The organism is Chryseobacterium sp. MYb7 (genome assembly GCF_002979455.1).
GTDB lineage: Bacteria > Bacteroidota > Bacteroidia > Flavobacteriales > Weeksellaceae > Chryseobacterium.
In genome coordinates this window covers 57672-114606 of the sequence record NZ_PCOU01000008.1, presented here as the reverse complement: position 1 = coordinate 114606, position 56935 = coordinate 57672, and the positions used below count along the sequence as shown (strand labels likewise).

At 36.1% G+C, this 56935-nt stretch carries 48 protein-coding genes and 1 pseudogene (1 of these 49 running past the window's edge); 19 read left to right on the top strand and 30 right to left on the bottom strand.

The features are described 5' to 3' along the window. From CQ046_RS08780 to folK, 3 genes and pseudogenes are all read right to left on the bottom strand, one after another. A pseudogene (locus CQ046_RS08780) lies at positions 1–350 on the bottom strand (OmpA family protein); the annotation flags it as partial. Positions 351–402: 52 nt separating this feature from the next. Beyond that, positions 403–1482 (bottom strand): flagellar motor protein MotB, encoded by a 1080-nt coding sequence (locus tag CQ046_RS08775; protein ID WP_105701897.1) that lies wholly within the window; start codon positions 1480–1482, stop codon positions 403–405. A 17-nt stretch (positions 1483–1499) separates the two neighbouring features. Beyond that, the gene (gene folK, locus CQ046_RS08770) at positions 1500–1916 is read right to left on the bottom strand and encodes a 2-amino-4-hydroxy-6-hydroxymethyldihydropteridine diphosphokinase (RefSeq protein ID WP_105701896.1); all 417 of its coding nucleotides are present in this window, start codon (positions 1914–1916) and stop codon (positions 1500–1502) included. A gap of 20 nt (positions 1917–1936) precedes the next feature. Here folK and sppA point away from each other — a divergent pair, with 20 nt between their 5' ends. Then, a complete protein-coding gene (gene sppA / locus CQ046_RS08765; RefSeq protein ID WP_105701895.1) occupies positions 1937–3694 on the top strand; it encodes a signal peptide peptidase SppA in 1758 nt (585 codons plus the stop codon). A 75-nt stretch (positions 3695–3769) separates the two neighbouring features. Here sppA and CQ046_RS08760 read toward each other — a convergent pair whose 3' ends face one another. The 6 genes from CQ046_RS08760 to rpmB all read right to left on the bottom strand — a co-directional run bounded on the left by CQ046_RS08760 (position 3770) and on the right by rpmB (position 6233). Next, complete coding sequence (locus CQ046_RS08760; protein WP_105701894.1) at positions 3770–4030, bottom strand: GlsB/YeaQ/YmgE family stress response membrane protein; 261 nt, start codon at positions 4028–4030, stop codon at positions 3770–3772. Positions 4031–4102: 72 nt separating this feature from the next. Beyond that, the gene (gene ftsY, locus CQ046_RS08755) at positions 4103–5056 is read right to left on the bottom strand and encodes a signal recognition particle-docking protein FtsY (protein ID WP_105701893.1); all 954 of its coding nucleotides are present in this window, start codon (positions 5054–5056) and stop codon (positions 4103–4105) included. Between the two features lie 15 nt (positions 5057–5071). Continuing rightward, positions 5072–5539, bottom strand: coding sequence for a RidA family protein (locus CQ046_RS08750; protein ID WP_105701892.1), 468 nt, complete (start codon positions 5537–5539; stop codon positions 5072–5074). A gap of 89 nt (positions 5540–5628) precedes the next feature. After that, positions 5629–5781, bottom strand: coding sequence for a DUF4295 domain-containing protein (locus CQ046_RS08745; protein ID WP_002976755.1), 153 nt, complete (start codon positions 5779–5781; stop codon positions 5629–5631). Positions 5782–5801: 20 nt separating this feature from the next. After that, positions 5802–5984 (bottom strand): 50S ribosomal protein L33, encoded by a 183-nt coding sequence (gene rpmG, locus CQ046_RS08740; RefSeq protein ID WP_027373683.1) that lies wholly within the window; start codon positions 5982–5984, stop codon positions 5802–5804. Between the two features lie 6 nt (positions 5985–5990). Next, positions 5991–6233, bottom strand: coding sequence for a 50S ribosomal protein L28 (rpmB, locus tag CQ046_RS08735; RefSeq protein ID WP_002976757.1), 243 nt, complete (start codon positions 6231–6233; stop codon positions 5991–5993). Between the two features lie 243 nt (positions 6234–6476). Here rpmB and CQ046_RS08730 point away from each other — a divergent pair, with 243 nt between their 5' ends. Beyond that, the gene (locus tag CQ046_RS08730) at positions 6477–8186 is read left to right on the top strand and encodes a T9SS type A sorting domain-containing protein (protein WP_228406915.1); all 1710 of its coding nucleotides are present in this window, start codon (positions 6477–6479) and stop codon (positions 8184–8186) included. A gap of 174 nt (positions 8187–8360) precedes the next feature. On the opposite strand, the gene lnt is transcribed toward CQ046_RS08730, so the two are convergent. Beyond that, a complete protein-coding gene (gene lnt / locus CQ046_RS08725; RefSeq protein ID WP_105701890.1) occupies positions 8361–9995 on the bottom strand; it encodes an apolipoprotein N-acyltransferase in 1635 nt (544 codons plus the stop codon). Between the two features lie 70 nt (positions 9996–10065). Continuing rightward, positions 10066–10407: a winged helix-turn-helix transcriptional regulator gene (locus tag CQ046_RS08720; protein ID WP_105701889.1), complete on the bottom strand. Its 342-nt coding sequence runs from the start codon at positions 10405–10407 to the stop codon at positions 10066–10068. 92 nt (positions 10408–10499) lie between these two features. Here CQ046_RS08720 and CQ046_RS08715 point away from each other — a divergent pair, with 92 nt between their 5' ends. The 3 genes from CQ046_RS08715 to CQ046_RS08705 all read left to right on the top strand — a co-directional run bounded on the left by CQ046_RS08715 (position 10500) and on the right by CQ046_RS08705 (position 11992). Continuing rightward, entirely contained in the window at positions 10500–10874 is a 375-nt protein-coding gene (locus CQ046_RS08715) for a nuclear transport factor 2 family protein (protein WP_105701888.1), read from the top strand. A gap of 16 nt (positions 10875–10890) precedes the next feature. Beyond that, positions 10891–11454, top strand: a complete 564-nt coding sequence (locus tag CQ046_RS08710; protein ID WP_228406914.1) for a hypothetical protein — start codon at positions 10891–10893, stop codon at positions 11452–11454. A 115-nt stretch (positions 11455–11569) separates the two neighbouring features. Then, positions 11570–11992, top strand: a complete 423-nt coding sequence (locus CQ046_RS08705) for a VanZ family protein (RefSeq protein ID WP_105701887.1) — start codon at positions 11570–11572, stop codon at positions 11990–11992. Here the strand turns inward: CQ046_RS08705 and proC are convergent. The 4 genes from proC to CQ046_RS08685 form a co-directional block, all read right to left on the bottom strand. Next, positions 11973–12776: a pyrroline-5-carboxylate reductase gene (proC, locus tag CQ046_RS08700; RefSeq protein WP_105701886.1), complete on the bottom strand. Its 804-nt coding sequence runs from the start codon at positions 12774–12776 to the stop codon at positions 11973–11975. The two genes, CQ046_RS08705 and proC, sit on opposite strands and share 20 nt — an antisense overlap. Before the next feature lie 323 nt (positions 12777–13099). Continuing rightward, positions 13100–14119: a UDP-N-acetylmuramate dehydrogenase gene (murB, locus tag CQ046_RS08695; RefSeq protein ID WP_105701885.1), complete on the bottom strand. Its 1020-nt coding sequence runs from the start codon at positions 14117–14119 to the stop codon at positions 13100–13102. Continuing rightward, positions 14116–14598, bottom strand: coding sequence for a hypothetical protein (locus CQ046_RS08690; RefSeq protein ID WP_105701884.1), 483 nt, complete (start codon positions 14596–14598; stop codon positions 14116–14118). The genes murB and CQ046_RS08690 overlap by 4 nt, the downstream gene beginning before the upstream one ends. Positions 14599–14608: 10 nt before the next feature. After that, positions 14609–15814 (bottom strand): pyridoxal phosphate-dependent aminotransferase, encoded by a 1206-nt coding sequence (locus tag CQ046_RS08685; RefSeq protein ID WP_105701883.1) that lies wholly within the window; start codon positions 15812–15814, stop codon positions 14609–14611. A gap of 215 nt (positions 15815–16029) precedes the next feature. Here CQ046_RS08685 and CQ046_RS08680 point away from each other — a divergent pair, with 215 nt between their 5' ends. The 4 genes from CQ046_RS08680 to CQ046_RS08665 all read left to right on the top strand — a co-directional run bounded on the left by CQ046_RS08680 (position 16030) and on the right by CQ046_RS08665 (position 21869). Continuing rightward, positions 16030–18630 carry a fibronectin type III domain-containing protein gene (locus tag CQ046_RS08680; protein WP_105701882.1) on the top strand — a complete coding sequence of 867 codons (2601 nt, stop codon included), beginning with the start codon at positions 16030–16032 and terminating at the stop codon, positions 18628–18630. Positions 18631–18772: 142 nt separating this feature from the next. Further along, a complete protein-coding gene (locus CQ046_RS08675; protein WP_105701881.1) occupies positions 18773–19957 on the top strand; it encodes a hypothetical protein in 1185 nt (394 codons plus the stop codon). A 10-nt stretch (positions 19958–19967) separates the two neighbouring features. After that, entirely contained in the window at positions 19968–21389 is a 1422-nt protein-coding gene (locus CQ046_RS08670) for a hypothetical protein (RefSeq protein ID WP_105701880.1), read from the top strand. Positions 21390–21413: 24 nt separating this feature from the next. Further along, on the top strand, positions 21414–21869 hold the full coding sequence (locus CQ046_RS08665) for a DUF1801 domain-containing protein (RefSeq protein ID WP_105701879.1): 456 nt from the start codon (positions 21414–21416) through the stop codon (positions 21867–21869). A gap of 180 nt (positions 21870–22049) precedes the next feature. Here CQ046_RS08665 and CQ046_RS08660 read toward each other — a convergent pair whose 3' ends face one another. Genes CQ046_RS08660 through CQ046_RS08640 form a run of 5 tightly spaced genes read right to left on the bottom strand, consistent with a single transcriptional unit; the run spans position 22050 to position 30973 of the window. Beyond that, positions 22050–23315 (bottom strand): TolC family protein, encoded by a 1266-nt coding sequence (locus tag CQ046_RS08660; RefSeq protein WP_105701878.1) that lies wholly within the window; start codon positions 23313–23315, stop codon positions 22050–22052. After that, positions 23305–26400 (bottom strand): efflux RND transporter permease subunit, encoded by a 3096-nt coding sequence (locus CQ046_RS08655; protein ID WP_105701877.1) that lies wholly within the window; start codon positions 26398–26400, stop codon positions 23305–23307. The genes CQ046_RS08660 and CQ046_RS08655 overlap by 11 nt, the downstream gene beginning before the upstream one ends. 15 nt (positions 26401–26415) lie before the next feature. Then, positions 26416–27519, bottom strand: coding sequence for an efflux RND transporter periplasmic adaptor subunit (locus CQ046_RS08650; RefSeq protein WP_105701876.1), 1104 nt, complete (start codon positions 27517–27519; stop codon positions 26416–26418). Between the two features lie 59 nt (positions 27520–27578). Beyond that, on the bottom strand, positions 27579–30251 hold the full coding sequence (gene mgtA / locus CQ046_RS08645) for a magnesium-translocating P-type ATPase (protein ID WP_105701875.1): 2673 nt from the start codon (positions 30249–30251) through the stop codon (positions 27579–27581). A gap of 23 nt (positions 30252–30274) precedes the next feature. After that, on the bottom strand, positions 30275–30973 hold the full coding sequence (locus CQ046_RS08640) for an MgtC/SapB family protein (RefSeq protein ID WP_105701874.1): 699 nt from the start codon (positions 30971–30973) through the stop codon (positions 30275–30277). A gap of 407 nt (positions 30974–31380) precedes the next feature. On the opposite strand from CQ046_RS08640, the gene CQ046_RS08635 reads away from it, so the two are divergent. Continuing rightward, positions 31381–32232: an EamA family transporter gene (locus CQ046_RS08635; RefSeq protein ID WP_105701946.1), complete on the top strand. Its 852-nt coding sequence runs from the start codon at positions 31381–31383 to the stop codon at positions 32230–32232. A 70-nt stretch (positions 32233–32302) separates the two neighbouring features. Here the strand turns inward: CQ046_RS08635 and CQ046_RS08630 are convergent, their stop codons facing one another. Together CQ046_RS08630 and CQ046_RS08625 are read right to left on the bottom strand one after the other, a co-directional pair. Further along, complete coding sequence (locus CQ046_RS08630) at positions 32303–33664, bottom strand: ATP-binding protein (RefSeq protein ID WP_105701873.1); 1362 nt, start codon at positions 33662–33664, stop codon at positions 32303–32305. 30 nt (positions 33665–33694) lie between these two features. After that, positions 33695–34396, bottom strand: coding sequence for a response regulator transcription factor (locus CQ046_RS08625; RefSeq protein WP_105701872.1), 702 nt, complete (start codon positions 34394–34396; stop codon positions 33695–33697). Positions 34397–34497: 101 nt separating this feature from the next. Between CQ046_RS08625 and CQ046_RS08620 the strand changes: the two genes are divergently transcribed. The 3 genes from CQ046_RS08620 (at position 34498) to tilS (ending at position 35807) form a co-directional block, all read left to right on the top strand. After that, on the top strand, positions 34498–35172 hold the full coding sequence (locus CQ046_RS08620; protein ID WP_105701871.1) for a YiiX/YebB-like N1pC/P60 family cysteine hydrolase: 675 nt from the start codon (positions 34498–34500) through the stop codon (positions 35170–35172). Positions 35173–35331: 159 nt separating this feature from the next. Continuing rightward, positions 35332–35643 (top strand): NIL domain-containing protein, encoded by a 312-nt coding sequence (locus tag CQ046_RS08615; RefSeq protein ID WP_105701870.1) that lies wholly within the window; start codon positions 35332–35334, stop codon positions 35641–35643. Next, positions 35619–35807 carry a tRNA lysidine(34) synthetase TilS gene (tilS, locus tag CQ046_RS24035; RefSeq protein ID WP_123906597.1) on the top strand — a complete coding sequence of 63 codons (189 nt, stop codon included), beginning with the start codon at positions 35619–35621 and terminating at the stop codon, positions 35805–35807. Before CQ046_RS08615 ends, tilS begins: the two co-directional genes overlap by 25 nt. An 86-nt stretch (positions 35808–35893) precedes the next feature. Here the strand turns inward: tilS and murA are convergent, their stop codons facing one another. Together murA and CQ046_RS08605 are read right to left on the bottom strand one after the other, a co-directional pair. Next, on the bottom strand, positions 35894–37201 hold the full coding sequence (gene murA / locus CQ046_RS08610; protein WP_105701869.1) for a UDP-N-acetylglucosamine 1-carboxyvinyltransferase: 1308 nt from the start codon (positions 37199–37201) through the stop codon (positions 35894–35896). After that, complete coding sequence (locus tag CQ046_RS08605) at positions 37201–37875, bottom strand: DUF4290 domain-containing protein (RefSeq protein WP_105701868.1); 675 nt, start codon at positions 37873–37875, stop codon at positions 37201–37203. The genes murA and CQ046_RS08605 overlap by 1 nt, the downstream gene beginning before the upstream one ends. Before the next feature lie 187 nt (positions 37876–38062). Between CQ046_RS08605 and CQ046_RS08600 the strand changes: the two genes are divergently transcribed. Further along, positions 38063–39502 (top strand): alpha-amylase, encoded by a 1440-nt coding sequence (locus CQ046_RS08600; protein ID WP_105701867.1) that lies wholly within the window; start codon positions 38063–38065, stop codon positions 39500–39502. 219 nt (positions 39503–39721) lie between these two features. Here CQ046_RS08600 and CQ046_RS08595 read toward each other — a convergent pair whose 3' ends face one another. Together CQ046_RS08595 and CQ046_RS08590 are read right to left on the bottom strand one after the other, a co-directional pair. Beyond that, complete coding sequence (locus CQ046_RS08595) at positions 39722–40132, bottom strand: thiol-disulfide oxidoreductase DCC family protein (RefSeq protein WP_105701866.1); 411 nt, start codon at positions 40130–40132, stop codon at positions 39722–39724. 4 nt (positions 40133–40136) lie between these two features. Beyond that, the gene (locus tag CQ046_RS08590; protein ID WP_105701865.1) at positions 40137–40604 is read right to left on the bottom strand and encodes a heme-binding domain-containing protein; all 468 of its coding nucleotides are present in this window, start codon (positions 40602–40604) and stop codon (positions 40137–40139) included. Between the two features lie 450 nt (positions 40605–41054). On the opposite strand from CQ046_RS08590, the gene katG reads away from it, so the two are divergent. Beyond that, on the top strand, positions 41055–43334 hold the full coding sequence (gene katG / locus CQ046_RS08585; protein WP_105701864.1) for a catalase/peroxidase HPI: 2280 nt from the start codon (positions 41055–41057) through the stop codon (positions 43332–43334). 132 nt (positions 43335–43466) lie between these two features. Here katG and CQ046_RS08580 read toward each other — a convergent pair whose 3' ends face one another. Genes CQ046_RS08580 through CQ046_RS08565 form a run of 4 tightly spaced genes read right to left on the bottom strand, consistent with a single transcriptional unit; the run spans position 43467 to position 52796 of the window. Next, the gene (locus CQ046_RS08580; protein WP_105701863.1) at positions 43467–43997 is read right to left on the bottom strand and encodes a hypothetical protein; all 531 of its coding nucleotides are present in this window, start codon (positions 43995–43997) and stop codon (positions 43467–43469) included. Further along, positions 43954–47493: a DUF6443 domain-containing protein gene (locus CQ046_RS08575; RefSeq protein WP_165790495.1), complete on the bottom strand. Its 3540-nt coding sequence runs from the start codon at positions 47491–47493 to the stop codon at positions 43954–43956. Before CQ046_RS08575 ends, CQ046_RS08580 begins: the two co-directional genes overlap by 44 nt. Before the next feature lie 5 nt (positions 47494–47498). Beyond that, on the bottom strand, positions 47499–51158 hold the full coding sequence (locus CQ046_RS08570; RefSeq protein ID WP_123906595.1) for a DUF5977 domain-containing protein: 3660 nt from the start codon (positions 51156–51158) through the stop codon (positions 47499–47501). Positions 51159–51161: 3 nt separating this feature from the next. Continuing rightward, positions 51162–52796, bottom strand: a complete 1635-nt coding sequence (locus CQ046_RS08565; protein ID WP_105701861.1) for a T9SS type A sorting domain-containing protein — start codon at positions 52794–52796, stop codon at positions 51162–51164. Positions 52797–53248: 452 nt separating this feature from the next. Between CQ046_RS08565 and CQ046_RS08560 the strand changes: the two genes are divergently transcribed. The 4 genes from CQ046_RS08560 to CQ046_RS08545 all read left to right on the top strand — a co-directional run. After that, on the top strand, positions 53249–54718 hold the full coding sequence (locus CQ046_RS08560; protein ID WP_105701860.1) for a tyrosine-type recombinase/integrase: 1470 nt from the start codon (positions 53249–53251) through the stop codon (positions 54716–54718). Positions 54719–54722: 4 nt separating this feature from the next. Continuing rightward, positions 54723–55694, top strand: coding sequence for a hypothetical protein (locus tag CQ046_RS08555; protein WP_105701859.1), 972 nt, complete (start codon positions 54723–54725; stop codon positions 55692–55694). Between the two features lie 86 nt (positions 55695–55780). Further along, on the top strand, positions 55781–56044 hold the full coding sequence (locus CQ046_RS08550) for a helix-turn-helix domain-containing protein (protein WP_165790494.1): 264 nt from the start codon (positions 55781–55783) through the stop codon (positions 56042–56044). 190 nt (positions 56045–56234) lie between these two features. After that, positions 56235–56935, top strand: the 5' portion of a protein-coding gene (locus CQ046_RS08545; RefSeq protein ID WP_105701857.1) for a DUF5131 family protein. 76 nt of this gene lie beyond the right edge of the window; the window shows 701 of its 777 coding nt (coding positions 1–701); it begins with the start codon at positions 56235–56237; its stop codon lies beyond the right edge, outside the window.

The following is a 56935-nucleotide window of genomic DNA, read 5'->3' as shown; positions in this document are numbered from 1 at the left end:
GTATTGAACCATCCTTGTCTGGTTTCACCTCTGTCATATTGTAAATTGATCCCAAAAGCATGGGTAATTGCTTTATCGATACTCACATAAGCTGAATATCCAAAAAGATTTTTACCATTACCATTTTTAATTGAAGTCAAATCTGCTGACTGAAGAAGCGGAACACCTGCTCCTACTGAAATAGACCAGTCATTAAATCTTTTAGACTTATTGGTAAATGGGGAAACATTAGCAGATCCTGAAGAAAATGTATTGGGATACTCTCCTTTTGAAACTGCTATTGAGTCTTGTGCATAAGTGGCAGAAGGAATTGCCAAAGCAAATGCAACAATTGCTAAACTTAATTTCATCGTGTATTATTATTTGAATTCTTTTGAAAAAGAAATTTTAATTTTTTTTAAATTATTTTACTGGGCATCCATTATTCTCAACAGGCCCTGGTACAGTTACACATTTATCGTAAAGATCGATAACTCCGTCAAGATCCATATCCAAAGCAACTCCAGCACCATCTACTCTTGCACCTGCAGGAGTATCAAGCTGTCTGTCCCAATCGTCACATACTCCATCATTATCAGCATCTCCCTTTTCGCAAACTACAAGATCAGTAGACGCATTTTCTAAAACGCTTGTTCTGTAATACGCTTCCTGAAGCGGATCATGCCATGCAAGATGAGATTCATGTTTTCCTAATTTGAAGCTTGCCCCTAAAGTGACGGACCATGCGTTATCCGATTTTCTTTTATTAAGCATGTTATAGTTGCTATATGCAAGACCTCCACCATCAAATTCATCATCCCCACTAATAAAATACATGGTTCTTGCTTCAAGGTCAATAAGTTTGGAAACATTATATTTAAGACCTAAACCTCCCTGATAGTATACAGAACTGATTCCCAGAGGAACATCAATAAATTCAGGGTGTGTTTTATTTCCCCATTTGTTCACATTATTGTCATGTAAAGATGTTCTGTACCCCTGAAGACCTATTCCCATGTATCCATGAAAAGCCCATCTGTAAGGAGAATGGTTATCTACTCTTCTTAATAAATTAGAAAAGTTAATGTCACCTAATAAAGCTAACTGGTCAAATTGTGTTGTAGCTGTTGCTACTCCAGCTGCCTGTCCAGCTGCTCCGTCAAGCTGCCCTGTCTGCTTTGTTTCTCCTCTTGTGTAGATAATACTTAAACCGAAAGCATGTGAGATTTGTTTGTCAATACTTACATAAGCATTATATCCCCAATTGATCTTATCCTTACGAATAGATTTTAAATCGGAGTGAACCATAAATGCAGGACCCCCTCCAACAGAAATAGACCAGTCTCTGAAACGTCTGGCTTTGTTGTCGAAAGGTTGTACATTAGCGGAACCTGAGGAGAATGTATTAGGGTACTCTGTGGAAGAGTTTACTGTAGTGCTGCTGTTCTGAGCGAAAGCTGCAATTGGCAATGTCGTAGCCAATAATAATAAACCTAATTTCATACAATATGTTTTATGTTTTAAATAAATTTTTCTAACAATACTCTTGAAAAATCCCTTTCAAAAAGATGCTTTTTATGAGGGATTTCTAATCTTTCTGATATAAAATTTAATTCATTATAGGTAATGATATCAATATCAATTATCCTGTCAGTATAGCCTCCGGATACTATTGAATCATTAATTCTTCCCATCTCAACTTCTATATTCTTAATACAATCAAGCAGTTGAATTGGTGAAAGATGTGTGAATATTATTGCTGCAATATTACAAAAAATATTGGAACTGACAAACTCTACGGGTTCAGACATTAAATATTCGCTGATTTGTGAAATGTTATTTCCGGCATCTTCTATCTTCTTTAATGCTAGTTCAATATTTTTTTTTTGTTCTCCTAAGTTACTTCCTAGTAACAAAACGACCTTATGCTGCGACATATTAGAAAATTGATTGATTTATGAGAAGTTTCTTTAAAAATGTTTTGGCAAATATAGTAGCAATTATCATACTTTGCGCTTTATTTTTCATGTTTTTCATTGCGATGCTTGTGTTCAGTTCTATGGGAAGTGATAAGTCTGTAGCAGTGAAAAAGAACTCGGTTCTTACGATTAATTTAAAGACAAATATAATAGACAGTCCTACTGAAGAGCAGATGGGATTGTTCGGTATTGGTGCCCAAAATAAAAGTGTTCTTTTATATGATGCATTGGAGGCTATTCATAAAGCCAAGACCGATGATAATATTAAAGGAATTAGTATTGAAGCAGATGATTTATATGCAGGCCTTACTCAGATTGATGATATTAGGAATGCTATAGAAGATTTTAAGAAAAGTGGGAAATTTGTGTATGCTTACGGAAACGGAGTTTCACAGTCTGCTTATTATTTAGGATCTGTAGCAGATCAATATTATCTGCATCCGGCAGGAGGAATTGAGTTGAAAGGTTTATCTACTGAGGTAACTTTCTTTAAGGATTTTGCTGATAAATATGGTATTGGAATTGAGGTTATCCGTCATGGTAAATTCAAATCTGCAGTAGAACCTTTTCTACGAAATGATATTTCTCCGGAGAATAAGGAACAGCTAAGTACTCTTCTGAATGATCTTTGGAAAAATACTTCCCATAAAATGGCGGCTTCAAGAAAAATTGATACTGCTCAGTTCAGAACAATTACAGACAGCTTATATGGAATGATTCCTGAACAAAGTTTAAAATATAAACTTGCAGATAAGCTTATCCAGAAATCAGAATATGAAGATCTTCTTAAAACAAAGCTGAATGTAAAGAATGAAGAAAAACTGAACAAGATCTCTCTGACAAGTTATATCAACTCTTACGCTGATGAAGATAAATCCGGTGAAAAAATCGCTGTGCTTTATGCTTCAGGATCTATCAACAACGGAGATGAGTATAATGATATTCATTCTGAGAAATATGTGAAGTATATCAAAAAACTTCAGGAAGATGATAAAGTAAAAGCTGTAGTCTTCAGAATTAACTCTCCGGGAGGGAGTGCAAATGCTTCTGATGAAATCCTGTTTGAATTGCAGCAGCTGAAGAAGAAAAAACCATTGGTGGTTTCTTTCGGTGATTATGCGGCTTCAGGAGGGTATTATGTAGCAATGGCAGCGGATAAAATTTATTCTGAGCCTAATACACTTACCGGTTCTATCGGAGTATTTGGGGTAATGCCATATTATAAAGATATTGCCAGCAAAAACGGAATCCGTGCGGACATTGTTGCTACCAATGCTAACTCAATGTATTATTCCGGATTAAACGGAGTAACACCTTACGGAGTCAATATGATGACAAGAAGCGTAGAAGGTACGTACAAGAGATTTGTACACTTTGTGACTCAAAACAGAAAGAAAACGTTTGAACAGATTGACAATGTAGGTGGTGGTAGAGTATGGAGTGGTGTTCGTGCTAAAGAAATTGGTTTGGTAGATGAACTTGGTACTTTAAATGATGCCGTGAAATTTGCAGCGCAGAAAGCCGGATTAAAATCTTATCAGGTAGATGCTTTCCCTAAGAGAATGTCACCATTTGAACAAATCTTTAAAGATCTGAATGAAGAAGATGTTTCTGCCAGAATTATCAAGAACAAAATTGGTAAATCCAACTATGAGATTCTGCAACAGATCACAGATAAAAAGCTACAATCTGAGGTGAAAATGGAAATGCCTTATCAGATTAGAATCAACAACTAACTAAATTTTATATTGTAAAAATCCCGGGTCTGAAATTTCAGATCCGGGATTTTAATTTTTTTATAAGCGTTACAATTAGCTTTTCTTGGTGGCCATTCCGTAAATCCAGAGAATGATTAAAGCTCCTCCAATTGATAGAATCCAGCTTCTTGGGTTCCAGAATGAACCGACATCTCCCCAATGTAGAATGTAAACTCCTATAGCTCCTCCTACAAATGCTCCTAAAATTCCAAGGATAATGGTGATTAGCCATCCTCCTCCCTGAGTTCCAGGCATGATCATTTTAGCGATTGCTCCTGCAATAAGACCGAATAGGATCCATGTTATAATTCCCATAGTTGCAAATTTTTTTATTGTTAATATTTAAAAATGAATTGTTTGCTAATATAAGGGAAAACATGATATAAATCATCTTTTCTTGAAGAATGAGTCTACAAATTCCGTACCATTAAAAAGTTGCAAATCCTGCATTTTTTCACCTACACCAATATATTTTACGGGAATTTGGAACTGATCAGAGATCCCGATTACAACACCTCCTTTTGCTGTTCCGTCCAGTTTTGTTACTGCTAAAGCATTTACTTCCGTAGCTGCCGTAAACTGTTTTGCCTGTTCAAAAGCATTCTGCCCGGTAGAGCCGTCAAGAACCAAAAGAATCTCATGAGGGGCATCAGGAATAACCTTCTGCATTACTCTTTTGATTTTTGAAAGTTCATTCATCAGGTTGATTTTATTGTGAAGTCTTCCTGCGGTATCAATGATGACAACATCTGCGTTTTGGGCAACAGCACTTTGTACAGTGTCAAATGCTACAGAAGCAGGATCTGATCCCATTTCCTGTTTTACAATAGGAACACCCACTCTTTCACTCCAGATGACAAGTTGGTCTACAGCAGCCGCTCTAAAGGTATCAGCTGCTCCAAGAACTACTTTTTTACCTTCGGATTTAAATTGGTGAGCCAGTTTTCCGATCGTGGTTGTTTTTCCCACTCCGTTTACCCCTACAACCATAATGACATAAGGTTTTTTGGAAGTATCAATATTTCCTGTACCGGCATGAGGATTTTCAAGCAGCAGCCCAGAAATCTCATCACGAAGAATTTGATCCAGTTCGTTTACTCCAACATATTTGTCTCTGGCAACGCGCTCTTCAATTCTTTCAATGATTTTGATGGTAGTAGAGGCTCCTACATCGGATGCAATCAGTACTTCTTCAAGATCATCAAGTACTTCATCATCTACTTTGCTTTTGCCGACTACGGCTTTCGTCATTTTTTCAAAGAATCCCTGGCTGGATTTTTCCAATCCTTTGTCTAAGGTTTCTTTTTCTTCCTTTTTGAAAATATTTTTAAACCAACTCATAGTTTTAGTTTATTCTTATTTATTTTTAATCACTGCTGTGACTTCTACTTCTATAAAAACGTCATCCCTGAAAAGCCTGCTCACTTCCACAAGGGTGCTTACAGGAGGGTTCTGAAGGTTAACATACAAATCCCTTACTTTTCTGAAATCGGGCATTTTTTTGATGTCTGTGGTAAAGATTCCCAGTTTGATAATATCTTTTCCTGTTCCTCCGTATTCTTTCAGGATGCTTTCAATATTTTTGAAAACCTGATGCGTCTGTTCTTCTATTGTATTTCCCACAAGATTACCTTCCGGGTCCAGAGGCACCTGTCCGGATAATAAAATCATTTTGGAACTTCCGCAGTCAATACTTACTGATTGGGAGAGTCCTTTTATGCTGAAAACTTTTGACGAACTTTTATATTCTACTGGGTTCATTGTTTTCTGACTGAATGAAAATAGAAAAGTTGCTGTGCAGGCCAGAACAAGTATCTTTTTCATACTTTACTGATTAATAATCTGGTGCACAAAGATAACAAAAAAACTACCCAAAATATGAGTAGTTTTTTATATTGTAAATAAAGTACTGATTATTTTTTTAAATAACCATCTACTTCATCAGCATTCATTACTTTTTCTTCGAAAACGTAAGCTCCTGATTTAGAAGACTTAACCATTTTCACCACTTTCGTCATTTTCTTAGACTGACCGCTTTGTAGGGTTGCTACTACTTTCTTTGCCATGGTAAGTTATTATTTATAAATTACTTAATTTCTTTGTGAAGGGTAGATCTCTTAAGAACAGGATTGTATTTTTTCAATTCCAATCTTTCTGTAGTGTTCTTTTTATTTTTTGTAGAAATGTATCTAGACATTCCTGGCATACCACTTTCTTTGTGCTCTGTGCATTCAAGGATTACTTGAACTCTATTTCCTTTTTTTGCCATGATTTATTAATTCTTTTTAATCAATCCGTTTCTAGTAGCTCTTTCAATAGCTTCCTCGATTCCAATCTTGTTAATCACTCTCAATCCATGAGCTGATACTTTCAGTGTTACGTGCTTATCTTGCTCCGGAAGGTAAAACTTCTTCTCTAATAAGTTAATTTCAAAACGACGCTTCGTTTTGTTATTAGCGTGAGAAACGTTGTTACCAACCATTGCACGCTTTCCTGTTATTTGGCAAATTCTTGACATATCTCGATGTTCTTATTTGTATAATATTTGAGAGTGCAAAATAACGAAGAATTTTTTAGATAGACAAATCTTTTGGAAAATATTTGTAAATAAGTAACTGATTAATAATATTGAATTTTTAAAATAGTAGAATCCTTGGGATACAGCAGATAAAGGGTGCTGATATATTTCATGCAGGCTTTTTTTTACCCAGAGAATTTAATATTCTATCTTTGTTTTTAATTAATCTAAATAAAAATAACTATGGGGAGGATTTATATTTTATTGTCTATGTTACCTGTCAGCATCATGGCTCAAAACTTTACTGAGATCCAGACGGGCATAAATAATTTTTATTATTCTGCAGCTGATATTGCCGATATAGACAACAACGGAACAATGGATATCGTGGTTAATGGGGCTATTGATTCTGATGGGGACGGAAATGTAGACAGTACTTACAATGAAGTATATCAGAATAATGGAACAACATTAGTGCCTTATGTAGGACTGGGGGGAGATGTAACGCATCTCGGAGATATCAGGTTCATTGATTTTAATAATGACGGACTAATGGATATTGTTTCTACAGGTCTCAGCTATTTGGATGTTGTTAATTATAAACATTATCGGTTCAGAAATACAGGAACAGGCTTTGTGAAAGAGGCTGACCTTCCTGGAAAGATCTACGGATCTATAGAAGTTTTTGATTTTAACCACGATGGAAAATCTGATTATGCTATCAACGGAACTCAATATGCTCATGGAGGAGGCTTCAGAAATACACTGGATTATTATAAGAATACAGGCGCTGGTTTTGATATGACGGAACACTGGGCAGATGGTACTCAGAGCGGAAGTTTTAAAATGGTAGATCTGAATAATGATAACCTTCTGGATCTTGTCATTATAGGATCAGATATCAATGGGACTCCGGTGTCTAAAGTTTATATGAATCAGGCGGGAGTTCTTACTCATACGCAGGATCTTGCTCCGGTAGGAGTGGGGAAAATAGATTTTGCAGACTTTAATGCAGATGGATTTCAGGATGTTGTCATCGCTGGAAGGGATGGAAATGACGACGGATATTTTGCGGTTCTCATGAATGACGGTACGGGTAATCTGACCCCTCAAATGATTACCGGAAATGATATTTCAGATGTTTCATTAAACGTTGGTGACTTGAATAATGATGGTTATTATGACTTTATTATTTCAGGAAATGAAAATTACAATGCGGTAGTGAAAACTTATATCTATGATGTTGCCAATAATAAGTTTAATGAAGGAACAATAACAGGAATTACTAACCTGGGAGGTCCGGGGCTGATTCATCTTTTTGATTTTAATAATGATCATCATCTGGATATCTTACTGGGTGGATTTGACTGGGCTGCTTCCGACTTACCTTCACTGACGAAGGTGTTCAAAAATAATTCAACAGCAGTCAATACAAAGCCTACCGCGCCAACGCAGCTGAACATGACGAAAAGCGGAAACAGATTCAATTTTGCATGGAGTGGGGCTTCGGATGATAAAACTCCGGTGAATGCATTACGCTATGAAATTACAGTAGGATCTACACAGGGAGCTCATGATATTGCCAAATATGTTGTGACAACACCTTCATGGTTTCTGGAACTTGATCCAACAGTTCAGAATGTATACTGGAGTGTGAAATCTATTGATGCTTCAAAAGTATATTCTGATGCTTCCACACAAGGTACATTAGGAACTGCAGAAATTAAAACCGATAAACAGATTGTGATCTATCCGAATCCGGTATCCGATAAAGTATATATCAAAGGAGAAAAAGTTTCGGAAGCCGAAATGTATTCTATGGATGGAAAAAAAATGAATATCAGTGTAAATGGAGACCAGTCTATTGATGTTTCTCATTTACCGAAAGGAGTCTATTTATTAAAACTGAAGATAAAAAACGAAATAACCACAAGGAAACTTACGATTAAGTAATTGAATCAATTCTATCTTCTATCAATGAGAAAAGCCAGACGTCCAGCTGGCTTTTCTCTTTTTTTATGGAATGAATCTGTGTAATCAGTAAGAAAATTTAGCATTCACAAATCTTATTGATCATTTAGATTCTGTGTTATTCGTGCAAAGAATTTGTGCAATTTGTGTTTAGCATTAAGCTTTCTTTGTTTTCTTTTTAAACCATTCAATCAAAAAATAAAATAATAAAAATCCTAGTGCAAATATGGAGAACCTGGAAAGAAGATCTCCTGCTCTGGTATAAAATGTCATCGTATCATATAGATTTACTTTCGCAAATAAAGCCGTTTGGTCACCGTAGAAAGTATCAGCAGTCACTTCTCCTTTTGCATTGATGTGTGCCGAAATTCCACTGTTGGCAGCACGGGCAATTTCTCTTCTGGTTTCAATGGCTCTTAGTTTTGCATATGATAAAAGCTGTTTGTGTCCTTCTGTAATGCCCCACCAGGAGTCGTTCGTCATAATTCCTAAGAAATTAGCTCCTTTTTTTACATAGTCTGTTACAAACTCGCCATAAATACTTTCATAGCAGATAATAGGTGCCAATTTTCCTTTATTATAAGGATTTGAAAAAGCCACTCTTTCTTTGTCTGTTCCCAAAGAGGCTACTGTACCACCCAAGTTGAGCATGGCGTCTCCTAAAAGAGGTTTTAAAACATTCATATAAGGGAATATTTCAACACCCGGTACGAGTTTTCCTTTGTGATAAGCCTGAACTTTTTGATTAGGCACCAATTGAATCGCTGTGTTATAACTGCTCACCCAAATGCCACTATTGATCTGGTAAGCTTCTTTAGGTAAGTCGGCAGGATTATAAAAGAAACGGTGCGAAGAAATTCCTGTTGCAAAAACAGATCCCGGGTGACTGGATAAAAATCCTTTGATATTATTTAAAAGTAAACTCTTTTCAAATGCTGTCTCAGAAATAGATCCTCTTCCTGGAAGTGCTGTTTCAGGGGCTATATAATAATCAATCTTACCCGTTGAATTTTTTTGAGCAAGAGCCAATAAATCCTGCTCAATCGTTAGGCTGTCTTTAGAATATTTTTCTGCATAAGGATCAAGATCCGGCTGCAACATCAAAACGTTTACTTGTCCGGTTGGTTTTTCATCAAAATTATTGTATTTGATCACTGAAATAATCATTGGGATAACAATTAAAGCTCCAACAATAGCAGAGTTTTTAATCAGATCTTTTCTCTTTCTGCCAGCTTCCCAGGTTCTTACGGTATAGAAAATCAAAACATTAATGAGAAGGATCCAGAAACTTCCCCCGGTTGCTCCCAATGTGTCATACCATTGGATCAGTTTTGGATAATCTGAAAATACATTTCCAAGGTTAAGCCACGGCCACGTTAATTCCCATCCTAAATGAAATTTTTCAAAACTCATCCAGATCGCGATCAAAAATCCTAATCCCCAATAGGTTCCCTGAGCATTTTTATACCAGTGATAACATTGAAATACCAAAGAATACAAAAGAGAGTTTACCAATACCGGAAATACAACAGCCATCATAGAATGGCTTCCATCAGGGTTCTTAGAGCCATACAGCCATCCTGTAGTCACTATGTTCCAAATCACAAAACATAAGTAGGACAATCCAAAGACTACCCAGCTTTTTCTCTTATAATCAGAAAATTTTAAAACTCCATGTTCCATCATCAAAAGAGGAACTAATGCAAAAAATATAAAAAACGGAACTCCGTAAGTAGGCCATGAAACCGACAGCAGCATTGCTGAGATAAGGGTAAGTAAGATGTATTTCATTGAGATAAAATATAATGCAAAAATAAGACTTGTAAAAGGAAACGCAAAGCCAAAAGAAATTATTAAAAAATTAATTTTTTAAGGCCATATCTTTAATTCCCCAATCCTGAATGGTTAACAGGATTGGCATTAATGTTTTGCCATATTCTGTAAGCTTATATTCTACCCTGGGAGGGATTTCGGCATAAATTGTTCTTTCAATAATATGGTCTTCTTCCATTTCTCTAAGCTGGTTCACAAGCATTTGTTTACTGATCATAGGAATAGCCTTCTGCAGCATGCTGAAACGGTTGACGTTCATGCTTATTCCGTACATAATTACTGTTTTCCATTTGCCTCCAACTTTATTATAGAAGTGGGTTACCGGACAATTATTGGGATTGAAATCTTTATTTTTTCTTTTATTTTCCATTGGTCTAAAAAAATGTACTATGAATTATAATAATGACTAGAATGATAAATATGACAAAGGTAATAACTTTGTGGGTATAAAAATTACAAAATATGAATCATAAAGAATTGGTATTAAAAGCAATTACTGCGGTGTTTATTGACAGGGATGTTACGGCATTGGAAAAATATTTCGGAGCAAATTATATTCAGCATAATCCTGGAATTCCCAACGGAACGGATGCTCTGAAACAATTTTTACCATTATTACCACCGGATTTTAGTTATGAACCAGGAGTTATTACAGAAAATGGAAATATTGTAATGATCCATGGGCGTTACACCAACTGGAGTGGTAAAAATATGATTGGAGTAGATATTTTCAGAGTGGATAACGGAAAGCTGGTGGAACACTGGGATGTGTTACAAGAAGAAGTAACTGCGGAAAATTCAGCGAATGGAAATTCAATGTTTCCCATAGTATTATAATTCAAATAAAAACAATATGATGGAACAGATAAGAAAAAGTGCCTTGGGAGAATGGGAAAGTATTTCAACAGAAATTCGTCCCAGCTCATTAAAAAATGAAGACGGAAGTTTGAAACCTTTTTATTTGAAAAGATTATTTTCATTGCTTTCGGAAGATCATTTTAAGCTGGAAATAATTAATTATGCTGATCCTTACGGTCAAATTCCTTTAGTGAAAATTGTACTGAAAGGACATGCGGAATGGAAAGGCGATCATCCTATTGTTGAAGGAGCACAAAAGGTAGATTTTATTGCTGATGAAACTTATGAAGTCACACCTTTAATTCAAAATTTCACAGATGTTTTAAATACTGTGGCAAAAGAGAATTTTGAAATCTGGGAAACGGGAAAATCTCAAAGCATATTAAAAAAGAAATTTCTTCCGTTCGGATTGAGTGATGGGCAGATTTTTAAAGAGTATGATCTGATCCATATTTTCAATGATATGATGTTCTGGGGAGCAAGAAATATTGATGGTAGGGGTTTTGAGACAGAAGAAAACCGTCCGACCAATCTGCAGATTCCTATGAAAAGGAAATAATGATAGTATAATTTGAAAAGAGAGTCTGCGGGCTCTCTTTTTTGTAGGATAAATTTAAAAAATCTGTTTTAAAGGATATTGATTATTTTTTCGAAATGAATATCTTAGCGGCGCAATGTTGAAAAAAATATATAGAATTCTTATCGTACCGTATACGCTGTTTCTGCTTTATCTGATGTTTTTAGGGATGGGCAGGTTTCAGTATGAAGATAATCTGATTACGGTAGAACCCATACTTTCTACTATTAAATATATCCAGGGAGTCAGATACTGGAGAGAAACTGTAACTGTAGTTCTCGGAAATATTGTGATGTTTATTCCATTTGGTTTTTTGGGCTGGATTTTTCTGAAACTGAGAGATTTAAAACCATTACTCATTAATTTTATTGCTGCAATTACTATTGTGGAAGCACTTCAATACTTTACCAGAATGGGAATATTTGAGGTAGACGATATCATCCTGAATACTTTTGGAATGTATTTAGGCTGGCTGCTTTGCGGGTTTATGGAAAAGAGATTTAGCTATTTAATTCTTTAGCGCGTTTTTCTGCATTCAGGATTCCCTGCTTCAGAATATCTTTGAAGTTGTTTTCTTCAAATGTTTTTAAAGCAGCCTCGGTAGTTCCGCCTTTAGAAGCTACGTCCTTAATCAGTTCTTCAAGATTTTTTTCTGAATTATTGATGAGGTGATAGGCTCCCAGCATGGTTTGTTTTACAAAAAGCTTGGAAAGGTTTTCTTCAATTCCCATTTCAATTCCGGCCTTAATCATGGCGTCAATGATATAATAGAAATAAGCAGGACCACTTCCTGAAAGCGCTGTAACACCATCTAAAAGATCTTCTTCTTCTAAATATACTGATCTTCCGGTACTGTTCAGTAATCGTTCTATATTGATTAACTGACTGAAGGAAATTCCGTCTGCAGCAGTATATCCGGTGATTCCCATTCCTAAAAGAGTAGGAGAGTTGGGCATCGCTCTTACAACCAGCGGATGATTTAATGATTTTTGAATTTTTTCAATGTTAATCCCGGCCATAATGGACAATACCATCTGGTTTTCTTTTAACGTAAATTGAATATTCTGGGCTACTGCATGAAAATCCTGAGGTTTTACAGCGATGATAATCAAATCAGCATCTAGATCTTTAACTTCTTCAAAGGTGGAAATTTTAGATTTGGGAAATTCTTCAGCTATTTTAGAGATTTTTTCCTGACTTCTGATAATAAGATGCAGGTTTTCAGGTTTGATCAGTTCGTATTTCAAAAAAGATTTTGAGAAAGAAAGCCCCATATTTCCGGCTCCAAGAATAGCTATTTTCATCTCGAATTGTAATTTTTAGCTAAAATAATGTTTTTTTGGTGATATATTAAGATGCAAGAATATTTAGAATTCGCACAATATGAAATTTTCAGCAAGAATGAAATAAAAAAAAGTCCTAAAGATCTGTGTCATCTGCGAAATCTGTGAGAAATAATATTATTAAAAAAGATACAGAACTCAATTTTATCGGAGATAAAATCTTTGCTACTTAAAAATATAAAGAAAATAAAAAAAAACTTGCGTCTTCGTGTTTACCCAACACTTCCAGAAAATAAATAATAAAAAAGACTGAAATCATATGAATCAGCCTTTATACATTTATATTAAATAATATTTACTTCCCTTTCAAGTTCTATCCCGAATTTTTCTTTCACAGAATTAATGATTTCCGTAGAAAAATCGAAAATTTCTTTTCCGGTAGCATTTCCTGTTGCATTAATGATCACCAGTGACTGTAATTTATGGGAAGCTGCATTTCCAATTTGCTTTCCTTTCCATCCACATTGCTCAATCAGCCATCCTGCAGGAACTTTTACCTTATCTCCGTTCGGATAACCCTGGATATTTTCAAATTTTTGTTTCAATGCTTCAAACTGAGTCAGAGGAATGGTTGGGTTCTTGAAAAAACTTCCGGCATTCCCGATTTCTTTAGGATCCGGCAGTTTGCTTTGGCGGATATTGATCACTGCTTTGGAAACATCCTGAATTGTTGGGTTTTCTATACCCAGATTTTCCAGTTCAGATAATATCGCTCCATATTCTGTTTTAATATGATGATCTTTTTGGGTAAGCTTAAATGTGACTTCCAGAATAACATATCTGCCTTTTCCTTCCTGTTTGAAAATAGAATCCCTGTATCCAAACCTGCATTGTTCAAGATTGAATACTTTAATCTCAAGATTTTCCAGATCCAATACCTGGCAGCTAACAAAAATATCTTTAATCTCAGTCCCATAAGCCCCAATATTCTGCATAGGAGATGTTCCTACATTTCCGGGAATTAAAGAAAGATTTTCCAGTCCGCCGAAGTTTTTTTGAAGGCAGTACATCACAAATTCATGCCAGTTTTCTCCTGCTTTTGCTGTTACCAGTACTTCATTTTCATTGAGATACTCTTCAGAAATACCTTTTAAACTCAGTTTGATGGCAATACCTTCAAAATCTTTGGTCAAAAGTATATTGCTTCCTCCTCCCAAAAACAGAAGCTGAAGCGCGTTGGCCTTGGAGAAAATAAGCGCTTCTTTTAATTCATCAATACTATTGACTTCAGTAAAATATCGGGCTTTGGCTTCAACACCAAATGTGTTATAAGGCTTTAATGAAAAATTTTCCTGCATGTTTATTTGTATTCTTTAGGAAGAATCTGATCTAGTTGTTCTTTAATTTGTTGTAGCTGCTTGTAATGCAAAGTATCCACAAAAGCATTTACATAGATATGTGATTTTTTCGGAGTACGGATCTGAAATGTTTCATCTATTCCATCCACAGACTGTTGGCTGGGAGAACTTTTTATAGAGTCGAGATCTGCAATTTTGACCGATGATATAAGCTGTTTCCAAGTGTCTTTACTAATGGCAGATGCCCATGCTTTGTGGGTTTTATTATCAGTCTTTCCTTTCTCTGCAAAAACAGAATCTTTTGTGACTTTGATAATTCTGTAATTTCCAAGATTTCCCTCAACATGAGATACACTGATGAAGGTGATTTCGTTCGAATTTTTATGGGAAACTGATTCTGTTTTTTTTGAATCACATGATAAAAATGCCGACAGCAAAACGATCGAAAACAGGATTTTCAGATATGTAATTTTTGTTGTCGGCATCATGTATTTTTTACAGGCTGAATTCTTCTCTGTACTTCTTTAGAGCTTCCTTAAGGATTTCAGCACTTCTTTTTAAATCTTCTTCTTTCAGAACGTAAGCAATTCTTACCTGTTTCTTACCTAATTCCGGATTACTGTAGAATCCACCTGCAGGAGCTACCATGATCGTCTCATTGTTAAGAGCATATTTCTCAAGCAGCCATTGTGCAAATTTTTCAGTATCATCTACCGGAAGCTCAGCAACACAGTAGAAAGCACCTCTTGGCTTAGGACAGATTACCCCAGGAATGGCATTTAAAAGATCTACCAAAACATTTCTTCTGTGGGTATATTCTTCTCTTACCGCTCTGATGTAAGGACCATCGTTCTGGTGTGCTGCAGTTGCCGCAATTTGTCCCAAAAGAACCGGGCTTAATCTCGCCTGTGCGAAAAGCATTGCAGCATTACGGATTTTGTTGGAACGGGTAACCATGCATCCGATTCTTACTCCACACATAGAATAACGCTTGGATTCAGAATCAATGATGATACAGTTTTCTGCCAATTCAGGGAAATCAAGCATTGAGATTTGCTGCTTTCCGTCATATACATATTCTCTGTATACTTCATCAGAAATGATTACGATGTCATATTTTAAAGCAATTTCTGCAAGCTTTTGAAGCTCTTCACGAGTATACAGGTATCCTGTAGGGTTTCCTGGATTACAAATGATAATTGCTCTTGTTTTTTCTGTAATTTTTTTCTCAAATTCTTCAACAGGAGGCAAAGCGAAACCTGTATCAATGGTAGATGGTACTGCTACTACATTCACATCAAATGTGCTGGTGAAACCATTGTAGTTGGCATAGTAAGGTTCAGGAATAATCACCTCGTCACCCTCATCACATAAAGTAGAGATAGCAAAGTTAAGAGCTTCAGAACCTCCATTGGTAACAATGAAGTTATCAGGAGTAAGATCTGAAAAACCTAAAGAATGATAGTATTCTGTAAGGGCTTTTCTGTATTCTATATTCCCTTCAGAAAGCGCATATTCCAATACTTTTAAATCGATGTTTTTTAAAGCATTTAAAGCTGTTTCCGGAGTTTCAATATCAGGCTGTCCGATATTAAGGTGATATACTTTTATTCCTTTCTGTTTTGCTTGTAACGCAAAGGGAACCAGTTTTCTTACCGGCGATGGCGGCATATGCAGTGCTCTGTTTGAAATATTCGGCATTGTTCAAAAAATTTGTATGACAAAAATAGGATTTAATTTCACAATAATAAAATTAAGAGCTAATAAGAAGTGGATCAATATCCTTTAATCTTTCATAATTTTTTGTATTTATAAATGCTGATATTTCACTTTGATTGAAAATATTTTAATTTTTCTTTAAAAATAACTTTTTTGTATTGTTATTTTTCCTAAATTTCGCCACAAATGTGATCAAAATGGCAATAAATTTATTTTCTAGAGTGGTGCCCGCCATCGCTCTCTTCTCAGCCAGTATAATGATGGCTCAAAATTATCAAACGATGCCGGTTTCTTCAGGCTTTACAGCTGATGTAATTGCAAATGGCATAGGTTCTTCAACAGTTTCTACCAATAATGATGTAGATGGAGTTTCTTATGCTTTTGTAGCCAAAGATTTTCAGCTGACATCTACAAGCGCTGCTATTACGTATGGTATTCCTGTTGATGGAGTAATTAATTCTGTAGTGGCAACCACTCCAGGATTAAGTTTTCAGCTGGCAAGTCTGAATGCGAACAACTCGTTAAGACTAGCTGCAGTCAATGATGTAGGAACTTTAGCGTTTACAACACCAAAAGCCGTTACTAAGTTGTATATGCTTGCCGTAAGCGGAAGTGGTACTTCTACGGTAAATGTTGTGGTCAACTTTACAGATGGAAGTTCTCAGACATTTTCAGGCATCAGTTTAGCAGACTGGTATGGAGGAAGTAATTTTGCTATTCAAGGAATCGGAAGGATTAAAAAGCCGGGTGCAACTCCTGCCGCTGGTGATGATGTTCCTTCTCCTGAGGGCGGAACAAATCCAAGATTATATCAAAGTGAGCTGGTTATAGATGCCGCCAACCAGGCAAAACCTATACAAAGTGTCACAATAACCAAAGCAAGTGGTTCCGGTTTACCGAATATTTTTGCTTTTTCAGCAGATGCTTATTCAGACTGTGCTCCTCCTGTACTGCAGACGGTTTCAGGGATAACAGCTAATTCTGCTTTAGTTTCATGGACGGGTAATGCTGCCAGCTATGATGTATATCACAGTACTTCAAATACAACACCTGCAGGTTCAGTAACTCCTACTTATCCGGGAGTGGCGGGTACAAGCACAACAATAGGAAGTCTTGCTTCCAATACAACCTATTACTATTGGGTAAGATCGAACTGTAATACTGCAACCAGTCAGAGCGTTTGGTCTTTCGTCGGATCATTTAAAACGGCCTGTTCTACTTTCACGGTTCCATATACAGAAAATTTTGATACAACAAGTGTTGGTTCTTCAACAAATACCAATGCGCCAAGCTGCTGGGCATATCTGGAAAGCGCATCATTTGCTGGTTATGGATATGTAACGACAACAAATAATTATTCAGCACCTAATGCTTATTATTTATATAACTCAACTGCTACCTCAGGAAGTCAAATGTTGGTTGCACCTCCAACTGTAAACCTTTCAGATGGAACTAAGCGTGTGAGATTCTATGCAAGAACGGGAACAACTGGTACTACATTATTGGTAGGTACATTATCAAACCCAACAGATCCTGCTTCTTTTACACAGATTGGTTCTCCTATTGCTTTGACGACTAGCCATGTACAATACACCGTTAATATTCCTGCTGGTTCTGATTTACAGTTAGCATTTAAGCATGGTTTAGGGGGAACAGCCCGTGCTATTTATATTGATAATATTACAGTTCAGAATATTCCTTCCTGTTTTGAGCCAACTGCAGTTACATCATCAAACGTTACCGCAAATTCAGCAGCAATAGGCTGGACGGCTCCTTCTTCAGTTCCTGCAAACGGATATGAAGTATATTACAGCACAACGAATACAGCGCCTGATGCTACTACAGTTTTGAATGCTGCGAACTCTGTATCTGTAACTTCTGCTGCTGTTTCTGCGCCATTAGGTGGGCTGCAGCCATCTACTACATATTATGCATGGGTGAGATCCAGCTGTAGTACATCTGATAAGAGTATATGGAGCGCTACCTCTACACAGTTTACAACACTTTGTGTTCCGATAACTACACTTCCTTGGAGCGAAAATTTTGATGCAATGGCTACTACAGGTTCTGCGATTATTCCAAATTGCTGGAAACAAACTCCGGGAGGAAGTTCATCTACAAATAATTTTACGTCAGCAAATGCTTCTCAGCAAGGATATAATGATCCTAAATCTGCACCTAATTATCTGACGATTTATTATCCATATACCAATGCTGCTTATTTATGGACACCTACATTTACTTTAACTGCAGGAACGTCATATGATTTTACTTTCTATTGGGTAGGAGATGGTTTGTCGGGTTGGCAAAATGAAGTATTGGTAAATAATGGACAAACAGCGACCGGAGCAACCAGCTTAACAACATTTATTACAGCTGATCAAACAGCTGCGGGTGGAAGTAACAGTACTGCTTATACTAAGGTTATTGTTTCTTATACACCAACATCTACCGGTGATTATTCATTTGGAGTTAAAACTTTAAATACAACAACAGCTCCATATTATATGGGATTTGATGATTTTTCGCTTACACAGTCTAATTTATCAACTGCTGAAACATCTGTTAAGAAAAAAGAAATCAGTGTATATCCTAATCCTTTCAAAGATGTTCTGCATTTGGCTGATATTAAAGATGTGAAATCTGTAACGGTTACGGATGTAGCAGGAAGAGTAGTCAAAACTATTGATAATCCAACTACGGAACTTCAGCTAGGTGAATTGAATGCTGGCTTATACTTAGTGACGATGAACTTTAAAGATGGTTCAAAATCAACAGTAAAAGCTATTAAAAAATAAAATTTTTTGAGTTAATAATTTCTGTAGGCAGTTGCATTCGTGTAGCTGCCTTTTTTATGACCACATTAAATAATAACTGGAAAAATATTATTCAAAAATGTTGATAAAATTATTATAAATTTGCCCCGAAAACTATGACACTATGAATAAACTTAAACTCCTTTTTTTAATCCCCTTATTTTATTCCGAATTTTCACACGCTCAGAGAATTGATAAAGAAACCATCAGTTTTCAGCTTTTAAAAGAACCGGTTTTTCCTACAGATCTTTCTAACAGAAACTATACAATTACAGTAAAATCCCCTTATAATATCACCAAAGATGATGTGGTAAGATTGTCAAAAGAAGACTATCAAAAAAAGGTGGATAACTATCAAACGAATGTGGAAAATGCCAAGTACGAACACGGAGAAAGATTAAAAGACTATGATGCTGAGGTGAAAAAACTTCAGGAAAAATATAAACTGGAATCAGCAGAGTACAGCAAATTATCAGCTGTTGAAAAAATTGCGGCTACTAATGGCGCTCCTACCTTGAGGCTTCCCTCAAGACCAATTCTTAATATTCCTCCAATGCCGGTTTACCAGCAGCCTGATCTGAGAGATGCCTTAATTGTGGATAATAAAATCCTGGCTTCTCAAATAGATGTGATTGGCTTTTCAAAAGGTGGAAATTATCTTGATGTCGTTATTGAAATGGAGAGAACCAATTTTCAGGACAATCAGGGGAAAACGTTCGCCAATCAGCCAACACGAATTATAGCGAAACAAGGTGGAGCTGTAAAATTGGATAAAACCTATTTCTCAGATTTTGCCGAAGTAGCAAGCGTTCCAACCAATGAAATTAATCTGAATGCTCAGGAAAAAAGATACCTGCAAAGAACAATAGACCGTACAAGGAACATCATTAATGAAAACTTCGGGTATCAAACCATTAATTCTACGGTGACATTAGCAACCGTAAAAAATAAAGGAGAATATGATGATCTGGAAAAAGCCTATATCTACGTTACGACCAATCTGAAAAAGCTTCAGGCCAAATCGGACTACGCTCCGAATAAAGTAGCCATGGAAAATATGCAGAAAGGAATTGATCTTTGGAAAAATGCTTTGACAAAAGTAAATTACAACGATAAAAAAGCGCTTTACAACCAAAAAATCGGGGAATACCTTTATTTTAACCTGATCAGATTAAATATCGCTTTAGGAAATTACCAGGAAGCTGAAAAATATTTGAACGAATTACAGGAACATCTGGTAGATATTAAACTGTCCTACGATGCTAATCTTGAATTGAAAAGATTAGAAGAAAAAATTTATAATAACTAAAGAAAACAATATGATTAAACAGATTATTGCTTCGGCATTAATTACTGCTTCTGTGTATTCTTATGCACAGACGAAAGTGACTGAAGGAACAAAATTCACGGTAGATGCCAATCTTGAAACCGATGATAAACTGGTATTGGCAGATGATTACAATTCTTATATGTTCAGTGCCATCAATATTGACGGGCTGATGAGAAATGTTTTCCCTCACAAGAAATTACTGATGAGAAAACTGGATCAGAACGGAAGTCTTGTAGATACTTATGTAAAGGATTATGCCAACAAAACCAACGGTGTACTTCACAATTATTTGGGATCTCAGCAGATAGATGATGATAAATTCATTGCATTTACGGAAGAGTATTTTGGAAAAGAAAACAGAAAAGAAGTTTTTCAACATGTTTTCAGTAGAAAGGAAGGTACTTTTACCACAAAAAGTATTGCAAAATACAGCATTGAATCTACCAACAGATCAGGAACAACCTATGTTCTTTTCTCTGAAAACGGGAAATATGCAGCGATCTTCAATGACAGATTTGCCAACAAAAAAACAGAGAATATAAATGATGTTCTGGTATTGGACCTGAGAACACTTACTCCGGTTTGGAACAAAGAAATTACATTAAGTAGTGATTATGTTGAAAAATCTTTGACATTAACCAACTCAGCTAAAATTGTTGTTTTACGTAAAGCTTCAGGATGGAAGGAGTCTTATAAACTGGAACTGGTTTCCAATACAGAGGACAAAGATCTTCCGTTCGATGATAAATATATTCCTGAAAAACTATACACGTTCAGTAAAAACGACAATGATTATTTGGTGACTTTCGGAAGAAAAAATGCTGTGGTTACCATTGGAGCAAGTACTTTCGGAACGGTAATGTACTATGATATGAAGTCCGGGAAAGCGGTAATCAGTAATACCAACTTAGCCGGAAGCAAAGATATGAATGATGTGAAGGTGATCAAAACCATTGTAAAAGGGGATGAGACTTTAATGGCTGTTCAACAGGAAACCGTTACGAGACCAATGCCTACAACAATGAACCGTTTCCCTGATCCTGTTTATTCTCTGGATGCGGGAATGCTGATCAAGTTTGGTAAAGAAGGAGACGTAAAGCAATTTGTGGCAGCAGGAACATCTACAGGAAAAAGAATTCATTTGGTTGAAGCAGGAGACAAGCTTTATGTTTCTGCATTCTATCCTAAAGGCGCATTTGGAAATACAGGATTTTCTATGAAAGTTTTTGATTTTGCCAATCTGAAACCTCAGGAAGTAAGCCTTGATTATAAAGGAAGAAACTTTTTCCAGAATTACGGTTTTGCAGACGGAAATATGATTCAGTACGTTCCGAATGTGAACAAAATGATGTTCCTTCAAAAGAGCAGCAAAGATGTTCAGATGTTCAATGTATACAATTTTATAAAATAATCGTATTTTAGAAAAAAATACAATATGCAGATTCAGTCAGTTTCCATAGAAGATTATATCTCCAAGATTCCTGAAGAAAGACAGGAAGCTTTTAAAAAACTTTACGATACTGTGAACGATAATCTTCCCAAAGGTTTTGAAGAAGCTACCAATTACGGGATGATAGGCTGGGTAGTTCCTTTGTCAACATATCCTGCCGGATATCACTGTGCACCAGGAACACCACTTCCCTTTATTAATGTAGCTTCTCAGAAGAATTTTATAGCATTGTATCATATGGGACTGTATTCTACACCGGAACTTCTTGATTGGTTTGTGGCAGAATATCCTAAACACTCCAAAAAGAAGCTGGATATGGGAAAATCCTGTGTCCGTTTCAAAAAGGTAGAAGATATTCCTTTTGAACTGATCGCTGAACTCAGTAAAAAAATGACTGCTGACGATTGGATTAAAATTTATGAGTCGCAGTATAAGAGATAAAAAAAGCTCCGAAATCAGATAGATTTCGGAGCTTTTTTTATGCTAGGAGATGGAGGCTGGAAATAATATTTGTATTTTTAGAATCATTGACTGTCGTTTTAGCATTAAAAGTCAATTAAATGGTGGGTATTTATTCATCGGCTTCCATAAACTCCCATCTCCCAGCATCCTTCTTCCTTTCTAAAAATGAATATCCCAAATTCCAGTTTTACGTTCAAGCTCAATCAAAGCTGCTGCATTATCCGCAAGCGCCTGATAATAATCTTTTCTAACATTGTTATAGGTTCTCTGGGCATTCAGCACTTCAAGGATTGAGCTTTCACCTCTTTTGTAGCTGTAGGTAATTCCTTCCAGAATACTTTGTGCTTCTGAAAGCATTCCGTTATGAAATTGTTTGAGCTGTTTCTGAGTGGCTATATATTGCAGATACGCCTGCATTACTTCAGCTTTTATGCCTTGTTCAATCTGCTTATATTCAACTTCTGCCTGAGAATGAGCCATTTCTGCTATTTTCAACCCGGCATTTCTTCTGTTGGAAAACTTTAAGGGAATACTGATTCCCATTTTGACAGCATTTACAGTTGGGGAAGGTGCAATTTCGTTGGTGGCTTCAGTGTGTCGTTCTGCTCCGGCACTGATCCCTAAGTCGATGATACGATTGGCTTTTTCAAGATTGATCTGACTTTTGGCAACCTCCGTATTTTGTTTGGCTGCCAATAAATCTGCTCTTTCATTCAAAGCCTGAAGAATCAGATCATCAATGCTGAAATCTCTGTTGAAGGTATTAAAATCTCCGGCAACATCTCTGTCTGTCATTCTGCTGTCTCCAAGAAATACAGATAAACCGGTGATCGCCTGCTGTTCTGCACTTTCTGCCTGATATACTTCATTAAGTAAAGAAGCTGCTTCCAGCTTACTCTGTTTAGATGTCACTAATGATATCGTTCCTAATTTGTAACGGATACTGTCGGATTTTGCTAATTGCTGCATTTTTTTATAAGAATCCTGCTGTACCTCAAGCAAAGCTTTGGATTTTAAAGCCTCAATATATCCTAAACTGGCATCCGCACGGAGATTTCTGAAAAAATCCTGCAGCTGTATTTTGCTCAGCTCAGATTGGGTTTTGGCCAGATTAACACGAGCTTTTCTTTTACCGCCCAATTCAAGTGTCCAGCCGATGGAGGCTCCGTAGACATACCCCATATTCTGTTTCACTCCGTTATTGGTAGTTTCCATTTCCAGTTGAGGATCAGGGAACATATTAGCGGTCTGAATAGCAGCTTCGGCCATACTTACGTTATATTTCTGAGAGGCATAGCCCAGATTTTTATTTCCGACAAGACTCAGGTATTCTTCAAACGGTAAAAGCTCTTTTTCCTGCGCCTTTATCCCTGTAATACTAAACAATACTACAGATAATATGATAATTTGAACTTTAATTTTCATCTGATTTCAAATTTTGTTTTTCGCTTCGGCGTTCAGCTATAAAATAAATAGCTGGCAGCACGAATAGTGTTAAAATAGTAGAGAACATCAGCCCGTACACAATGACGGTTGCCAGTGGACGCTGCACATCAGAACCAATTCCTGTAGCTAATGAAGCAGGGAAAAGCCCGATTACAGCAACTGTTGCGGTCATCAGTACAGGCCTGAAGCGGTCTTTTGCACCTTTAATAGCAGCCTGTTTTAATTCATATCCTTTTTTACGCAGATCGTTGATATGGGAAATCATGATCACTCCGTTCTGGATGGCAACTCCAAACAATGCGATGAATCCTACTGCTGAAGAGACATTCAGTGACATTCCCCGAATATTAAGAGCGAGCATTCCGCCAAATAATGCGAGTGGAACAATAGACATCAGAACCAAAGCCTGTCTGAAATCTCCAAAAGCACCATACAATAACAGGAACATGATGGCTAATGCCAACGGAACAATAAATGCCAATCTGGAATAGGCTCTGTTTTGATTTTCAAACTGTCCGCCCCATTTGATCTGGTATTTCTCGTGATCGTACTTAATGTCTTTTTCAATTTTATCCTGTGCATTTTTCAGGAAAGAAGATAAATCGGTTCCTCTTAAATTCAGTTTTACCGTAAGATGTCGTTTATTCATTTCTCGGGTAATGGTGCTTTCTCCGGTACTTAGTTTCACTTCTGCTACCTGTGATAAAGGGATTTTTGCTCCGGAAGCTGAGGTAAGCATCAGGTTTCCGATTTTATCAGGAGTATCCCGGCTGTCTTCTGTATAGCGGCATGAAATATCATATACTTTATTGCCGATGAAGATCTGGGAAATGGCTTTTCCTCCTAATGCAACTTCAATAAGATCAGCAACATCTGCTACATTCAAACCATATTGAGCGATTTTGTCTCTGTTGGCAATAATCTGCAATTGAGGCAATGGCGGTTCCTGATCAATGGCAAGGTCTGCCGAACCCGGAATTGTATTTAAAGTAGACAAGACATTTTCTGCAATTCGTCTGGTTTCTTTGAAATCTTCTCCATAAACCTTTACCACCAATTCGCTGTGAGCTCCAGAGATTTTATCCATAACACCGTCAATCATAGGCTGTGAAAAACCTACGGTGAACCCCGGCATGTCTTTGTAATCAGCTGCCAGTTCTTTGATGAGGTCTGCTTTTGTTTTTCCTGCCGGCCATTCGCTGTAAGGTTTTATTCCCACAGAAACTTCAAAGTGGGAAGCAGTCCACGGGTCGGTACCATCATCATTACGTCCTGCCTGAACCATCATATAAGTAATTTCAGAATGCTTTAAAGTACGGGTTCGTAAGGTGTCGCTCATTTCTTTTGATTTGGTTAAAGAAATTCCAGGTGGCAGCTGTACCTGAAGCCATATAGATCCTTCGTCCAGCTCGGGAAGGAAGTCTTTTCCTACATGATAGGAGAGAATTCCGGCGGAAACTAACACAATCATAATCGGAATGATCACTCTTTTGGGCGTCTGCATTATTTTTTCAATGCGCTTTCCATAAGCTGTGCTTAGTTTTTCCAGCCATTTATTATGATAGATCTTCTGTGGTTTACGATAGATCACATAAGCCAATCCGGGGATCAGAAGCAATGCTACAGCAAGTGCTCCCAACAGTGCATATCCTACTGTAAAAGCCATGGGGGTAAATAATTTTTTCTCTACTCTTTCAAAAGCGAATAAGGGCAGATAAGCGGTAATGATAATGATGGTAGAAAAGAAAATAGGTTTTGCTACCTCAATCACTCTTTGGGTAATGGTCTTTTCTTCCAGTGTTTCTTCAGAGTTTTCTTCTCTTTTCTTCAGAATAGTTTCCAGCATGACGATGGCTCCGTCCACAATAATTCCAAAATCAATCGCTCCCAGTGAAAGCAGGTTGGCGGGAATATTGGTGAAATGCATTAATATAAAAGCAAATAACAAAGAAAGCGGAATGGTAATCGCTACCAGCAATGCTCCACGCCAGCTTCCAAGAAATACAATCAGCACAATAATAACCAAAACAATTCCTTCGGTAAGGGTGTGAGAAACTGTAGTAAGGGTTGTTTTTACAAGATCTGTTCTGTCCAGAAAAGGATGAATTTTTACACCTGGGGGAAGTGTTTCGTTATTTAGTTCTTCAATGGCTTCATGTACTCCTTCCAATACCTGTGAAGGATTTTGACCTCTTAATAAAAGTACGATTCCTTCCACACTCTCAGAATAGTTTCGTTTTCGGTCTGTGTAGCCAAGAATTCCTTTTCTTTCCAGATTTCCATATTTCAATGTTCCTACATCATTCAGAAAAACAGGAACGCCATTTTGGGTTTTGACTACAATTTTGCCAAGATCATCCAAGTCTTTTACCAAACCTATTCCGCGGATGACATACGCAAGATTTCCTCGGGGAAGCATACTTCCTCCGGCACTTACATTATTTTTAGAAATAGTTTCAGTAACTTCAGAAAGTGACAGTCCATATTGTTCAAGCTTATGCGGGTCCAGTTCGATCTGGAATTGGGTAGTAATTCCCCCGAAATTGGTCACATCAGCAATTCCTGAAACCTGTTTGATACGGGGAATAATCACGAATTTTTGTAAATCCGTAAGCTCCCGCAGACTGTGGTTATTACTTTCGATAATATAACGGTACACTTCGCCGATAGGAGAGGTAAGGGGATCTAATCCCGGCTGTGCACCATAAGGAAGCTCTACCTCCGTCAGTCTTTCCTGGATACGCTGCCGTGCCCAGTAATCATCTATACCATCATCAAAAACCATAGTAATAATGGAAAGTCCGAAGGTACTTTTGCTTCGCATCACATGCATTCCCGGAAGTCCGTTCAGAGATCTTTCCAAAGGAATGGTAATTTGCTGTTCCACTTCTTCGGCAGCCAGGCCCGGAACCTGTGTTACCACCTGAGAGGTTACATCGGCAATATCGGGATAAGCCTCTATGGATAATCTGGTCCAGGAATAATATCCGAAGAACCCCAGTAAAAGGAAAAGGGCAAGCATGAGCCATCTCTTTTGTATAGAGATTGTTAGTAATTTCTTCATAGTTTTTCATTTACATTATTTTGCATCCAGCATATAAATTCCCCCTTCAGTCATGATGGTTTCTCCGGGTTGTAAGCCTGATATGATTCTTACTGTTTTCTGATCGGTTTCTCCCGTGGTCACAGAACGTTTTACATATTGGCTTTTACCGGTTTTTACCCACACATACTGGGAATTGTCCTGCTGCATCAAAGCGGTTACAGGAATCATAACCGTTTTTTCAGGAGTTGTTGAAAAATTAACGGTAGCATACATGCCTGGCTTTAGTTTTTTGTCCGGATTATCACATTCAATAAGAACTTTGATACTTCGGGTGTCTTCATCTACAATTTCATTGATGTGGTAGACTTTTCCGGTAATATTTCTGTCGGGATAGGCGCTTACTTTTACAGAAACCTGATCTCCTTTATTCACAAAGCGGATGTCTTTCTCCTTTACATCACCGGAAATCCAAACTTTTGATAATTCTGCGATAATCATCACGGGGTCGGCATCTCCTTTCAGATATTGGCCGTTTACAATTTTGTTAGAGATAATTTCTCCGTTAATGGGAGCTCTTACCACAAGAGGGCTTCCTATACCTCCACCTTTACTGTTATATACTTTCAAGGCAGAAGAAGCATTGGAGAGGGATGTTTTTTTATTTTTAAAATCAGTTTCTGCCTCATCCAGTTCCTTCTGAATACCAACTCCGTGTTTTACGAGATCCTGCTGGCGTCTGTAATTTTTTTCTGCAAGCTGTACATCATTCAACGCATCGGTATAATCCTTTTGAACCGAAAAATAATCTGAAGACAGGATTTCAAAAAGAGGACTTCCGGCCGAAACATTTTTTCCAAGTTGAATAAACGATTTGGTAATTCTTCCGGAAAAAGGACTGGCAATTTCTGCATAATGATTAGGGATTGCCTGGATTGTTCCTGCTGAAACCACACCATCGCTGTGCTCCTGTTCGGTAACGATCTGTGTTTTTATTTTTTTGAAAACAGGATTGTTTTCCGGAACAGTGATCTGATCATTTTTTATAAGGAGATCCTGATCCTGCGGAGCTTCACTTTTGGAATTTTTACAAGAGATTATCAATGTCAAAAAGACCATTGTTAAGACTGTTTTTCTCATATAAGTTATTTATAACCATTATTTTATATCTATATATTCGCTGGCTGTAATTTTTGTTATTAAAGCCACTGCCCGAATTTTTTAATAAACCATTGTTTCACAAACTGGGTTAATACACAATACCCTGTAAGAATTCCTATTAAATAAGGGAAATAGCTTAGAGGTAAAGACTGCATTTTCAGATACACGGCCATTGGAGTGAAGGGAATCAGAATTCCGATCAGCATGATTAAACTTGTTAATGCAACCACTGGTGTAGCTGCCCAGCTTTGGATGAATGGAATTTTTTTCGTTCTGATAATATGAACAATCAAAGTCTGGGATAATAAACCTTCCACAAACCAACCTGTCTGAAACAAGCCTTGTTGCTCCGGAGTATTGGCTTTGAAAATAAAAAACATCACGGCAAAAGTCACATAATCAAAAATGGAACTCAAAGGACCTATATACAACATGAATTTTTTGATGCTTGCAGCTTCCCATTTTTTCGGTTTTTCCAGAAAGTCTTTATCCATTGTATCCCATGGAATGGAGGATTGCGATACATCATACAGTAAATTCTGTGTCAGAATCTGCAGTGGAAGCATAGGCAGAAACGGAAGCAACACACTGGCTCCGATCATGCTGAACATATTTCCGAAGTTGCTGCTGGCCGTCATTTTTATATACTTGACGATATTTCCGAAAGTTCTTCTTCCATAGATCACGCCGCTTCGAAGGACCATCAGATCTTTTTCCAACAGGATGATATCTGCACTTTCTTTGGCAATGTCTGCTCCTGTATCCACAGAAATTCCTACATCTGCTTCCTTGATGGCTGCTGCATCATTGATTCCGTCACCCATAAAACCAACGGTATGGCCTTTGGATCTTAATATTTTTACAATACGTTGTTTTTGTAAGGGGCTTACTTTAGCAAAAACGGAATAGAGATCCATATCCTTGCGAAGTTCATCATCACTCATATGCTCCAGTTCATCACCCAGCATAATGGTGTTGATAGGAATTCCTACATCATGGCATATTTTTTTAGCAACAATATCATTATCTCCGGTCACAACTTTTACTTCTACGCCAAGCTTGTGTAAAGCTTTGATGCTTGGCTCCGCAGAGGGTTTTGCCGGATCAAGGAATCCCATAAATCCTGTAAGGGTAAGATGAGTTTCATCAGTAACAGAATAATTCAATGGGTGATCACCATCAAATTCCCGAATGGCAATCAGTAATACACGAAGTCCTTCAGCATTCAGCTTTTCAGACATTCTGATAATCTGCTGTTTCATCAGATCATCCAGCGGAACACTATTGTCATTCTCGATATGCAGACTGTGATCTTCTCCCGGATCTAAGGCATATTGGCATAAAGGAAGCATTTCTTCCACGGCACCTTTGCAGATCATCAGATGTTTTCCTTGGGAGGTATTCAGAATCACTGACATTCTTCTTCTTTCGAAATCAAAAGGAATTTCGTCCACCTTTTGATACAATTCATCTGCTCTCATGAGGTTGTGAACTTCGGCATGATCAAGAACAGCTTTATCCAACAGATTTTTGAGCCCGGTTTGATGAAAACTGTTGAGGTAGCCCCATTTCAATACTTCATCATCTTCAATACCACGAACGTTGAGGTGGGTTTCCAGTACAATTTTGTCCAGTGTAAGGGTTCCTGTTTTATCAGTACACAGAATATCCATAGCTCCGATATTCTGGATGGCATTCAACCTTTTAACAATCACTTTCTTTTTGCTCATATTGACAGCCCCTTTGGCGAGATTGGCGGTAACAATCATAGGAAGCATTTCAGGAGTCAAGCCTACAGCTACAGCAATGGCAAACAATAAAGCCTGCATCCAGTCTCCTTTTACCAGTCCGTTAATCAGAAAAATAACAGGAGTCATGATCAACATAAATCTGATCAGCAGATAACTCACTTTATTGACTCCGATATCAAAAGCGGTTTCTGGTCTTTTAGCAGCCAGGCTTCTGCTGATACTACCGAAATACGTGAAAATTCCTGTATTGGCTACCACGACTATTGCTGATCCACTTACCACATTGGTACCCATGAAGCAGATATTCTGAAGGTTGAGAGGATTACGATCTTTGGCATCTTTAATGGGAAATGCATTTTTCTCGACTGGAAGAGCTTCTCCCGTCAGGATGGATTCACTGATGAAAAGATCTTTACTTTTAAGAATTCTGCAATCTGCCGGAACCATATCTCCTGCGGACAGAATAATAATATCCCCGGGAACAATTTCAGTGATTTCTATTTCTTCACTCTCATTAAATTTTCTTTTGGTGAGACAGCTTGTTTTTACCATCTTTTTTAAGGCTTCTGCGGCTTTATTACTTCGGAATTCCTGGATGAATCTTAAAACCGTACTGAAAAGAAGCATCACCGAAATAATAATGCTGGTGCTGAAATCCTTTTCACCAGGAGGTACAAGAATAGCATCAATGAATAATGAAATTGTGGCTATGCATGCCAGAATATAATTAAATGGATTAAAGAAAGAATGCGCAAACTGTTTTGCCCATGAGGGTGCTTTTTGAGTGGCAATTTCATTCTTCCCATAAATTTTCAGACGATCTTTTACCGTGTTTTCACTGAGTCCTTCTTCTGAGGTTTCCAGTAGGGCATAAATCATTTTTTCGCTCTCAGCAGCAGCTTCTTTCAATTTTACAAGAGCTGCTGAATTGAGATTTTTGTTTGAAGATTTTTTTAACATCGCTTCAAAGGTTGTTTTTAATGTTACAAATCGTTTTCTGTGCCTATAATTTCCCAGCTGACTTTGATGACTTTGTCTTCAATCGTTAATCTGCTGGCTGTTTTTTCCATGAAACTGTCCTGTGGAGTAGAAGCATGTACTTCTGCTGTAATGATGGCGTTTTCAGGCAGACCGTTGTCATCGCTGGTAAGAGATTTCAGTAATACTTTATCATTTCCGCTCAGAGACTGCATCAGTTGTACCCGGACATGATTTTCTACCTCACTTTTGCACTTGATGCTGAGAAGGTATTCGGTATAATGGTTTCTGCTGTTAATATTATTGCCCAGTTTTACACCTAAAGGACGGAGAATGATATGGGTGAGGATAATAAATCCGCTGGTGATGGCTGCCTCAAAAGGAAATCCCATGGCACTCAGAGCTCCTACAGATGCAGAGCACCAGATGGTAGCTGCTGTATTGAGTCCTCTTACGGTAAGACCATCTTTCATGATAACACCTCCTCCCAAAAATCCAATCCCGCTTACAATATAAGAGGCTATCCTGCCTGTAGCATCGCCTCCGATTCTGATAGAAAGAAGAACGAATGCTGCGGAGCCAAGACATACCAAGGTATTGGTACGAAGACCCGCGCTTTTTTGGCGCCACTGTCTTTCAAAACCAATGCTGGCACCAAGGGCAAATGCGGTAAGGAGACGGAGGGTAAATTCTAATGTAGTCATAACTTTTCCTGTTTTTATAAAGCTTTTCAGCTGTACGGGAAAAGTGAGTACAACTAAAGCTTTTAAGATTGATAATTACTGTAAGGATCTGAGTCCATATGCTTTATTTTTTACTGTGCAAAAGTAAAACTGTCAGCTTTTTTTTACCGTTAGAAAAGCTTTAGAATGTTATTAGAAAATCATTAGAGAAAATATCTTCCTGTTTTTTTAACCTAATGTTACAAGAAATGATTATTTACTATGTCTTATGAATAGTTGTAAACTGTACCCATTGCAGACGATAAAATTTCAATACATTTGGAGCGGATAATTTTAAATAATATATCTCACGATTTGTCATGTGAGATAAGAGATTGTTTAATCCCGGAAACTTCTTTCCAAAACCTTTTGAACTCTATATTGAAGAAATGAAAAAATCAAACTTAGCAATACCAGCTACGCTTTTAGCGATTATCTGTGTGCAGGGAGGAGCCTCCATTGCAAAACAGCTATTTCCCGCTATCGGAGCTATTGGTACGGTTACTTTAAGAATTGTGCTTTCTGCAGTTTTGCTTACTTTGATTAACCGCCCGAAATTTCTACAATTTGACAGCCAGAAATGGAAGTACTGTGCAATATATGGAATTGGGCTGGCTGCCATGAATCTTATTTTCTATATGGCCATTCAAAGGATTCCGCTGGGATTGGCGGTGACTGTAGAGTTTGCAGGACCATTATTCCTTGCTTTGGCCTTGTCCCGTAAACTGTTGGATGTCATATGGGCATTGTTGGCATGTGTGGGGATTTTGCTGATCGTTCCGTGGCAGAATGATCATGTAGACTTAATAGGGCTTGGACTTGCCTTTCTGGCAGGAATGTTCTGGGCACTTTATATTATCATGGGTGGAAAAGTTTCCAAAATAATGGATGGAAAAGATGCGGTTACCACAGGGATGATCTTTGCAAGTCTTGTGATTATTCCCTTTACGATATGGGATGGTGCTGTTTTCAATCTTACCCCGATTATTTTTGTGAAAGGGCTTGGGGTGGCTATTCTTTCGAGTGCTTTACCTTTTTCATTGGAAATGATGGCCTTGAAAAAACTTCCTGCAAAAACTTTCAGTATTCTGATGAGCCTGGAACCTGCATTTGCTGCACTTTCAGGGTTGGTTTTTCTTGCTGAAGAATTATCTTTTTTACAATGGATTTCTATTGCCTGTGTGATTGCGGCCAGTATAGGGACAACCGTTTTCAATAAGAAATCTCTTTCCCATGAGTAGATGTGTAAAATTTTTAAACCATTAAGCTAATTAAGATTCAAATATATTTGAATGAAGCTTTTTTGATAGGTTAACCGATTATAAACTCAACTGTAAAAGTAGTCTTGTTATCTTCTGATACTACATTGATTTTTGCGTGATGGAGCAGAATAATTTTCTCAGTGAGAAATAATCCAATTCCGTGACCTTTTTCGTGTTTTGATGTTTCGCTTCTGTAAAATGGCTCGAAAATATGTTGTAAATCTTCTTTAGTAATGCTGTTTCCGGTATTGGTAAAACGTATTGTAAGAATTTTTGAATTGGCTTGCACGTCTATGAAGCAGGTGTGTTCCGGTGAATATTTGCAGGCATTATCAATCAGATTGTTAAAGGCCACCTGAAGAAGATATTCATTTCCCTGGATGATAAGCTGGTGTTCTTCCACAGAATCTTCTATATTTAAAGAGACTTTATACCCTGAATTTTCTTTAGTGATTTTGGTGTAAGATTCCAGAAGAACTTCATCAAGGCGCACTTCCGAAAAACTGATTTCATTAGGATCATAGCTCGCTTTGGCAAGATCCATTAAACTATTGGAAAGCTTTACCATATTGCGGGCATCATCCAGTGCATATTGAATCGTTTCCTGATATTCTTCTTTGGTTTTATCTTTTTCTGAAGCCAGTTCCAGCTCAGTAATGATAGCCGATAAAGGAGTTCTCAGCTCGTGGGAAATATTAGATACAAAATGTTTTTGCGAATCAAAAGAATTTTCAAGTCTTTCCAGCATTCCATTAAAATTTTGAGCAAGCTCATTCAGTTCGTCTTTTTCCTTTGTTGTTTTCAAACGCAATTGAAGTTTCCCCGCAGTAATTTTTTTAATCTGAATGACCATTTCACTCAGTGGGCTCAATGCTTTTTTGGAAAGAAATATTCCTGCCAGATAAATTAAAATCAGGATAATAAAAAAAGAGATAATGCTGATCGTCAGAAGATGCGTAAGATAATCGTATCCGTATTTATCGTAAGCTGCTGCAGTTACCGCATATGTTTTTCCTTCATAATGATATACCATTCCGATCACCTGCAAATCTTTCAGAAAGAAATTTATTTTCTTTTTCTCAAAGATCTGAGAAAGCATTTCCGGAGTTTCCTTTACGTAATCTACCTTGGCATCATCATGATAGATCAGTTGTTTATTGGTATTATAAATGGCAACCTGTACTTCATTAAGGGTTCTGGTATTGTTTTTATAAAGCTTATGCATTTCCTGCTCGGGAAGAGAGCTTCGGAAAAATAAATCAGCTTTGGCGATCGCTTCGTTCTGAAGTTCGCTGTAAAAAGATTTTTCTCTGGCTTCTTTGGATGAATAATAGATCGAAATACTGTAAATACTTAAAAGCATTGCAGTGATTAGGGTAAAAAGCAGCGTAAGTCGGGTTCTTATTTTCATCCGGATATTTTTAATTTATCTTAATGATTACTATACCGTGCCTGATTCGTAGTCTTTCTTCAGAATAAATCCCATACCGGCTTTGGTATGGATCAGTTTGGTTTCAAAATCTTTATCTATTTTTTTTCGGAGATAATTAATATAAACATCAATAAAATTAGTACCTGTATCGAAATGGGTTTCCCATACTTTCTCTGCAATTTCACTTCTGGAAAGAACCCTTTCAGAATTTTCCAGCATGAATTTTAAGAGATTAAATTCTTTTGGTGTTAATTTGATGGGAATTTGATCACGGCTTGCGGTTTTCTGTTCCAGATTCATTTCAATGCCTTCATATTTGAGGACAAAAACTTTTTGCTGTCGCTGTTGTGAAAAACGTTTCAGAAGTACTTTGATCCTTGCTACCAGTTCCCGCATTTCAAAAGGTTTGGTCAGATAATCATCAGCTCCGGCATCAAACCCTTCCAGCTTATCGTCAGTAGTTCCCAATGCAGTAAGCATAATGACAGGAAGATTAGGTTTTAAACCCTTGATTTCGTTACAAAACTCCAAGCCGTTTTTTTTAGGGAGTACAATATCAGTTACTACCAGATCAAAATGGTTCTGCAAAGCCAGCTTCAGACCTGTGATTCCGTCATAAGCCACAGTGACCTCAAATTCAGCTTCCTGAAATCCTTTTGCAATCAGTTTGGAAAGTCTGTCATCGTCTTCAACTAATAAAATATGTGGCATAAGAATTTGGGAAATGTTTGGGTTGGTGTGAAGAATAGATCAATATTCCCACAAATGTAATGAATTCTATTTTGTAATTTTGGCACAGAAAGTATAATAGAATGTCTGAATTTAAAATATTTTTTAGCAAAAGAATCAAAGAAATTGTGGTTGTAGGGATTTTGTCCTTTTTACTGGTTTTACTGGTTCAGTGTAATCACGCTTATCCAAGCAATGTACAACTCAAAAATGGAGATCTTCTTTTTGTTACTGCCAAAGAATCCGGGCTTTCTGGTGCAATCAATAATGTAACTCAAAAACAAAAGGCAGCTTCATTTGATCATATAGGAATTCTGGAAAAAGAAGGGAAGAGAATGTTTGTTCTACATGCTGCTCCGAAAGACGGTTCTCAAAAACAGGATTTGAATGATTTCATTAAAGATCAGAAAAAAGAAGGGCAGGAGGTAATCATTTACCGATTAAAATCGGAATATCAGAAAGCAATTCCTGATGCTGTTAAAAAAGCAAATTCGATGTTGGGGAAACCTTACAATTTCAATTATATTTTGAATGAACAGTCATATTATTGTTCTGATTTTGTGGAAAGAGCTTTTCGGGCGGAAAATATTTTCAAATTGGAGCCGATGACGTTTATAGATCCAAAGACAGGAAAAGCGAATACATTTTGGGAAGAATTTTACCATAAGAAAAATCTCAAAGTCCCTGAAGGAGAGCCGGGTTGTAACCCAAACGGACTTGCTGGTTCTGATAAACTTGAAAGAGTAGGAAATTTTTAAAATATGAGAAGAAGCTGAACAGGCTTCTTTTTTTATGTTAAATTTTTTAAAATATTAGTCTACTAATTTGGTGGACTAATATTTTTTTATATTTTTGTCACAGATTTAAATGCAGAGCGCACTATGATCTGACAATGTTTAACCCAAAAATGTTTAGCAATGATTACACCTAATCCCGGCCTGCAGGTTTTGCAAAATAAAATAAGCCTGCCTAAAAAAGAATTGTTACTGGAAATAGAGTTGAATGGCAAAATGAAATTTGAACATTTGATGAATACCATTTATAATCAACTAGGCATCTGTCATAGAGTGTTGTCAGCTAACGTAGAGTATGTGAACGGCTACAGTTTTGGTTCAGTACAGTTATATATTAATGTCAATTCAGAAGATTTCCACCAGCTTGAGATCTATCTGAATAAAAATAAACTTATCAATACGACGGTAGAATATACCTGCAGAACATATTTTTAAGTGAGATTCATATAGTTTTAATTACTCAAAGTGTCCGGTTCTTTTACCGGGCACTTTTTATTTTTGTACTAAAACAGATTATAAACAAATTAAAAATACCAATCCTTAACCGGGACAGAATTCCCCTCCTCTGGAGGGGTGGCAAAAATTCGAAGAATTTTTGACGGGGTGGTTAAAAAAAGGCTGGTGGTAAAACAAAAAAAACGTTCAGAATATTCTGAACGTTTTCCTATTATTAAATAAAATAATTTTAAATTCTTTCAATGTCAGCACCAATTGCTTTTAGTCTTCCATCAATATTTTCATATCCTCTGTCGATCTGTTCGATATTGTGGATAATAGATTTTCCTTCAGCAGAAAGTGCCGCAATAAGAAGGGCATTTCCAGCTCTGATATCCGGGGAAACCATTGTTGTTCCTCTTAATGGAGCTTCCTGGTTCAATCCGATCACCGTAGCTCTGTGCGGATCACATAAAATGATCTGAGCTCCCATATCGATTAATTTATCCACAAAGAATAATCTGGATTCAAACATTTTCTGATGAACCAGAATACTTCCTTTTGCCTGAGTAGCCACTACTAAAATAATAGATAATAAATCCGGTGTAAATCCTGGCCATGGCGCATCCGAAATGGTCAAAATAGAACCGTCAATAAATTTCTGAATTTTATAATGTTCCTGAGCAGGAATGTAGATGTCATCACCACTTTGCTCAAGCTGGATTCCTAATTTTCTGAATGTATTCGGGATGACACCAAGCTGGTTCCAGTTTACATTTTTGATCGTGATTTCAGATTTTGTCATGGCCGCAAGACCAATCCAGGATCCAATTTCTACCATATCCGGAAGCATGGTGTGCTCAGTTCCTCTAAGGTAGTCAACCCCTTCAATCGTAAGAAGGTTGGATCCGATCCCTGAGATATTTGCTCCCATTCTGTTCAGCATTTTGCATAATTGCTGAAGATAAGGTTCACATGCAGCGTTGTAGATTCTTGTTTTTCCTTTGGCCAAAGCGGCTGCCATTACAATATTAGCCGTTCCGGTAACAGAAGCTTCTTCCAATAAGATGAATTTTCCTCTAAGCTCTTTAGCTTTTAAAGAATAGAAATATTCCTCTTCGTCATAATTGAATTCAGCACCTAGTTCAACAAGTCCCTGGAAGTGGGTGTCTAATCTTCTTCTTCCGATTTTGTCACCTCCCGGAGTTGGCATATAAGCCTCTCCGTAACGGGCAAGCATTGGTCCCATCAACATGATGGATCCACGTAATTTTGCCCCGTCTTTTTTGAACTCGTTAGATTTAATATAATCAAAATTAACCTGATCTGCCTTGAAAGTATAATCTCCCTGTCCGTTTTTAGTAATTTTTACTCCAAAATCTCCAAGAATTTCAATTAATCTGTTAACATCATGGATATCCGGAATATTTTTGATTCTTACTTCTTCGTCCGTCAGGAGAACCGCACATAAAATTTGTAGAGCCTCATTTTTGGCCCCTTGTGGAGTTATTTCACCCTGCAGTCTCTTTCCTCCTCTTATTTGAAATGTTCCACTCATTATTTTCTGTTTTTATGATTGTTATTATGCCTTCTCTTGTTAGGCTGGTTATTGTTATTGTTTTTATTATTGTTGTTATTCCTGTTGTTGTTATTGTTATTATTTCGGTTGTTGTTATTGCTGGTGTAATAGATTTTGCTTTTTTCAAGAGAATCAATTCCAGTAAGATCCAACCTGTTTTCAGACAGTTCTTTCAGGTGGCGGAAAATTACGTCATCCGTCACATGTTCTTTATTATAGACATTGTAAGATTTCTTCATATTGTTGGCAATCACTTCGATAAGGGCTTCTTTTTCATCACCCTGTTCCAGTTCGATTGCTTTTTCTATCAATTGAAGAATACTTTTTCCGTAAAACTTAAAGTCACCCTGAAGTTTTGGATATTCCATTCTTTTAGGTTTTTCTGCCAATTGTTCCGGAGTAGGGAACGGATATGGGGACTCTACATCCAGATCATGATTAGCAAGAATAAAAAGATGGTCCCAAAGTTTATGTTTATAATTTTCCTCGTCGCGAAGCTGTGGGTTTCTCTGACCCATAAAATCGATGATTGCCATAGCCATTTCGTTCCTTTCCTCTTTGGTAGGAAGTTCTTTGCAGCGCTCAACCAACTGTTGTATAATTCTGCCGTATTCCGGCATATGAAGCTGAGTTTTTTGGGTATTGTATTCCATAGTATGCAAATATATGCATTAAAAGAAAAATGAATTCGAGAATCTTAAAAATTTATGATTTTTTAATGAAATATTTAAATGCTTTTCTTCTTGATTTATTATGGAAAATGAAAATATTTCCCGTTGGTTTGAATTTGTTTTTAATAAAATTGTATATTGTTTAATAAAATGATAATTAATTATTACGATGAAAAAAACTAACTTTTTCCTTTCACTGCTGGCTTTAGCATTAGTAAGCTCATGCCGTACAAGTGATGAATTAATCACGGAACCCTTCAAGCAGGAAGAGGTTCATAACAAAACAGTCAATGTAACCTACCATGACGGGCGGCCTTTCAGTACCGGAAATGAATCCGGATCTCTGCAGGGTAAATTTATCGCAGGTCCTGGAGGTGGGGTTCTGATGCAGGGATTTTATTGGGATGTTCCGGACGGAGGCAACTGGTGGAATACTGTTAAGGATAAATTAACAGCATGGTCCAATGCAGGAATTGGTGCCGTATGGTTACCACCGGCATCAAAAGCGCAGAATGGAGCCTATTCTATGGGGTATGATCCTACTGACTATTATGATTTTGGAGATTTTAATCAAAATGGAAGCACAGAGACCCGTTTCGGATCCAGAACCGAACTGGAAGCTTTGATTACAAAAGCGCATAGTGAAAATATGCAGGTATATGCAGATATTGTGATCAATCATAATAGTGGTGGACAATCTGAAGCCAATCCTTTTACAGGAACCAATACATGGACTGATTTCTCAGGAGTTGCTTCCGGAAAATTTCAGAGAAACTATAATGATTTTTATAAAAATGCCTACGGAAATAATGACGAAGGAGCTTTTGGTGGTTTTCCGGATCTGTCTCATGCCAACCCTCACGTACAGGACTGGCTTTGGGGAAGGGATGATTCTGTTGCAAAGTATTATAAAAATGTGATGAAATTTGATGGCTGGAGGTTTGATTACGTTAAAGGTTTTGGCCCTTGGGTAGTCAATACCTGGAATTCTAAGGTCGGAGGATTTTCTGTAGGAGAATTATGGGATTCCAATGTCAATACACTGGAATGGTGGGCGAATAATGCCAACAGTTCCGTATTTGATTTTGCCGCTTATTATAAAATGGATGAAGCCTTTGATAACGGAAACTTAAACGCTTTGAATGATGATATGATGTGGAAAAGAAATCCATACAAAGCAGTAACCTTTGTAGCCAATCATGATACCGATATTATTTACAATAAAATGCCGGCATATGCCTATATTTTAACCCATGAAGGCTATCCAACCATTTTCTACAGAGATTATGAAGAATGGCTGAATAAGGAAAGGCTAAACAATCTGATCTGGATTCATAATAATAAAGCTACCGGAACAACTTCCATTCTGTATACCGATAATGATGAATATATCGCAAGACGTAATGGCTATAATGGTAATCCAGGGCTTGTTGTATACATCAACACCTCCTCAAACTGGCAGGAAAGATGGATAGAAACCAATTGGAGCAGCCAGCAGATCAAAGATTTTACAGGGAATTCGACTTGGTATCCGACCACTCAGGGAGACAAATGGGTGAAGATCCAATGCCCACCGAATTCTTATTCTGTATGGTCGCTTAATTTATAAGTAATGAGCAATGGGTGATAGTTGATAAATGATAAATGATGAAGTTGGTAATAGACTATTATTCCATTTAACTTCTATTAAACATTAAACTAAAACAACTATACGTTTTATTTGTCATTCCGTAGGAATCTCTACAATGCATTATTTATAATACGTCTTGTAGGAAACTCTTACGGAATGATATTTTTTTATAGGTTGAATGAAATTGTGTAAGAATAATTACACCTGAATAAATTTTTTCTTCTGATGCTGGTCCGGTAAATAACATTTCTGATTGGCCAGCTTCATTCTGTTTCTGGAAATGATATCATACACTTTGTCACTTAAAGATGCAGGCAGGATTTTCCCAACAAAGGAAAGTTTATAAACTCCTCCCAATAAGTTGGCAATTTCCAATACTGCCCTTGATTTGATCTGGTAATATCGCCCCGGTTTCCACAGATACATGGTGTTGAAGATATTGGTTTCCAGGCCTCTTTGAGATAAAAACTGCTGTCCAAAGTAAGACTGGAGAGAAGCAAACATGAATTGGTCTTTCTTATCTCTCTCCAAAATCCACTGCACCCAGAAATTGCAGACACCGCAATCTCCATCAAAAAATATAATATGTTTATTTTCCCAGTTTTCCACGACTCTATTTATTAAACATAATTCCTCTTTCCGTATCTTCTTTTACTTTTTTGAAATATTGAATAAGATCTGCACGCTGTTCATCCGACAATTTGGCGTCTTGGTGTCCTAAATAATAAGACTCAAGCGGCATTTCTTTCTTCTCAACCATTTCTATACATTCTTCCAGTTTATGAAGCTGTCTTTGAGGTTCATATACTGCAAAGGTAGAAAAATTAAGATGTTTTCTGCCTTCATCAATATGATTTTTCACCCACCACGCAGTAGGGGAGATATTGGCATACCATGGATACTTTGTTTCATTGGAATGGCAATCATAACATGAAGTTTTCAGGGTACGGGCAATTTTCTCAGGAGTGTTTTTTATCTTCAGAAAATCCATGCCGGGTGTAGGTGGCGGATTCGTTTTATCGATCGGAAAAAACTGAATGATGATAAATGCAACAAGAATGATAACAATTATTTTTTTCATAGCCGGTGTTTCATATTTGTATAATATAAAGGTAGTTAATTTATTTTTAGTGGGGGAGATGGAACCTGGGTGATGGAAGCAGGAAGTGCTTTTAGAAGTTTTTTGAATTAGTATGTTTTTCAGAAATGATCAAGTTATTTTTCATAATGCCACTAAAATTACCTCCTCCAGTATTCAGCTTTCTTCCTCCTTAAATTCTTACGTTGAGTAATTCTAAATTGGGTGGTATACTGCTGTTTTTATTGAAGTTAATCTGAAAAATGATTAACTTAATACCTCAATTTTGTCCAAGCTCTAATGCTGTTGAAAATATTTATTTATAGTTTTTAACTATCGTTGAAATAAAAATTAATAGATTGTATTTATCAGTCAAACGTTGTAGGTTTGTCTTGTTCTTACAACAGAGAATTTAAACTGTATTAATCAATATAAAAAATAAAATAAACGACAATGGAAAAAGATTTGAATGACATCAGTAAATGCCCGTTCCATAACGGAACAATGAAGAAGAATGTAGCAGGTGGCGGTACCCAGAACGCAGATTGGTGGCCAGATCAGCTTAGAGTAGATCTTCTGCGCCAGCATTCTTCCCTTTCTGATCCTATGGATAAAGATTTTGACTATGCCAAAGCTTTTGAAAGCCTTGATTTAGAAGCTGTAAAAAGAGACCTTCACGCATTAATGACAGATTCTCAAGATTGGTGGCCGGCAGACTTTGGTCATTATGGGCCTCTGTTTATCCGTATGGCATGGCATAGTGCCGGAACATACCGTGTAGGCGACGGAAGAGGTGGAGCAGGAGCTGGGCAACAGCGTTTTGCACCATTAAACAGCTGGCCGGACAACGTAAGTCTTGATAAAGCAAGAAGATTATTGTGGCCGATCAAACAAAAATATGGCAGAAATATTTCATGGGCAGACCTTTTGATCCTTACCGGAAATATAGCTCTTGAATCTATGGGCTTCAAAACATTCGGGTTTGCAGGAGGACGTGCAGATGTTTGGGAGCCGGATGCTGATATCTATTGGGGATCAGAAAAAACATGGCTGGGAGGTGATTTACGTTATGCTCACGGTTCGGAAGGAGTACCAGAGGGACACTCAGCGGTTCTTCCTACCGATGATAATGCAGACGGAGATATTCATTCAAGAAATCTTGAAAATCCATTGGCAGCAGTACAAATGGGACTTATTTATGTAAACCCTGAAGGCCCAGACGGAAATCCTGATCCTATTGCTGCAGCTAAAGATATCCGTGATACTTTCGGCCGTATGGCGATGAACGATGAAGAAACGGTTGCTCTGATTGCAGGAGGACATACTTTTGGTAAAACCCATGGAGCAGGTCCTGCAGATCATGTAGGTAAAGAACCTGAAGGAGCTGGAATTGAACAGCAGGGACTTGGATGGGCAAGCTCTTATAAATCAGGAAGCGGAAGAGATGCTATTTCCAGCGGTCTTGAAGTAACCTGGACTGAAACTCCGACTCAGTGGAGTAATTATTTCTTTAAAAACCTTTTCGAAAATGAATGGGAACTAACGAAAAGCCCAGCCGGAGCTCACCAATGGGTAGCTAAAGATGGAGCTGATATTATTCCTGATGCATTTGATTCTTCTAAAAAGCATAAACCAACGATGCTTACAACAGACCTTTCATTGAGATTGGATCCTGTTTACGAAAAAATTTCAAGACATTTTTATGAAAACCCTGATGCGTTTGCCGATGCTTTTTCAAGAGCATGGTTTAAACTGACGCACAGAGATATGGGGCCACGTGCCCGTTATTTAGGACCGGATGTGCCACAGGAAGAACTGATCTGGCAGGATCCTATTCCAGAAGTGAACCATGAATTAGTTGACGGAAATGATGTAGAAACATTAAAATCAAAAGTTTTAAATTCAGGATTAAGCAATGCTGAATTGATTTCTACGGCCTGGGCTTCTGCTTCCACTTTCAGAGGAAGTGATAAGCGTGGTGGTGCTAACGGTGCCAGAATAAGACTGGAACCTCAAAGAAACTGGGAGGTGAATAACCCTTCACAGCTGAACAAAGTATTGGGAGTTTTGGAAGGAATTCAAAAAGAATTCAATGATTCTCAAAACGGAGGTAAGAAAATATCATTGGCAGATTTAATTGTATTAGCAGGAAATGCTGCCGTAGAATCTGCTGCAAGAAATGCAGGTCAGGATGTGAAAATTTCATTTGCTCCAGGTAGAATGGATGCTTCTCAGGAACAGACCGATATAGAATCTATGGGATATCTAGAGCCTGCTGCAGATGGATTCCGTAATTATCTGAAAAGAAAATACACGGTTTCTACAGAATCTCTATTGATCGATAAAGCCCAGTTATTAACACTTACTGCCCCTGAATTGACAGTACTGATAGGAGGAATGCGTGCTTTGGATACCAACTTTGATGGTTCAAAACATGGAGTGTTCACTAACCGTCCGGGAGCCCTTACCAATGATTTCTTTGTGAATCTTTTGGATATGGGAACGCAATGGAAAGCAATGTCTGATGATAAGGAATTATACATAGGAACTGACCGTTCAACTGGTCAGCCAAAATGGACAGCAACGCGTGCTGATCTTGTTTTCGGATCCAATTCTGAATTAAGAGCAATTGCTGAGGTATATGGAAGTGCTGATGCGCAAGGCAAATTTGTAAATGATTTTGCAAAAGCATGGACGAAGGTGATGAATCTGGACAGGTTTGATCTGGTTTAATAAATAAAATGAAAAATAGAGAAAGGCAGCAGTAATGCTGTCTTTTTTTGTATTTGGATATGATGCTATAACATAAAAGAGACTGTCTTAGAATAAGACAGTCTCAATTTTTTAACAACAATTTTGTGGAAATTACAAGGTCAGAGTATTGGGCTTTTCTCCTTGTATTTTATATAAATGAAAATCGTGAACTTTCCTTAAACTGTAATCTGAAGTATTCGGAATTGTTTTTTTTGATTTAATATTGATAATCTCAAATCCTTTTTGCAAAATGTTATCATTGTTATTAAATTTTTTTCTCACCACAGACATTGCAGGTACTCCCAGTGTATCAAGAGGGGGTATAGAAATTGTTGCAGAAGTTTCAAAATTAATTCTCAAAGTATCTTTCTCATAAACATGTCTATAGTTTTCCTGAGCTTCTTTAAGAGAAACTTTGATGGTATCCTTAGATGGGTTTGCAAAAACTAAAAAAGTTTCTACATTTTTGATTTCTGTACTGTCTTTGGTAAAATCACAAATTAAGTTTTGAAAATCCCGAAGGGTATTTTCACTGGGAGTTATAGTTTTATTGCATGATATTAATGTGAAGAATAAAACTAGTGCACTGATGATGATCTTATTTTGGACCATATATTCTATAATATGCTTTGTCTTTTTCATAATTTTCTTTCATTAATTGTTGGAATGGAAGTGTGGTCTTATTAAAAATAGGAGAAGCCATTTGATGTTGGTAAATCATAATATGTTCTTTAGCCAAATCTACTTTTGGAATATAATAATAATCAGGATTTACTGTCAAATGACTTACCTTTCCACCTTCATGGCTTAGTGCGGAGATCATATTATATTTGCTATTGTATAACTCGGGTACTTTGCCATTAGAGACCATTAAAGTAACTGTTTTATTGAGTTTATGGCCTTCTACCAAAGCATTGTCATTATATTCACCACCGTTGTAACTTGTCATTTTCCCTTTTTTCTGTCCTGCTTCAGTGTGATAATTAAAAAATCCAACCGAAGTACTACTACCTTTTAAGTTTTTCAAGTTAATACCTGCTTCTTTAGCATAATGATTGGCAATATTAGCTAAAACATATGCATTGTCATTATCAAACAAATAATCTTTTAATTCTTTTGATAGCCAAGGAGCTGTATTGAGTTCACCGGTGATAGGATTTTGATAATCAATAATAATATTATTACTTTTTTTGTTATCTGTATATAAAAACTTTCCATATTGATTAAAGTGATCATCCACGGGTTCTCTGCCATCAGGATCAATAAATCTTACAGGGTTATTAAAAGCATAATTATAAGGGCTGAACCTTGTCATTTTCTCTGCTAATGGATCTATTACACCCCATTTTCCCAGATCAGACATATAAAATCTTGCACCATAATCATACATTCCACTTTCCTGAAGTTCTTTACCATTATACTTATAATTATAATATCCCCCTATAAGTCCTTTACTTCCTCCACCAATATGATTAAGCCCAAAAGGATAGTAATTATTGGTATCAGTAATTTCTGTTATTCCTTCAGTGTTTCTGGCAAAACTTACTCTAGTATTTCCTAAATGATCTCTATATTGGTAAATGTAACGATTTTCTGTAAAGCTGTAAAATCCTTCTGCCGTAGGAACAAAATCAAGATTCCATTTTGGTTTAATGATTAAGGTGGGATCAAAAATAATCCCTCCGCCTTTTAAGTTTTCTTGATCAAAAGAGATATTTGTTCTGCACCACATACATGGCCCTGAAATTTCGCTATAATTATATTGAAAACCATCCAGATAGTCTGTAATCTGTGTTGTTTTGGATTGACCTTTACCACCTCCGGAAGAATAGGTTTTACGAAGTTTGGTACCATCTGCTTTATAAAGATAATTTAAATTAAAACTTTTAACCCCAAAAAAAGTGTCCTCTTGTGTGATGGAATAATAATTAGGCAAATTAAGATGGTTGTACTCTATAAGAGAAATACCTTTATCAAGATGGCTTGTCATATTTCCATTACCATCACTACTGTCATTATCATAAGTAATATTGTTTGGATTGATAATATATGGATAGCCTGTAGGGTTTTGTTGTTCATCAGTAACTTTTGTTAATTTGTTCCCCGTATAATCATATTTTAGATTATCAATAGCTAATGCGGTAGTACTTCCTTGTGGAATCCCACCAGATCTCTTCAATCTTTTGATATTACCATTAAGGTCGTAATCTAGTTTCTCATAATATTCTCCGGCACTTTCATTTCCACTTTTTTGATAAAAACCTGCAGAAAGTCTGTTCAAAGGATCATAAACGTAACCGTAAGTTTTTAAAGGCTCATTTTCTTCAGCGAGTGTTTTCCAGGATACTTCTGCTATATTCCCATTGAATTTTGGTTTTACTTTTAAATTTGAAAAATCCTGATTGGGAACTTCTAATCCTTCTACCTGATTATAATTTATCTTATATCCAAACAAATCAGTCCCCAGATTGGAAGGATTATTAATATAAGTCATCCATCCTCTGATATTGTATTGATAGTCTATTGTTTGAAGAGGTTGAGACATATCAGTTCCCCCTACTTTTTTAATTTTCAGTTGGGAAATCTCATCATACGTATTCTGAACCAATATTTCGGTAAGATTACTATCTACCTGATGCGTATGTATTTTTACTCTGTTTTGATGGTCATAATCAAAAATTTCAGAAATTTTTCTTTCTATATCGGTACTAAGTCTTTTATGGGTAGTGATAGTTTTTTTTGAAAGACCTGCAAAATTCAATTCTTTTTCAATTCTTGTAAATCCACCTAAGTGATTTATAGAATGTGTAATTACAATTCTCCCTCTGTTGTCATAAAATGTGAAATTTTTGGTCCAGTTATTGTCTTCAGTATTTTTGATATAAGAAGCCACCTGAAGTCCTTTTGTATTGACTGAGGCTGCCGGATTGTCAGTAATAACAGGTTGGGCGAAGATACTCCCGGGAATGGTGATTTCCGAAGGTAAAGAAGGATAGGCATCATAATAATTTACTACTAAAACGGTTTCTATGTCAATAAAATAATTATTACTATAGAGGATTTGCATTCCATTACGGGTAAACCCGTTAGTGTCCCGGTCTTCTATAATAAATTTATCTACAGCTTGGGCTTGCATATCGTTTCTACTTCCACCAGGAATGATTCCCGTATAAAGAAGTCTGCTAAATTTATCATATTTATTGATGATCCATCTTCCCTTTTTACGTAGAGTGCTATCTTGTGTCATGATGATGCGGTCGCTTTTGTCATACACCATAAATTCCCATCCCTTGCCGGGTAGTTTTTTTTCTACGACTCTATTTTTTCTATCATATTTGAATTGATAACAAAGAAGATTTAGAGTGTTATCATCCAAATTAGCTGCTGATGCCAATGGAGGAATAATATAAGCTAGCTGTCCATATTGATTATATACATAATAAGTATCTGCACTTTCTGTAGAGCTAATTATTTTTTTAATCAGGATGATCTGATCATCAGAGTTTTTATATTCAATTGTCTGTCCTCCATCTTCATCTGTAATTGTATTTTTTTGCAGGGTATTTACTGCATGATTTCCTAATGTAGTAATATTGGATGTAAGGGTTGTATAATCGAACGTTGCAACATATTTTTTTACTTCATCATTACTATTAAAAGCATAGTTGTATTGCAAAGGGTGATTATTCCAGTTTGTTCCCACTGTCTTTTGTTCTATAACCCTTTCTATTGGGGAATTTTCAAAAATCTTTTCACTAAATATTTTTTCCCCATTGTAAAAATTAGTATTATCATCCACAGGGAAGAGAGTAAGACCTGCTGATTGAGGATATATTTCTCCATTAGTAGTTGATGATTGTGGAATAGGGAGGTATTGTCTTGTTGGCCTGCCTGCTGCATCATATACAGTAGGAGTTACAAGATCTCTTCCCATTGGAGAAGCTTTTACATTAACGGTTTGTTTCTCTTTTCCTAATCCGTTAAAATATTGTACTGTTTCAATTTTGTTAGCATTGGGGCTGGATATAGTTACAGAATCCAGATAAGCCCTGGTTCTAATATAATTTTCTGTATTTGTTTGAGCATATAATATGCCTGTCAAAAACAGTGAAAATATGGTTATTATATTTTTTTTCATGGTTACTAGTTAAATGGGACAGCAAAGTGTATAATAAGATCAGAATTAGGGTTATAAGAAGTTGTTGCAGAAAAAAGGCTTGCATAAATATCACCATTACTTTCTACATCAATACTCCATGGAAAAGCAAAAATATGCTTTGAGAATTGCGGACGACACATTCCGTTGATTCTTCCAATTTTAACTCTGGTTCCGAAATTTCCCCAATTATAATTTTTTGTGTTGAATGCTATGGTAACAAGATAACTTGAGTAATTGTTATTAGTTACTTTATTAAAAAAAGTTGAAGAATTGTTCCATACATTAAAATCTGTGTTTACAGTACAATCGAATGGTTTAGTTTCACAAACTGCATTAATATTAGCTAAATTTTGACCATTATAATTCAGTTCATTCTGTGCCATTTGATCGGCATCAATCTGGCTGAAATATGAAATAAAAGCACCTTGTGGAAGGTTATATGTGTAATTTCCAGGATTTTGCAGATAAGTACAGTTGTTTCTCGTAAAAGTCTGACTCCTTGGAGCGCTTTGGTAAGATGAAAGTTTGCTGCTGTAATTATAGGTGTACTCTTTTACAATCTTATTATTGATATCTACAATTTTTTCCAGTTTGTTAGCAGAGTCATAAATATAGTATTCTCTGATTCCTGAAGGAGGAGTGATGCTTGTAATACCTATTAAAGGATCATAAGTATAAGTAGAAACCGGATAATCTTTCAATGTCGGATTTTTTCTGAAATTATCTAATTCAGGAATCAATGTCTGCTTTTCATAATTGGCACTTGTATCTGAATCTGAACTTATTACTATTGGCAGTGTTGTATATCCGGAATTGGTATTCTGGAAATTAAGTTTAGTTGCTAATTCGGAATAAGTTATTCCTTCAATTTTAGCTATAGGCTGAGTTTGTCCATATCCCCAGAGTAAGGTTACGGGAATATTATCTTTTAAAGTATATTGTAGCAAATTTCCTTTATTGTCATATTTATCATAGCTGATCTCCATATCTGTATTGGCGGGTGATGGTGCAGGCACTGGAATTGAAGGATACCCGTAGCCTGGTGTCATGACTGTTTTATCATCTGAGTAAGATAATTTGGTTTTAGGTAAAATAACAGACGTACTCTCAGGGGTAATTTCATAGAAAATCTGATCTCTTTTCTGTAAGACATTATCTTTATACAAAGAGGTAATCAAAGGAATACCTAACATATTGTTAATAATCATATAAGGTATTGAACGATAAGGAGGTAAGTGTTGTACCGGCTGATTACCGTGTCTTAAATCTGTAGCATATTGAAATGTGGTTTTCTTTGTTGAATTATCAGGAAGAGTTGTTTCTTCACTGGTAAGTTGATTGTGAAGTGCTCCATTATAAAAATATTTCTTTGTAGTAGTAGATTCATTGTTTCCATTATAAACCGTACTACTTTCAGATTTTAGATAGTGATTGTAAAAATATATTCTGTAAGCTGCTACCTTAGCCAATGAAGTAAGGTATCTTTGGTCAGCCTGAGGAGTGCCGGCAGGAGCTATTTCACTAAATATTCCATAGTCGCCGATTTCAAGACTTAAAAATCTTCCGTACTTTTCAAACCTTTGTGGGTCATCAGAATATTGATACGTGTTTTTTGTAAGTTTTTTCCCGGTATTGTCAAACTCTGTTTTCGATAATATCTTTGCTCTTTCATTCTCTAAAGAATTATATTCTTTGTAAAATGTGGAAGAAGGGGTATAATATTCTATAGCAGCACCCGCCCAGCTTATTGCGCCATTTCCATTTGGACCTGCAAATCCGCGAGTAAATGCACATCCTGTTAGAAAATTGCTGGCTTTTGAATCTATATAACCATTATCCTGATTTGTAAATGTATATTCTGTAACACCTCCATTTGATAGTTTTTCATATACTTTAGAATATACAATATGAGAATTATTGGTAGAATTGAAAACATTGGAAGAAGATAGCTCCTGCATAATAACACTTCCGGATGAATAGTTTTGAATTCTTCCTACTGTACCGCTGGACTGAGTGTTGCCTCCAAAATAATCATTTATATAAAAATACTGCTTCTTTTTTTCCAGATTCCCATCAAAATCAATAATTTCTTTAACCCTGAAGCCTCCTGTTGTATTATTTGAAGTGTTGCTTACATAGAAGCCATTATTGTAGTCAATTGCTTTAGAATAGGTATGAGGTTCATAAATGAATTTTGAATAGCCACTTGTTGGGTAAATTATTTTCTCCAAAATTTCATTAAGCTGAAAATTTGGTTCTCTGGATTGGTAATAAGTGTCATTAACTTGCGCAAAATTCATCATATCTATTGAATATGTATTGAAGTATCTATTATTAAAATACCCCCAGTGGTCAATATTATTACTATGAAAATCAGGAAATAGATTAGGATTGTATTCAAATGCATACTTCTTGGCTGTCAATGGATCTTTTCCTATTGCAAGAGCCTGTAATTTTAAACGCTTTGACGGATCCTCATTATAATTAAAGAAAATTTTGTCTACATTGACATTTTTGTAATTGATGATGATGCTTTCAAGCTTATATCTGTGTTTACTATTGTAATAGCTATTATCAGGCCTTATGTCGTTTCTGTCAATAGTAGCCCCATTCATTTTAAACTCTAAATTGTTGGCTATTGATCTATTAAAAGTAATCTCTCCGGAATCAAAGGTAATTTTACTTAAATAAGAAACATCACCCTCTTCGAATGCGGCAAGCCTAAAGCAATCATGCTGACTTATATTATAGGCACATCCTGTGTATCCATTCCAATTCTTAAATGAATGTCTTTTGTAGTTACCAAATATCTGTTTATTGTATATTCTTCCAGCCTGATTATAACTGAAATTAATCCTTTTATTAGAATTGTATGTTATACTGGTTAAATGCCAGTTTTTAACATAATCATAGAATTCTGAATCTAGAATGTATTTCTTTCTTAGCCTGTATCTTTCTATAGATTCAGGACTTCCTCCAAATGTATATATATTTCCTCTGCTATCTGTTATTGTAAAGGAATATATGAAACTCTGCATACCTAAATCGTTATTTCTTAAAATATCAGAAACTATAACATCCTGTTCATTACAGCTAACAATCCAGTTTCCTTGATGATTTTTAAAAAATTTTCCATGAAGACTACCCACAGAAAAATAAAAGATATCTGGAGAAGCTGTTTTTTCCACATGCTTACTTTTTTCAATATAAGTTTGCATTTTACCATATGAATCCCAATCACCAGCACCTAAATAATTACCAGTATTAAAATAATAAGCTTCTCCGTTAACTTCATCCACTTCTCCTCTCAGGCTTCTTGTAATAGAACCAGAACTGCTGAGGTTCCAACCAAGTCCTGTCCATGAGGGTACATTGTCCGGTTTGTTGGCAGCTATATCATAACTCAGACTGATATCAAAAGCATTTTCTGAATCAACTTTGATTGTATATAAATTGATATTGATATTGGGCTTGCCTTCTGAGATGTTTACCTCAGTATCGCCATATGTCCCTAATGAAGATACTTCAGGTTTTCTGAATAAATCAGGAGCATGGTATCTTTGTCCTTCAGAAAATGGGGCAAATTGGGCTTCAATGATTATCACCTTAAAAAAAAGTAATAGTATTAAAACTTTATATTTCATAGTTTATTTCTTGATTAGTTTTGCGTTTGCTGCTTTGTTATTATTAGTTTTTATAGTGACTAAATAAGCTCCTTGTATTAGATTTTGTGTATTGATCTTTGTCACTCTATTGGTGGTTTTCATACTTTGAAGCTGTCTTCCGCTCATATCATACACTAGAATATCTGCTTCTTTAAAATCAAAGCCAATTTCTACATAGGCATAATCTGCGACTGGATTAGGATAAATTTTGATATCATATTTTTCAATTAACTGATCAATGTTCTTATCTCCTAGCTTTACGATTTTCCAATTTTCTTTGCCTGTTTCTTCTGTGCTGGTTCCGGCCAGGACAATTGAACCATCTCTGTTCAATTTTAAATCGGATAACCTTTCTTGTTTTGAACTTCCATCCAAATATTTTCTCCATTGTTCATGGCCATTATGGTCAAGATAAAGTATCCAGAATTTTTCATCATTTTTCTCTATTCTTCCTTCTGCCTGAGTATATCCTCCTAGTAGAATACCTTTTGAAGAATTATCGTCAGCAGAATGGAGAATGCTCATTCCCATTAAGACATCACGATTCTTGAAATTGTAAGATTTTTGCCACTGTTCATCTCCTCTTTCGTTCAAAGAAATAAGCCAAAGATCTGTTCCCTCTTCAATATCTACGGTTTTATTTCCTGATCTTTCTGATCTTGATTCCCCACCAATTATGAATCCGTTTGATGTTAAGGCTAAAGTTCTTATATGATCATCTCCCTTTCCTCCAAAGTTCTTTTCCCATTCTACTTTTCCGTTTTTGTCTAGCTTGACAATCCAGTAGTCGCCTTCACCGAAGTTTTCTGTTTGTTTTGAGGTTCGGGATGCGGGGTTCGAGTTTTGAACGTTTGACACAGAACCTGCACTTCGCATCTCGGAACCTTTTTCAGAACCCGAAACACGGACCTCGGAACTCCTTGAATAAATTCCCAGTAATGCTCCACCATCTTTCGTTGGAATTATTTTTTCAACTTCATCTAACCCTTTTCCACCTAAAATTAATTGTGATAATTCTTTTCCGTCCTTATCAAGTCGTATCATCCAGACATCTTTTGAACCATAACCTCTTATTTTAGAATCCTGAAAAGTGGTGATAGATCCTGCAATAAAAAAACCTAAATCCGTAGTTTGAATAACTGCATTAGCTTCTTCATTGGATGAAGTTCCCAAGGTTTTTTGCCATAGTTCATCTCCAAATTCATTGATTCTGATCAGCCAGATATCTGATCCACCCTTGGAATCCTCTTTTTTATCAAGACCTTTTCCTGATGAGGATGTTCCGGCTAAAAGAAATCCACCATCCTGTGCTGCGACTGTAGCTGATAAATAATCATGATTTTGCCCTGCGAAATACTTTTCCCAAACTTCTTCGCCTTGTTGGTTTAGTTTTACTAAGTGAAAATCGTAACCGTTGTTTTGTTCGCTTCCCGAAATTTGTTTCTTGTTTTTTTGAATTGAGCTCCCAGTAATCAGATACTGTTGATCAATAGTTGTGGTAACTTGGCTTAGAAAATCCTGTGTAGAGGATTTAATATCTTTCTGCCACACCACTTCCTGAGCAGATAGACTCAATGTCGCGCATAAAGTAAATGCACCGAGATAAAGTTTCCTCATTTCGTGTCGTTTTTTTGAGTTAGTATTAGTTTTTTGTGACCTTGCAAATTTAATTTTTTTTAATGCGAAAGAGTCTTTTGGAGAAAGGGATTATTATGAGTTTTGTCACCTTTTGGTGTCTTCTTGTTTATGTAAGGTGTAATTCAAAATGTCTTGTAGTAATAACTATAATGAGGACATTTTTTAAGAATTTTGGAAATGTGGAAAAAAAAAGAAAGCTATAAAAAAAGAAAACCACCCTTAAAAAAGGATGGTTTGTAGACCCACAGGGAATAACATTGTGTATTTATTTATACTTCATTGAATCTATTTGTTCTTTCAAAATGCTCATTAATAAGTGATTGAATTTTATTGTGTATAAATAAATTTAAATAGATTCAAAATTTACAGTGACCAAAATAGTGACCAAGTTTATAATATTCGTATATTTGCTGTACGAATTTTTTTATTTTATGACAGTAGTGAAGAAATACAGCAACGAAACAGGAAGCGTAAATTTCAGGCTGAAAGAACCCACAAAAGAAATCTCCCGAATTATGGGAAGATATTCGTTTAAAGATTTGAAAGTAGATTTTTCAACAGGTCTAAAAGTTGCTCCAAATAATTGGGCTGTTGATTCTAAAACGGTCACTTCTGGTGCAGATAAAAGAGAAATCAATCAGAAACTCAGTAAGTTCAAAACTTCTATTGTGGATACTCATAAAAATTTTAATGAGCATTACAACCGTTTACCAACAAAGGAAGAATTAAAAACCATTGTAGATAATGCAATGGAGGGGAAGGAACTCAACACAGTGCAGAAAAACAAAAAATCTTTTGATGATGTATTCCAAGAGTTCATGCGAGTGAGTGAGCTTAAAAACAATCGTGCTATAACATCGGGGCAAAAGCCTACTCATAAAACCTATGCATCGTCTTTTAATGTAATGTATCGAGATTTAAAAGATTTTGCTACTGATAATAATATTTTTCTTGACATTGATAAATTCGATGAAGTACTGTGTTTAGAGTTCCAGAACTGGTTACTTGATACAGAAAGAGTAAAAGAATTAAGCACACTCAGAACCCGAATCAAAAGATTATCCGCAATACAGAAACGGGCATTTGAAAAAGGTTATACAAATAACAGAAGCTATATGCAAGACGAATATAGTATTAAAGTTCCTCCAAGTTTCCACACTGTTTTGACTGAACCTGAGATCAATATATTGTACGAATATGATTTTTCAAGTTCACCGAGATTGGAAAGAATAAGAGATTTATTTGTTCTTGGTTGCCATGCTTCACTCAGATTTGGAGATCTAAAAAGAATTGAGAATGGACATATCGACCACAATACTAAAACGATAAGTATTTTATTGAATAAAGGTTCCCGTACCGATAATTATAAGACCGTAAGCTTTCCACTTTTCGGATATACAGAAGAAATTTTAAACAAATATAACAATGATATTAAAAGTATTGCAGTTTCTAACCAGAATACGAATATATATTTGAAAGAACTGTTTAAGGCAATTCCCTATTTTAGTGAAAAAATAATTGTTCGTGAAAGACCAACCCATGAAGGAGTTGTGTTTGAAAATATCAATTTTGCTGATAAAGTTGCTTTTCATGATTCTAGGAGGAGTTTTTGCACAAACCGATATATTGAGGGGTGGGACTTATTGGAGATATGGCAGTACACAGGTCATACCAATGAAAGCACGTTTAAGATTTATTTCAGACCAACATTTGAGCATGAGCAGATTAGACAGGAAAGTATCAAACAGAGGAGTGAGAAACTTCAAAAGGTAGATTTACAGGCAAAACAAATTGAAGAGCTGAAAAGTCAAATGCAGATGATGAAAGAATTATATGAGAGTGGAGACTTGGAACAAATAGGAAAGATAATTGATATAAATATTAATAAATCAGCATCTTAACATAATGAAGTTTAGTAATATAAAGTATAATGACTTACTTATTAGAAGTGAGTATTTATTGGATGATGTCATTTTACGTTTTGGAGACTTAATTCCTACGAGTGATAAGCAGATAGAAAGAATTTATTATTGCTTAGAGCATACTCCTGAAGAAATTCAAAAAATAGTTATTACAAAAGAAGAATTTGAACAATCACCAAAATATGATTTTTACTTTTTAAATGATGAAATTGAAGGAAATTATTCATCATTGAATTATGAAGATTTTTCAGATGATTTCGATTTTAAGGAATGGGATTATGCTTTTTTGACATTCATAAATGAGACTTTTCTCAATGAGTTTCTTTTATCCGTTAGAGAACAGTTTGCAGGATTATCAGATACCCAGTCTAAAATGTTTTTTCAGTCATTATTACAGGAGCTTAATTTTTCTGAATATTTTTTAGAAGAGTTCATGCAAACTTCGGGTTGTGATGCCATTCGCAAGACAGTTTGTGGTTCATTTAAAATATTTAATAAAGAACTGTTTGATAGTTTGCGATCAGAATATGAGTTTATTTTCCCTGAATTATTGGACAAATATGGTTTAAATAGGATTATAGATGTGGAAGAAATAAAAAGTAATAGGCTAAGAAATACTGATTTATATAAATTTGGGTGTTTGTTTGCTAATGGTACTTTTTCCATATTACAGGGCAAAGATGTTAAACTTTTAATGTATGATGGTGTACAATTTGATAATGCTAATGAGTTTTCGATTCAGTATTCCAAATATTTTGGTTTTAAGCATAACTCTTTTTCATCTTATATAAGGCAAACTTTAAATGATTTTGCACCTAAGAACAATATTTTTCACAAAGATAATTTTAAATATGTAGAATTGATTTATCATGATTTTACAGAACAAAAGAAACCAATAGCCCCATTTTTTAAGGAAAAATATCAAAAATTATTACAACTAATTGAACAAGATTAATTCTATACTCTGTTTATACCGTTATGCCCACAGTATGAAGAATGAATGAAATATCTTTGTGTATAATTAAAAATAAGAATAGAGATATGGAATTTTTCAAAGATTTTTTTAAAAAAATTGAAGATTTAATTGAGGACAAATTAAATCAATTTGAGAGTAAACTGGCAGAAATATGTAAGTCAGAAGGCAAAGAAATAATGACAAGAAACGAAGCAGCGGAGTATTTCGGTGTTTCACCTGGAACATTAAACAATTGGTCAAAAAGCGGGGTTTTAGTTCCAATCACATTTGGAGGGAGAGTATATTATACCAGAGAGGAAATACTTTCCAAATTGAAGTTAGCTTCTTAATTTTTCTTATTGCAAGATCCAACTCTTGCGATCAATCAGTTGACAGTTTGCTTAGAGTGTACATATAAGCTGCTGAAACTACTCTTTTTCAATCCCTAATTTTAATAATAACATAACAAGACATAAACCGTAGTAAAGGTGCTAGGGGGAGCTATTGGTATGTCTAAATTTTAAATAAATATTCAATATTATGGAAAAAACAAAAATTCAATGGACAGAAGCCACTTGGAATCCGTGGCATGGATGTAAAAAAGTCTCACCAGGATGCAAATTCTGTTATATGTACAGAGATAAAGACAGATATGGACAAGATCCTACAATGATATTAAAATCAAAAACAATGTTTGGTCAGCCCTTAAAGTGGAAAGATCCTCAATTAATATTTACATGCTCATGGAGTGATTGGTTTATCGAAGAAGCCGATGCATGGAGAAATGAAGCTTGGGAAATCATTAGAAAAACTCCACAGCATACCTACCAGATCTTGACCAAAAGACCTGAAAGAATCAAAGATAATCTCCCTGATTTTTTTAATGAGCTAAACAATGTCTGGATTGGAGTTTCTGTTGAAAGCCAAGAACAGGTGAACAGAATTGCTTATCTGAATGATTTAGATTGTATCACATTTGCTAGTTTTGAGCCGCTGATCGGTGAGATTAATTGGGACGAAAACATGAATAAATTAGACTGGAGCATTATCGGAGGTGAAAGTGGCAATGATATAGGTAAATTCAGATACAGACCAATGGAATTGGAATGGGCAGAAAAATTAATCAATGCTTCAGTCAAAAACAATGTAAAATGCTTTGTGAAACAATTGGGAACTTATCAAGCCAATATATTGAAATTAAAAGACAGACATGGTGGAAACATTGATGAATGGGAACAAAA

Excerpts from the sequence above, each read along its gene's own strand:
- CQ046_RS08775 (WP_105701897.1), bottom strand. The coding sequence starts at position 1,482 with ATGAAATTAGGTTTATTATTATTGGCTACGACATTGCCAATTGCAGCT.
- folK (WP_105701896.1), bottom strand. The coding sequence starts at position 1,916 with ATGTCGCAGCATAAGGTCGTTTTGTTACTAGGAAGTAACTTAGGAGAA.
- sppA (WP_105701895.1), top strand. The coding sequence starts at position 1,937 with ATGAGAAGTTTCTTTAAAAATGTTTTGGCAAATATAGTAGCAATTATC.
- CQ046_RS08760 (WP_105701894.1), bottom strand. The coding sequence starts at position 4,030 with ATGGGAATTATAACATGGATCCTATTCGGTCTTATTGCAGGAGCAATC.
- ftsY (WP_105701893.1), bottom strand. The coding sequence starts at position 5,056 with ATGAGTTGGTTTAAAAATATTTTCAAAAAGGAAGAAAAAGAAACCTTA.
- CQ046_RS08750 (WP_105701892.1), bottom strand. The coding sequence starts at position 5,539 with ATGAAAAAGATACTTGTTCTGGCCTGCACAGCAACTTTTCTATTTTCA.
- CQ046_RS08745 (WP_002976755.1), bottom strand. The coding sequence starts at position 5,781 with ATGGCAAAGAAAGTAGTAGCAACCCTACAAAGCGGTCAGTCTAAGAAA.
- rpmG (WP_027373683.1), bottom strand. The coding sequence starts at position 5,984 with ATGGCAAAAAAAGGAAATAGAGTTCAAGTAATCCTTGAATGCACAGAG.
- rpmB (WP_002976757.1), bottom strand. The coding sequence starts at position 6,233 with ATGTCAAGAATTTGCCAAATAACAGGAAAGCGTGCAATGGTTGGTAAC.
- CQ046_RS08730 (WP_228406915.1), top strand. The coding sequence starts at position 6,477 with ATGGGGAGGATTTATATTTTATTGTCTATGTTACCTGTCAGCATCATG.
- lnt (WP_105701890.1), bottom strand. The coding sequence starts at position 9,995 with ATGAAATACATCTTACTTACCCTTATCTCAGCAATGCTGCTGTCGGTT.
- CQ046_RS08720 (WP_105701889.1), bottom strand. The coding sequence starts at position 10,407 with ATGGAAAATAAAAGAAAAAATAAAGATTTCAATCCCAATAATTGTCCG.
- CQ046_RS08715 (WP_105701888.1), top strand. The coding sequence starts at position 10,500 with ATGAATCATAAAGAATTGGTATTAAAAGCAATTACTGCGGTGTTTATT.
- CQ046_RS08710 (WP_228406914.1), top strand. The coding sequence starts at position 10,891 with ATGATGGAACAGATAAGAAAAAGTGCCTTGGGAGAATGGGAAAGTATT.
- CQ046_RS08705 (WP_105701887.1), top strand. The coding sequence starts at position 11,570 with ATGTTGAAAAAAATATATAGAATTCTTATCGTACCGTATACGCTGTTT.
- proC (WP_105701886.1), bottom strand. The coding sequence starts at position 12,776 with ATGAAAATAGCTATTCTTGGAGCCGGAAATATGGGGCTTTCTTTCTCA.
- CQ046_RS08690 (WP_105701884.1), bottom strand. The coding sequence starts at position 14,598 with ATGCCGACAACAAAAATTACATATCTGAAAATCCTGTTTTCGATCGTT.
- CQ046_RS08685 (WP_105701883.1), bottom strand. The coding sequence starts at position 15,814 with ATGCCGAATATTTCAAACAGAGCACTGCATATGCCGCCATCGCCGGTA.
- CQ046_RS08680 (WP_105701882.1), top strand. The coding sequence starts at position 16,030 with ATGGCAATAAATTTATTTTCTAGAGTGGTGCCCGCCATCGCTCTCTTC.
- CQ046_RS08675 (WP_105701881.1), top strand. The coding sequence starts at position 18,773 with ATGAATAAACTTAAACTCCTTTTTTTAATCCCCTTATTTTATTCCGAA.
- CQ046_RS08670 (WP_105701880.1), top strand. The coding sequence starts at position 19,968 with ATGATTAAACAGATTATTGCTTCGGCATTAATTACTGCTTCTGTGTAT.
- CQ046_RS08665 (WP_105701879.1), top strand. The coding sequence starts at position 21,414 with ATGCAGATTCAGTCAGTTTCCATAGAAGATTATATCTCCAAGATTCCT.
- CQ046_RS08660 (WP_105701878.1), bottom strand. The coding sequence starts at position 23,315 with ATGAAAATTAAAGTTCAAATTATCATATTATCTGTAGTATTGTTTAGT.
- CQ046_RS08655 (WP_105701877.1), bottom strand. The coding sequence starts at position 26,400 with ATGAAGAAATTACTAACAATCTCTATACAAAAGAGATGGCTCATGCTT.
- CQ046_RS08650 (WP_105701876.1), bottom strand. The coding sequence starts at position 27,519 with ATGAGAAAAACAGTCTTAACAATGGTCTTTTTGACATTGATAATCTCT.
- mgtA (WP_105701875.1), bottom strand. The coding sequence starts at position 30,251 with ATGTTAAAAAAATCTTCAAACAAAAATCTCAATTCAGCAGCTCTTGTA.
- CQ046_RS08640 (WP_105701874.1), bottom strand. The coding sequence starts at position 30,973 with ATGACTACATTAGAATTTACCCTCCGTCTCCTTACCGCATTTGCCCTT.
- CQ046_RS08635 (WP_105701946.1), top strand. The coding sequence starts at position 31,381 with ATGAAAAAATCAAACTTAGCAATACCAGCTACGCTTTTAGCGATTATC.
- CQ046_RS08630 (WP_105701873.1), bottom strand. The coding sequence starts at position 33,664 with ATGAAAATAAGAACCCGACTTACGCTGCTTTTTACCCTAATCACTGCA.
- CQ046_RS08625 (WP_105701872.1), bottom strand. The coding sequence starts at position 34,396 with ATGCCACATATTTTATTAGTTGAAGACGATGACAGACTTTCCAAACTG.
- CQ046_RS08620 (WP_105701871.1), top strand. The coding sequence starts at position 34,498 with ATGTCTGAATTTAAAATATTTTTTAGCAAAAGAATCAAAGAAATTGTG.
- CQ046_RS08615 (WP_105701870.1), top strand. The coding sequence starts at position 35,332 with ATGATTACACCTAATCCCGGCCTGCAGGTTTTGCAAAATAAAATAAGC.
- murA (WP_105701869.1), bottom strand. The coding sequence starts at position 37,201 with ATGAGTGGAACATTTCAAATAAGAGGAGGAAAGAGACTGCAGGGTGAA.
- CQ046_RS08605 (WP_105701868.1), bottom strand. The coding sequence starts at position 37,875 with ATGGAATACAATACCCAAAAAACTCAGCTTCATATGCCGGAATACGGC.
- CQ046_RS08600 (WP_105701867.1), top strand. The coding sequence starts at position 38,063 with ATGAAAAAAACTAACTTTTTCCTTTCACTGCTGGCTTTAGCATTAGTA.
- CQ046_RS08590 (WP_105701865.1), bottom strand. The coding sequence starts at position 40,604 with ATGAAAAAAATAATTGTTATCATTCTTGTTGCATTTATCATCATTCAG.
- katG (WP_105701864.1), top strand. The coding sequence starts at position 41,055 with ATGGAAAAAGATTTGAATGACATCAGTAAATGCCCGTTCCATAACGGA.
- CQ046_RS08580 (WP_105701863.1), bottom strand. The coding sequence starts at position 43,997 with ATGAAAAAGACAAAGCATATTATAGAATATATGGTCCAAAATAAGATC.
- CQ046_RS08575 (WP_165790495.1), bottom strand. The coding sequence starts at position 47,493 with ATGAAAAAAAATATAATAACCATATTTTCACTGTTTTTGACAGGCATA.
- CQ046_RS08570 (WP_123906595.1), bottom strand. The coding sequence starts at position 51,158 with ATGAAATATAAAGTTTTAATACTATTACTTTTTTTTAAGGTGATAATC.
- CQ046_RS08565 (WP_105701861.1), bottom strand. The coding sequence starts at position 52,796 with ATGAGGAAACTTTATCTCGGTGCATTTACTTTATGCGCGACATTGAGT.
- CQ046_RS08560 (WP_105701860.1), top strand. The coding sequence starts at position 53,249 with ATGACAGTAGTGAAGAAATACAGCAACGAAACAGGAAGCGTAAATTTC.
- CQ046_RS08555 (WP_105701859.1), top strand. The coding sequence starts at position 54,723 with ATGAAGTTTAGTAATATAAAGTATAATGACTTACTTATTAGAAGTGAG.
- CQ046_RS08550 (WP_165790494.1), top strand. The coding sequence starts at position 55,781 with ATGGAATTTTTCAAAGATTTTTTTAAAAAAATTGAAGATTTAATTGAG.